The 54475-nt window shown below is 71.9% G+C and carries 46 protein-coding genes; 17 read left to right on the top strand and 29 right to left on the bottom strand.

Annotated features, from left to right (window positions below):
* Positions 1–155: 155 nt before the first annotated feature.
* The gene (locus ACZ61E_RS27765) at positions 156–1070 is read right to left on the bottom strand and encodes a polysaccharide deacetylase family protein (RefSeq protein ID WP_469702674.1); all 915 of its coding nucleotides are present in this window, start codon (positions 1068–1070) and stop codon (positions 156–158) included.
* Between the two features lie 180 nt (positions 1071–1250).
* On the opposite strand from ACZ61E_RS27765, the gene ACZ61E_RS27760 reads away from it, so the two are divergent.
* Positions 1251–1712 (top strand): universal stress protein, encoded by a 462-nt coding sequence (locus tag ACZ61E_RS27760; RefSeq protein WP_469702672.1) that lies wholly within the window; start codon positions 1251–1253, stop codon positions 1710–1712.
* Between the two features lie 39 nt (positions 1713–1751).
* Here ACZ61E_RS27760 and ACZ61E_RS27755 read toward each other — a convergent pair whose 3' ends face one another.
* Positions 1752–2951, bottom strand: a complete 1200-nt coding sequence (locus ACZ61E_RS27755; protein ID WP_469702670.1) for a CapA family protein — start codon at positions 2949–2951, stop codon at positions 1752–1754.
* Positions 2952–3223: 272 nt separating this feature from the next.
* On the opposite strand from ACZ61E_RS27755, the gene ACZ61E_RS27750 reads away from it, so the two are divergent.
* On the top strand, positions 3224–3808 hold the full coding sequence (locus tag ACZ61E_RS27750) for a sigma-70 family RNA polymerase sigma factor (RefSeq protein WP_469702669.1): 585 nt from the start codon (positions 3224–3226) through the stop codon (positions 3806–3808).
* Here ACZ61E_RS27750 and ACZ61E_RS27745 read toward each other — a convergent pair.
* Positions 3745–3939: a zf-HC2 domain-containing protein gene (locus tag ACZ61E_RS27745; protein ID WP_469702667.1), complete on the bottom strand. Its 195-nt coding sequence runs from the start codon at positions 3937–3939 to the stop codon at positions 3745–3747. The genes ACZ61E_RS27750 and ACZ61E_RS27745 overlap by 64 nt on opposite strands.
* 112 nt (positions 3940–4051) lie before the next feature.
* Here ACZ61E_RS27745 and ACZ61E_RS27740 point away from each other — a divergent pair, with 112 nt between their 5' ends.
* Complete coding sequence (locus ACZ61E_RS27740) at positions 4052–4594, top strand: hypothetical protein (RefSeq protein WP_469702666.1); 543 nt, start codon at positions 4052–4054, stop codon at positions 4592–4594.
* Between the two features lie 76 nt (positions 4595–4670).
* Here the strand turns inward: ACZ61E_RS27740 and ACZ61E_RS27735 are convergent, their stop codons facing one another.
* The 4 genes from ACZ61E_RS27735 to ACZ61E_RS27720 all read right to left on the bottom strand — a co-directional run bounded on the left by ACZ61E_RS27735 (position 4671) and on the right by ACZ61E_RS27720 (position 8618).
* Complete coding sequence (locus tag ACZ61E_RS27735; RefSeq protein WP_469702664.1) at positions 4671–5867, bottom strand: sensor histidine kinase; 1197 nt, start codon at positions 5865–5867, stop codon at positions 4671–4673.
* 43 nt (positions 5868–5910) lie between these two features.
* Positions 5911–7398, bottom strand: coding sequence for a sodium/solute symporter (locus ACZ61E_RS27730; protein ID WP_469702662.1), 1488 nt, complete (start codon positions 7396–7398; stop codon positions 5911–5913).
* Positions 7395–7757: a DUF485 domain-containing protein gene (locus ACZ61E_RS27725; protein WP_469702660.1), complete on the bottom strand. Its 363-nt coding sequence runs from the start codon at positions 7755–7757 to the stop codon at positions 7395–7397. Before ACZ61E_RS27725 ends, ACZ61E_RS27730 begins: the two co-directional genes overlap by 4 nt.
* Before the next feature lie 111 nt (positions 7758–7868).
* Positions 7869–8618 carry a LytR/AlgR family response regulator transcription factor gene (locus ACZ61E_RS27720; RefSeq protein ID WP_469702658.1) on the bottom strand — a complete coding sequence of 250 codons (750 nt, stop codon included), beginning with the start codon at positions 8616–8618 and terminating at the stop codon, positions 7869–7871.
* 114 nt (positions 8619–8732) lie between these two features.
* On the opposite strand from ACZ61E_RS27720, the gene ACZ61E_RS27715 reads away from it, so the two are divergent.
* Positions 8733–9401 carry a zf-HC2 domain-containing protein gene (locus tag ACZ61E_RS27715; protein ID WP_469702656.1) on the top strand — a complete coding sequence of 223 codons (669 nt, stop codon included), beginning with the start codon at positions 8733–8735 and terminating at the stop codon, positions 9399–9401.
* A gap of 82 nt (positions 9402–9483) precedes the next feature.
* Here ACZ61E_RS27715 and ACZ61E_RS27710 read toward each other — a convergent pair whose 3' ends face one another.
* The 8 genes from ACZ61E_RS27710 to ACZ61E_RS27675 form a co-directional block, all read right to left on the bottom strand.
* Entirely contained in the window at positions 9484–10350 is an 867-nt protein-coding gene (locus ACZ61E_RS27710; RefSeq protein WP_469702654.1) for an Fpg/Nei family DNA glycosylase, read from the bottom strand.
* 48 nt (positions 10351–10398) lie between these two features.
* Complete coding sequence (locus ACZ61E_RS27705) at positions 10399–11277, bottom strand: amidohydrolase family protein (RefSeq protein WP_469702653.1); 879 nt, start codon at positions 11275–11277, stop codon at positions 10399–10401.
* Positions 11274–12248 (bottom strand): aldo/keto reductase, encoded by a 975-nt coding sequence (locus ACZ61E_RS27700; RefSeq protein ID WP_469702651.1) that lies wholly within the window; start codon positions 12246–12248, stop codon positions 11274–11276. The genes ACZ61E_RS27705 and ACZ61E_RS27700 overlap by 4 nt, the downstream gene beginning before the upstream one ends.
* A 119-nt stretch (positions 12249–12367) precedes the next feature.
* Positions 12368–13930, bottom strand: a complete 1563-nt coding sequence (locus tag ACZ61E_RS27695; protein WP_469702650.1) for a wax ester/triacylglycerol synthase family O-acyltransferase — start codon at positions 13928–13930, stop codon at positions 12368–12370.
* 128 nt (positions 13931–14058) lie between these two features.
* On the bottom strand, positions 14059–16137 hold the full coding sequence (locus ACZ61E_RS27690; RefSeq protein WP_469702648.1) for a SpoIIE family protein phosphatase: 2079 nt from the start codon (positions 16135–16137) through the stop codon (positions 14059–14061).
* Between the two features lie 93 nt (positions 16138–16230).
* Positions 16231–17442, bottom strand: coding sequence for a DUF6777 domain-containing protein (locus ACZ61E_RS27685; protein ID WP_469702647.1), 1212 nt, complete (start codon positions 17440–17442; stop codon positions 16231–16233).
* Positions 17443–17569: 127 nt separating this feature from the next.
* Positions 17570–17743 carry a hypothetical protein gene (locus ACZ61E_RS27680; RefSeq protein ID WP_469702645.1) on the bottom strand — a complete coding sequence of 58 codons (174 nt, stop codon included), beginning with the start codon at positions 17741–17743 and terminating at the stop codon, positions 17570–17572.
* A gap of 313 nt (positions 17744–18056) precedes the next feature.
* Positions 18057–19454 carry an SDR family NAD(P)-dependent oxidoreductase gene (locus ACZ61E_RS27675; protein ID WP_469702676.1) on the bottom strand — a complete coding sequence of 466 codons (1398 nt, stop codon included), beginning with the start codon at positions 19452–19454 and terminating at the stop codon, positions 18057–18059.
* Positions 19455–19791: 337 nt separating this feature from the next.
* Here ACZ61E_RS27675 and ACZ61E_RS27670 point away from each other — a divergent pair, with 337 nt between their 5' ends.
* On the top strand, positions 19792–20319 hold the full coding sequence (locus ACZ61E_RS27670) for an SPW repeat protein (protein WP_469702643.1): 528 nt from the start codon (positions 19792–19794) through the stop codon (positions 20317–20319).
* 169 nt (positions 20320–20488) lie between these two features.
* Here the strand turns inward: ACZ61E_RS27670 and ACZ61E_RS27665 are convergent, their stop codons facing one another.
* The 3 genes from ACZ61E_RS27665 to ACZ61E_RS27655 all read right to left on the bottom strand — a co-directional run bounded on the left by ACZ61E_RS27665 (position 20489) and on the right by ACZ61E_RS27655 (position 24998).
* Positions 20489–21226: a GNAT family N-acetyltransferase gene (locus tag ACZ61E_RS27665; protein WP_469702641.1), complete on the bottom strand. Its 738-nt coding sequence runs from the start codon at positions 21224–21226 to the stop codon at positions 20489–20491.
* On the bottom strand, positions 21223–22143 hold the full coding sequence (locus ACZ61E_RS27660; protein WP_469702640.1) for an NADP-dependent oxidoreductase: 921 nt from the start codon (positions 22141–22143) through the stop codon (positions 21223–21225). Before ACZ61E_RS27660 ends, ACZ61E_RS27665 begins: the two co-directional genes overlap by 4 nt.
* A gap of 230 nt (positions 22144–22373) precedes the next feature.
* Positions 22374–24998, bottom strand: coding sequence for a PA14 domain-containing protein (locus ACZ61E_RS27655; protein WP_469702638.1), 2625 nt, complete (start codon positions 24996–24998; stop codon positions 22374–22376).
* Positions 24999–25273: 275 nt separating this feature from the next.
* On the opposite strand from ACZ61E_RS27655, the gene ACZ61E_RS27650 reads away from it, so the two are divergent.
* The 5 genes from ACZ61E_RS27650 (at position 25274) to ACZ61E_RS27630 (ending at position 31428) form a co-directional block, all read left to right on the top strand.
* The gene (locus ACZ61E_RS27650) at positions 25274–26296 is read left to right on the top strand and encodes a LacI family DNA-binding transcriptional regulator (RefSeq protein WP_469702636.1); all 1023 of its coding nucleotides are present in this window, start codon (positions 25274–25276) and stop codon (positions 26294–26296) included.
* Positions 26297–26696: 400 nt separating this feature from the next.
* The gene (locus ACZ61E_RS27645; protein WP_469702634.1) at positions 26697–27785 is read left to right on the top strand and encodes an ABC transporter substrate-binding protein; all 1089 of its coding nucleotides are present in this window, start codon (positions 26697–26699) and stop codon (positions 27783–27785) included.
* Between the two features lies 1 nt (position 27786).
* Positions 27787–29427, top strand: a complete 1641-nt coding sequence (locus ACZ61E_RS27640) for a sugar ABC transporter ATP-binding protein (RefSeq protein ID WP_469702633.1) — start codon at positions 27787–27789, stop codon at positions 29425–29427.
* A complete protein-coding gene (locus ACZ61E_RS27635; RefSeq protein WP_469702631.1) occupies positions 29420–30382 on the top strand; it encodes an ABC transporter permease in 963 nt (320 codons plus the stop codon). The genes ACZ61E_RS27640 and ACZ61E_RS27635 overlap by 8 nt, the downstream gene beginning before the upstream one ends.
* Positions 30379–31428: an ABC transporter permease gene (locus ACZ61E_RS27630; protein WP_469702629.1), complete on the top strand. Its 1050-nt coding sequence runs from the start codon at positions 30379–30381 to the stop codon at positions 31426–31428. The genes ACZ61E_RS27635 and ACZ61E_RS27630 overlap by 4 nt, the downstream gene beginning before the upstream one ends.
* A 120-nt stretch (positions 31429–31548) precedes the next feature.
* Here ACZ61E_RS27630 and glgC read toward each other — a convergent pair whose 3' ends face one another.
* From glgC to ACZ61E_RS27615, 3 genes are read right to left on the bottom strand one after another with little or no spacing between them, the layout of a single operon-like run.
* A complete protein-coding gene (gene glgC, locus ACZ61E_RS27625) occupies positions 31549–32766 on the bottom strand; it encodes a glucose-1-phosphate adenylyltransferase (RefSeq protein ID WP_469702628.1) in 1218 nt (405 codons plus the stop codon).
* Between the two features lie 57 nt (positions 32767–32823).
* Positions 32824–34002 carry a glycogen synthase gene (glgA, locus tag ACZ61E_RS27620; protein WP_469702626.1) on the bottom strand — a complete coding sequence of 393 codons (1179 nt, stop codon included), beginning with the start codon at positions 34000–34002 and terminating at the stop codon, positions 32824–32826.
* Between the two features lie 55 nt (positions 34003–34057).
* A complete protein-coding gene (locus ACZ61E_RS27615; RefSeq protein WP_469702624.1) occupies positions 34058–34840 on the bottom strand; it encodes a (2Fe-2S)-binding protein in 783 nt (260 codons plus the stop codon).
* Between the two features lie 237 nt (positions 34841–35077).
* On the opposite strand from ACZ61E_RS27615, the gene ACZ61E_RS27610 reads away from it, so the two are divergent.
* On the top strand, positions 35078–36232 hold the full coding sequence (locus ACZ61E_RS27610; protein ID WP_469702622.1) for a DMT family transporter: 1155 nt from the start codon (positions 35078–35080) through the stop codon (positions 36230–36232).
* Here the strand turns inward: ACZ61E_RS27610 and ACZ61E_RS27605 are convergent.
* Positions 36113–37357: a transglycosylase family protein gene (locus ACZ61E_RS27605; protein ID WP_469702620.1), complete on the bottom strand. Its 1245-nt coding sequence runs from the start codon at positions 37355–37357 to the stop codon at positions 36113–36115. The two genes, ACZ61E_RS27610 and ACZ61E_RS27605, sit on opposite strands and share 120 nt — an antisense overlap.
* A gap of 233 nt (positions 37358–37590) precedes the next feature.
* Here ACZ61E_RS27605 and ACZ61E_RS27600 point away from each other — a divergent pair, with 233 nt between their 5' ends.
* Both ACZ61E_RS27600 and ACZ61E_RS27595 read left to right on the top strand, forming a co-directional pair.
* Positions 37591–40158, top strand: a complete 2568-nt coding sequence (locus ACZ61E_RS27600; protein ID WP_469702618.1) for a glycoside hydrolase family 3 C-terminal domain-containing protein — start codon at positions 37591–37593, stop codon at positions 40156–40158.
* 16 nt (positions 40159–40174) lie between these two features.
* Positions 40175–41302, top strand: coding sequence for a LacI family DNA-binding transcriptional regulator (locus tag ACZ61E_RS27595; RefSeq protein ID WP_469702616.1), 1128 nt, complete (start codon positions 40175–40177; stop codon positions 41300–41302).
* 277 nt (positions 41303–41579) lie between these two features.
* On the opposite strand, the gene ACZ61E_RS27590 is transcribed toward ACZ61E_RS27595, so the two are convergent.
* Positions 41580–42884 (bottom strand): ROK family transcriptional regulator, encoded by a 1305-nt coding sequence (locus ACZ61E_RS27590; RefSeq protein ID WP_469702614.1) that lies wholly within the window; start codon positions 42882–42884, stop codon positions 41580–41582.
* A 140-nt stretch (positions 42885–43024) separates the two neighbouring features.
* Between ACZ61E_RS27590 and ACZ61E_RS27585 the strand changes: the two genes are divergently transcribed.
* The 4 genes from ACZ61E_RS27585 (at position 43025) to ACZ61E_RS27570 (ending at position 47639) form a co-directional block, all read left to right on the top strand.
* Entirely contained in the window at positions 43025–44341 is a 1317-nt protein-coding gene (locus ACZ61E_RS27585; RefSeq protein ID WP_469702613.1) for a sugar ABC transporter substrate-binding protein, read from the top strand.
* A gap of 10 nt (positions 44342–44351) precedes the next feature.
* Entirely contained in the window at positions 44352–45362 is a 1011-nt protein-coding gene (locus tag ACZ61E_RS27580) for a carbohydrate ABC transporter permease (RefSeq protein ID WP_469702611.1), read from the top strand.
* Positions 45352–46230 (top strand): carbohydrate ABC transporter permease, encoded by an 879-nt coding sequence (locus ACZ61E_RS27575; protein ID WP_469702609.1) that lies wholly within the window; start codon positions 45352–45354, stop codon positions 46228–46230. The genes ACZ61E_RS27580 and ACZ61E_RS27575 overlap by 11 nt, the downstream gene beginning before the upstream one ends.
* Positions 46231–46292: 62 nt before the next feature.
* Positions 46293–47639 (top strand): GH1 family beta-glucosidase, encoded by a 1347-nt coding sequence (locus ACZ61E_RS27570; RefSeq protein WP_469702608.1) that lies wholly within the window; start codon positions 46293–46295, stop codon positions 47637–47639.
* Between the two features lie 85 nt (positions 47640–47724).
* Here the strand turns inward: ACZ61E_RS27570 and ACZ61E_RS27565 are convergent, their stop codons facing one another.
* The 6 genes from ACZ61E_RS27565 to ACZ61E_RS27540 all read right to left on the bottom strand — a co-directional run bounded on the left by ACZ61E_RS27565 (position 47725) and on the right by ACZ61E_RS27540 (position 53840).
* Positions 47725–48684 (bottom strand): PfkB family carbohydrate kinase, encoded by a 960-nt coding sequence (locus tag ACZ61E_RS27565; protein ID WP_469702606.1) that lies wholly within the window; start codon positions 48682–48684, stop codon positions 47725–47727.
* Positions 48681–49670: a zinc-dependent alcohol dehydrogenase family protein gene (locus ACZ61E_RS27560; RefSeq protein ID WP_469702604.1), complete on the bottom strand. Its 990-nt coding sequence runs from the start codon at positions 49668–49670 to the stop codon at positions 48681–48683. The genes ACZ61E_RS27565 and ACZ61E_RS27560 overlap by 4 nt, the downstream gene beginning before the upstream one ends.
* Complete coding sequence (locus ACZ61E_RS27555; RefSeq protein WP_469702603.1) at positions 49667–50584, bottom strand: carbohydrate ABC transporter permease; 918 nt, start codon at positions 50582–50584, stop codon at positions 49667–49669. Before ACZ61E_RS27555 ends, ACZ61E_RS27560 begins: the two co-directional genes overlap by 4 nt.
* Positions 50581–51567 carry a carbohydrate ABC transporter permease gene (locus ACZ61E_RS27550; protein WP_469702601.1) on the bottom strand — a complete coding sequence of 329 codons (987 nt, stop codon included), beginning with the start codon at positions 51565–51567 and terminating at the stop codon, positions 50581–50583. The genes ACZ61E_RS27555 and ACZ61E_RS27550 overlap by 4 nt, the downstream gene beginning before the upstream one ends.
* Positions 51564–52922, bottom strand: a complete 1359-nt coding sequence (locus tag ACZ61E_RS27545) for an ABC transporter substrate-binding protein (RefSeq protein ID WP_469702599.1) — start codon at positions 52920–52922, stop codon at positions 51564–51566. Before ACZ61E_RS27545 ends, ACZ61E_RS27550 begins: the two co-directional genes overlap by 4 nt.
* 156 nt (positions 52923–53078) lie before the next feature.
* Complete coding sequence (locus tag ACZ61E_RS27540) at positions 53079–53840, bottom strand: DeoR/GlpR family DNA-binding transcription regulator (RefSeq protein ID WP_469702598.1); 762 nt, start codon at positions 53838–53840, stop codon at positions 53079–53081.
* Between the last annotated feature and the right edge of the window lie 635 nt (positions 53841–54475).

Raw genomic sequence — 54475 nt, 5'->3', positions numbered from 1 at the left:
CCCCCCCCCCCCCCCCCCCCCCCCCCCCCCCCCCCCCCCCCCCCCCCCCCCCCCCCCCCCCCCCCCCCCCCCCCCCCCCCCCCCCCCCCCGCCCCCCCCCCCCCCCCCCCCCCCCCCCCCCCCCCCCCCCCCCCCCCCCCCCCCGCCGCCGTGTGTCAGCGCTTCGGCGGGGTGATGCCGTATCCGCGCCTCGGTACGGTGAGGGTGTACCCCTTCTTCAGAAGCCGCGGCAGGTAGTCGCGGAGCGCGGCCACGCTCTGCGAGCGGTTGCCGCCCGCGTCGTGGGACAGCACCACGACACCGGGCGCGGCCCCGTCGAGCACTCTGCGGACGATCTTCCCGGTGCCGGGTGACTTCCAGTCGAGGGTGTCCAGGGTCCAGGCGAGGGGCTCCATGCCGAGGTCGGCGCCGATCCTGAAGGTGTGCCGGTTCCAGGAGCCGTACGGGGCGCGGAACCAGACCGGGGGGAGGCCGAGCGTCCGCTCGATCACCTCGCTGGTGCGCTCCATCTCCTCACGGATCGCGGCCGGTTTCAGCTTGGGCAGCTCCGGGTGCGACCAGCTGTGGTTGGCGACGACGTGCCCGTCGTCGGCCATCTCCCGGAGCAGGTCGCCCTGGCCCTTCGCCATTGCGCCGCAGACGAAGAACATCGCCCGTACGTCGTGCGCGCGCAGTGTCCTGAGGATGGCGGGGGTGTACTTGGGGTCGGGCCCGTCGTCGAAGGTGAGCACCATCGAGCGGCCCGAACCGGGCATCTCCATGAAGGGCTCGGTGCGCACAGGTGGCCGGGCCGGGCGGTAGCCGGGCGGCTGGAACTCCGTCATGGGGCTCAGCCGGTAGGCGGACGATCCGGCGGGCAGTGCCGGGGGCGGTCCCGCCGCCGCCCCGGCCGCCGGAGAGCCGCCGGCGGCGGGACCGCCCGCCGGGGGACTGCCGGTCGAGGGACGGACCGGTGTGTGGCTGTCGCCCGTGGTCATCAGCCGGGCCAGGCCGACGGCCCCGAGGACGGCGGCGAGGCGCAGGACGGCCCGTCGCCCCGGAATCATCTGGTTCGTCTTCGTGGGTTCCATGGCCAATGGCTCGCACGGCCGACGGCTCGCGCGCCTCACCGACACCGGCGTGCGCGGGTAAAGCACTCGATGGGATGAGCCGATGAGCGTCAGTCGCGCGGGCGGGCTGGAACGGGTCCCGCAGCGGCCTCCGGGCGCACCGCCGGTGGCCCGGATTCCGGGAGCCGGTAGCCTCCTGGCGTGACGGATCAGCAGCCCTCCCCCTTCGAACGCGGCACGGACGGCCCGAAGGTGATCGTCGCCGGCGTGGACGGTTCGGAGTCGTCCCTGCGCGCGGTGGCGTACGCCGGCGGTCTCGCCCGGCGGCAGAACGCCCTGCTCGCGATCGTGTACGTGCAGCCGCTGCTGTCGACGGGCGCCGCGCTCGGCGCCCCGGTCGCCGACGCGACCGAGGAGATCGCCGAGGGTCTCGCGGAGGAGATCCGCACCAGCGCCGAGCGGGTCAGGGGCATCTGGGACGTCCGCTGGGAGTTCCACACCCTGCGCGGCGACCCCTACAACGGGCTGGTCACCGCGGCCGACGACCTGAAGGCCGACGCCGTGGTCGTGGGCGCGTCCGAGTCGGCGGGGCACCGCTTCATCGGCTCGGTGGCCGTCCGGCTGGTCAAGGCGGGCCGCTGGCCGGTGACGGTCGTCCCGTAGGGCCTGCGCGGGTGCCGGGGCGGCGGCGGGGGGCCGGTGTCAACGGCCCGTCGTGAGGCCGTCCTTGGCGGCGCCGCGCCCGAGGACCGCGGCCTCGATCGCCGACCGTGCGGTGCGGTAGTCGTCCCTGGCCGGGTCCTCGTCCAGGGCCCGGTTGAGATTGACGACCCGTCCGACGGTGTTGTCCATGGTCTGCGGGACGAACTCCGCCTTCGTCACCGACCAGCGCTCCCCCTCGGCGGCGGGCGGCGCGAAGGTGAACCGGCCGATCGAGCCCTGGGTGCCGCGCGGGTCGGGCTGTCCGGCGTGGTCGACCATCTCGCCGGCGATCTGGTCGCCCATGCCGTAGACGATCCAGGTGCCGTTGACCTTCTCGTACGCCTGGGGGACATGGGCGTGCGTGCCGATGATCAGGTCGACGTCGGGACGGTCCCCGGTCCTGGACGCGGTGAGGCGCCGGCCGAGGGTCAGCTGCTTCTCGTCGGGCGCCGTCTGCCACTCGGTGCCCCAGTGGAGGCTCACGACGACGACGTCGGCGCCGGCCGCGCGGGCGGCCCGTGAGTCGGCGACGATCTTCTCCTCGTCGATGAGGTCGACGGCCCAGGGCTGTCCGTCGGGCAGCGGCCTGCCGTTGGTGTCGTAGGTGTACGCCAGGTGGGCGACCTTCGCGCCGCCCGCGTCCAGCAGCGCCGGCCGGGAGTCCTCGTCGGCCGAGCGCGCCGAGCCGACGTGCGCGACCCCGGCCTTGTCGAGCGCCCCGAGGGTGCGGCTGATGCCCTCGGCGCCGTCGTCCAGGGAGTGGTTGGAGGCGGTGGAGCAGGAGTCGTAGCCGGTCGCCCTGAGCGCGGTGGCGATCTGGGGCGGAGATTTGAAGGACGGATAGCCGGTGAACGGCCCGCCGTCCGGGCCGTACACCGTCTCCATGTGACAGATCGCCACATCGGCGGCCGAGACGACGGACTTCACCCCGGCGAGCATCGGTACGAAGTCGTGGCCCGCGCCGCCCGCGTCGACGCCGGCCCGGCGGATGACCGAGTCGTGCGGAAGAACGTCCCCGGAGGCGACGAGCGTGAATCCGCGCCGTGGTGTGGCGCCGCCCGCCGCCGAAGCGCCGGACCCGAAGGTGCTCGTGACGGGGGCTTCACCGGCGTCCCCGGCGCCCGGCCCTGCGCATCCGGCGGTCGTACCGAGCATGAGGGCGGCGGCGGCCACCGCCCCGTGGCGCATGCGCGTCGTCATCGGTCAGGCTCCTTCATTGACGAGGAAGGCGACCAAACGGTCAACGCATACATATCTTCATATTAGTGCGATTAATACACCAGACGTGTCCAATCACTCGAAATGGACGAAGCGGATCGGCCGAACCGTTCACCGCACCACTCGCCGCGCGGAGCGACCGCTCGTCGCAGACCCGTGTGAGCCGTCTGTCCCTCGGCGCACCCCATGCGTTCCGATACGCCAACGGCAACGACGCCGAGGGCAGCGACCCCCCGCGAGAAGGGACGTTCACGATGACCACCGCCACCGCCACGGCCACGGCGACGACCGACGAGCGGGCACTGGCGGAGTTGCAGCGCGACCACGGCCCCGCCCTGCTGCACTTCCTGCTCGGTCTGACCTACGGCGACCGGCAGCGCGCCGAGGACCTGCTCCAGGAGACACTGGTCCGCGCCTGGCAGCATCCCGAGGCGTTCGAAGGCCCCTACGAGTCCATGCGCCCCTGGCTGTTCACCGTCGGCCGCCGACTGGCGATAGACGCCCGCCGCTCACGTCTCGCCCGCCCCACCGAGGTCAGCGACGGCGTCCTCGAAGCCACCCCGGAGCCGGGCGACCCCACGGAGCGCTCGGTCGCGGCGCTCGACGTACGCCAGGCGGTGAAGTCGCTCAGCCCGGAGCACCGCGCCGTACTCGCCCAGATCTACTTCAGGGGTCTGAGCGTGGGCGAAGCCGCGCAGGTGCTCGGCATCCCGGCCGGCACCGTCAAGTCCCGCTCCTACTACGCGCTCCGCGCGCTCGGCCGCTCCCTGCCGGGCTACCACAGGTCCTCCTCGTCGAAGAGTGCGAGGAGCGCCGCCCCGTCGGCCGCCTCCGCATAGGCCGCGGCGCATTTCGCACAGCCGTCCAGGTGCCCGGCGACGAGCCGGTCCTCCTCGGGCGTGAGAGCTCCCAGCGCGTAGGCACCGAGCTGCGACCGCACATGCGGGTCACCGCCGGCCTCACCCGTCACATTCGCCTCCGGTCCTCTGTCGGATCCTGCTCTTCTGGCCACGCTGGGCACCGGCCGCCGGTTCAATGCTCCGTGAAGCAGCGTCCACGGAGGGGAAGGAAGGCGCAAAACAATGCGTCCGGAACGTCACGACACAGACGGTGGAGGCGGCCTGCTCGTCCCCATGGCATGGATGTACGCCGAGTACATCGCCGACGAACTACTGCGCACCGGCGACCTGATGCCGCCCACCACACTTGAGTACCGGGCGGGTCGCGACGCCCTCGCCCTGACCATCTTCCTGTCCGACGGAGCGGTCGGCGGACCCGGCGGCGTGGCGCGGATGGACGAGTGGCGGACACTGACCGAGTACGGCACCGGTTGGCGTGAATGGGTCTGTCACCAACTCGACCTGCTGGAGACCCGGGCGTTCCAGGCGGAGCGGACCGGTGCCGCCGTCCCCGACCCCGATCTGGAACTGGCCCTGGCGGCCTGGCGGTGGCTTGAGGAGACAGAGCTGCTGGCGCCGGACCTCGACGCGATGGGCGCGCCGGGCGATCCGCTCGTGGCCGGTCGCGGGGAGGTGCGGCGGTACGAGGAGGAGGGGCCGCAGGTGTGGACCCCGGCGTGGCAACTGGGGCTGCCGCTGGGGCATCTGGCGATACATCTGTTCTGAGAGCCGTTCCGAAAGCGGTTCCGGGGAGGGTTCCGGGACGAGAGGCACCCTCGGCGTTCCGGCCGCCGGGCCCCGCTCAGGTGCCGTGCACCCCCGCGCGGTACTTGGGGATCCGTACCGTGATCCGCATCCCCGCCCCGACCCCGGTCTCGATGACGAGCCCGTAGTCGTCCCCGTAGACCTGGCGCAGCCGTTCGTCCACGTTGAGCAGTCCGATGCCCGTGGACAGGCCGCCCTCGCCGCGCAGGATCCGGCGCAGCCGCTCCGGGTCCATGCCCACCCCGTCGTCCTCGATCACCACTTCCGCCTCCGAGCCCGCGTCGAGCGCGCTGATGGTGATGTGGCTCATCGTGATCTTGCCTTCGAGACCGTGCTTGACGGCGTTCTCCACGAGGGGCTGAAGACAGAGGAACGGCATCGCGACCGGCAGCACCTCGGGGGCGACCTGGAGGGTGACCGACAGACGGTCGCCGAAGCGGGCCCGGACGAGCGCCAAGTACTGGTCGATGGAGTGCAGTTCGTCGGCGAGGGTGGTGAAGTCCCCGTGCCTGCGGAACGAGTAGCGGGTGAAGTCGGCGAACTCCAGCAGCAGTTCGCGGGCCCGCTCGGGGTCGGTACGGACGAACGAGGCGATCGCGGCCAGAGAGTTGAAGATGAAGTGCGGTGAGATCTGGGCGCGCAGCGCCTTGATCTCCGCCTCGATCAACTGGGTGCGGGAACGGTCGAGTTCGGCGAGTTCCAGCTGTACGGAGACCCAGCGGGCGACCTCACCCGCCGCCCGTGCGAGGACCGCGGACTCCCGCGGGGCGTAGGCGACGAGGGTGCCGAGCACCCGGTGGTCGACGGTCAGCGGCGCGGCGACGCCCCAGCGCAGCGGACAGTCCAGATCACCGCAGCCGCTGGCGAAGGCGGTGTCGCGCCCGCTGGCGAGCAGCCCCTGCACATGGTCCATCACATGTTTGCCGTGGTGCTCGCCGAGACCGTCCCAGACCAGTACCCGGTCCCGGTCGGTGAGGCAGAGCGCGTCGGTCCCCAGCAGTGAGCGCAGCCGGCGGGCGGCCTTGCCCGCGCTCTCCTCGGTGAGCCCGGCACGCAGCGGCGGGGCGGCGAGCGAGGCGGTGTGCAGGGTCTCGAAGGTGGCGTGCTCGACGGGCGTACCGACGTCGCTGGTCCGGTCCGGGCGGCTCTTTCCGGTACGGCGGCCGAGCACGTATCCCCCGGCGGCCAGCAGCGTGCCGAGCACGATCAGTACCGCGAGGGCGGCGCCGCTCATCGTGAACCTCTCATCGGGGTCGTCGGGACCGGCCGGGCCGGGGTCATCGCGGGCCGCCCCGGGCCCGTGGCGTCAGGGCCTCCGGCAGATGGAAGCGGGTCATGGCGGCCTTGGTGCCCGGCGGTATCCGCGAGCGGGTGGCCAGCGACACCAGGATCATCGCGAGGAACCCGACGGGCACCGACCAGACGGCGGGCCAGGCGAGCAGCGCGTGCGGCCAGCCCGACCGTACGGCGCCGCTGACCGTGATCCCGATGGCCACCAGCGCCGAGCCGCCGCCGAGCAGCAGTCCGGCTATCGCGCCGGGCGGGGTGAGTCGCCGCCACCAGATGCCGAGCACCAGCAGGGGGCAGAACGAGGACGCGGAGACGGCGAAGGCCATCGCGACGGCGTCCGCCACCGGCATGCCGCTGACCACGAGCGAACCGCCGAGCGGTATCAGCATCGCGAGCAGCGTGGCCAGCCTGAAGTGCCGTACGCCTCGCGAGGGCAGCACGTCCTGGGTGAGCACCCCGGCCACCGCCATGGTCAGACCGGACGCGGTGGACAGGAACGCGGCGAAGGCGCCGCCCGCGACCAGCGCGCCCAGCAGATCGCCTGCCGTGCCCCCGATCACCAGATCGGGCAGCAGCAGGACGGCGGCGTCGGCATCCGAACCGAGGACGCCCTCGGGCGCGTACAGCCGCCCGAGGGCGCCGTAGACCGGCGGCAGCAGATAGAAGCCGCCGATCAGGGCGAGCACGACGACAGTGGTCCGGCGGGCCGCGCGGCCGTTGGGGCTGGTGTAGAAGCGGACCACGACGTGCGGCAGGCCCATGGTGCCGAGGAAGGTGGCGACGATCAGCCCGTACGTCGCGTACATGGGGTGGTCCGCGCGGCTCGACATCTCGGTCGGGTCGAAGTCGATCGGGGGGCGGCCGTCGCCCTGCCAGGCCAGCAGCAGGAAGATCGCCGGGACGAGCAGCGCCGTGAGCTTGAGCCAGTACTGGAACGCCTGCACGAAGGTGATGCTGCGCATGCCGCCCGCCGCGACGGCCACCACCACGACGACCGCGACGAGGACGGCGCCGAACCAGTTCGGCGCGCCGGTGAGGATCTCCAGGGTGAGGCCCGCGCCCTGGAGCTGCGGCACCAGATAGAGCCAGCCCGCGCCGACGACCAGGGCGCTGACCACGCGCCGGGCGGGGCGGGATTCCAGGCGTCCCTCCGCGAAGTCGGGCAGCGTGTAGGCACCGGAGCGGCGCAGCGGGGCGGCGACGAAGATCAGCAGGACCAGATAGCCGGCGGTGTAGCCGACCGGATACCAGAGCATGTCGGGGCCGTGCAGCAGGAGCAGTCCGGCGATGCCGAGGAAGGAGGCGGCGGAGAGGTACTCACCGCTGATCGCGGCGGCGTTGAGGCCGGGCCGTACGGTGCGGGAGGCCACGTAGAAGTCGGAGGTGGTGCGCGATATGCGCAGGCCGAAGCCGCCGACGAGGACGGTGGCGACCACGACGACGGCGACGGCCGTCACCGTGTAACTCTGGCTCACGGCAGCGGCCGGCCCTTCACCAGCCGGGCGAAGTCCCGCTCGTTGCGCTCCGCGCGCCGCACGTACCACCAGGCCAGCAGGGTGAGCAGCGGATAGGCGGCGACGCCGAGCACCACCCAGACGACGGTGGGGTCGCCGAGCGCGGCGAAGGCGAGCGGGAGTGTGCCGACGACCGCGGCGAGCAGGGCGAACGCCGTGAGTCCGGCGCGGAGTTGGCTGCGCATGAGGGAGCGGACGTAGGCGTCGCCGAGCGCGGTCTGCTCGTCGATCTCGGACTGGGCGCGGTAGCGGGGCAGTGGGCGTACCCGGCGGGGTTCACCGGTGACGACCTCCCGCTTGGGGTGGGGATCAGCGGTCATGGTCTCTCCTCCCCCTCGTCCGGGTCGCCGGTGCCAGGGCCGGAGTCTAGGCAGACCGCCGAGGCGGAGGGAAGCCCCGGCGCACCACCGTCCGGCCGGTGAAGGGCCTGGTCAGCGGCCGGGCTGTCGCATCAGCAGATCGCGCAGGGCTCTGGAGTGACGCCGGCTGACCGCCAGTTCCGCCTCACCGACGCGCACGCTCATGGCGCCGGCGTCGAGGCGCAGTTCGTCGATGCGGGCGATGGCGACGAGATGCCGGCGGTGGATCCGTACGAAACCGCGGGAGCGCCAGCGCTCCTCCAGGGTGGTGAGGGGGACACGCACCAGATGGCTTGCGGTGTCGGTGTGGAGTCTGGCGTAGTCGCCCTGCGCCTCGGCGTAGACGATGTCGGCGACGGGGACGAAGCGGGTCACGCCGCCGAGTTCGACGGGGATCTGGTCGGTGGAGGTGTCCACGACGGGGCCGCGCTCCCCCACAAGCTCCGCGACCCGCCGCACGGCCTCGGCCAGCCGCTCCCGGCGGACGGGCTTGAGCACGTAGTCGACGGCCTTGAGGTCGAACGCCTGGACGGCGAAGCCCTCGTGGGCGGTGACGAAGACGATCAGCGGGGGTTCGGCGAAACCGGCCAGGAGCTTGGCGACGTCGAGGCCCGTGAGGCCCGCCATGTGGATGTCGAGGAAGACGACGTCGACGGCGGCCGGGTCGTCCGGGCCGGCGTCGAGCGCGGCCCCGATGCGGCGCAACGCCTCGGTCGCGCTGGTGGCACCCTCGGCGCCGCGGATCCGCGGGTCGGCGCGCAGGAGGTACAGCAGCTCTTCGAGGGCGGGCTCTTCGTCGTCCACGGCCAGTACACGCAGCATGACGGGGAAGTTTAAGGGCTTCCGGGCGTGGTGGGCCCGGACGGGAGGCGGATATCGATCCGTGGACGGGGGTGTCGTTTGAGTGATTCGCCGTCGCGCCCCGTATCAGGGGGCATGCGGACCCCGGAGATCCATCGCGACGTGGGCGCCTACGCGCTCGGCGTCCTTGACGCGGCCGACGCCTTCCGCTTCGAGGACCATCTCATGGACTGTCCGCACTGCACACTGCTGTTGGGGGATTTCGGCGCGGTACGGGGTCAGCTCGACGAGTACACGCGGCGGACCCCCGCGCGGGTGGCGCCCATCGTGTCGGCGGGGCCCGAGCTGCTGCACCGGCTGCTCGAAGGGACGGCCGCCCGGCGGCGGGTGAGCCGCCGGCGGCGGCTGGCCCTGCTGGCGGCGGCGATGGTGATCGCGGTGGGCGGTCCGTTCGCGGTCGTCGACGCGCAGCGGGGCGGCGGCTCCCCGGCGGGGCCGACGGCCGAGCGGTGGACGGCGAAGGACCGCAGGACCGGGACGGCCGCGGTCGTGACGGCGGCGGAGCGGGGCTGGGGCACGGACATCGCGCTGGAGCTGTCGAAGTCGGCGGCGGCCGGGGTGTGCGCGCTGGTCGCCGTCGGCCGTGACGGGTCGGAGGAGACCGTGATGACCTGGTCGGCCCGCGCGGGCGGCGAGGGGCCGATGGTCACCTGGGGCGGCGCAGCGCTGCGGCCGTACGAGATCGACCGGTTCGAGGTGCGTACGGCGGAGGGCCGGCGGCTGATGACGGTGCGGGGCCGGTGACGGCAGGACCGGCGGGGTCCTCGTACGCCTCTCCTACGGCTCCCACGCCTCGTACGGCGGCGGTCGCGACCACGGGACACCCCTACTTGAGGAAGCGGGAGGTCCGGCGGTCGGCGAGCGGTTTGCCGCCCGTCTGGCAGGTGGGGCAGTACTGGAGCGAGGAGTCCGCGAAGGCGACCGACCTGATGGTGTCGCCGCACACGGGGCATGTCTCGCCGGCCCGGCCGTGCACCCGCAGACCGCTCTTCTTCTCGGCCTTGAGCCGGCCGGCGGCGACACCGCGCGAGCGTTCGATCGCCGAGTTCAGCGTCGTGCGCATCGCGTCGTGGAGGACGGTGATCTCGTCGTCGGTCAGATTCTGGACCGGCTTGAAGGGTGACATCTTCGCCGCGTGCAGGATCTCGTCGCTGTAGGCGTTGCCGATGCCCGCGATCAGCCGCTGGTCCCGCAGGGCGCCCTTGAGCTGGCGGCGCTCCCCCGCGAGCAGCGCGGCGAGGGCGTCCCGGTCGAAGGACTCGTCCAGCGGGTCGGGGCCGAGGCTCGCGACGGCGGGCACCTGGAAGGGGTCGCGTACGAGATGGACGGCGAGGCGCTTGGTGGTGCCCGCCTCGGTCAGGTCGAAGCCGTCGCCCCCGGCCAGGACGGTCCGCAGGGCGAGCGGCCCCTTCCCGGGGCGCGGCGGGGTGGGCGGGAACTCGTCCTTCCAGCGCAGCCAGCCCGCGCGGGCCAGATGGATCACCAGATGGAGCCCGGGGTCGCCCGCCACGATGTCGAGCCATTTGCCGTGCCGCTCGATCCCGCTGACGGTGGTGCCCTCCAGTGCGGTGAGCGGCGGGTCGTACGTCTTGAGGACGTTGATCGACAGGGGCAGCACGCGGGCGACCTCCTTGCCGACCAGATGGCCGTCGAGGAACTCTCTCAGCGCTTCGACTTCGGGGACTTCAGGCATGCGTCAAGCGTGCCGCAGCACCGGCGGGAACGCCCGGTGGGCGCCGGTTCAGAGTCCGTAGACCGCGGTGGCCGTCCCGCCGAAGACCGCCCGCCGCTCGTTGTCGCTCAGGTCCGCGGTGAGCGTCCGGGTGACGGCGACGACCTCGGCGTACGAGGCGGCCAGTCGGCAGACCGGCCAGTCCGAGCCGAACATCAGCCGCGCGGAGCCGAACGCGTCGAGCGCGGTCTCCGTGTACGGGCGCAGTGTGTCCGCCGTCCAGGAGTCCCACGCGGCCTCGGTGACGAGCCCGGAGAGTTTGCAGACGGCGTTGGGCCTGGCGGCCAGCGCCCTGATGTGACCGGCCCAGGGGTCGAGACCGCCCGTGGCGACGGGCGGCTTGCCGAGGTGGTCGAGGACGAAGGTGAGCTGGGGCAGCAGTGCGGCGGTCGCGATCGCGGCCGGGAGCTGGTGCGGCAGGACGAGCAGGTCGTACGCGAGCCCGGCGGCGGCCACGGCGGTGAGCCCGCGCCGTACGTCGGGACGCAGCAGCCACTCGGGGTCGGGTTCGCCCTGGACCTGGTGCCGGATGCCGACGAGCTTGTCGCCGCCGGGCATCTCGCGCAGCGCGGCGAGGGTGTCGGCGATGCCGGGGGCGGTGAGGTCGGTCCAACCGACGACACCGGCGATCAGCTCGCTCGTGTCGGCGAGGGCGAGGAATTCGGGGGTCTCCTCGGCGACCGTGACGGTCTGGACGAGGACGGTGGCGCCGACTCCGGCCGCGCGGGCCTCGGGGGCGAGGTCGGCCACGCCGAAGTTCCGCCGGATGGGTGCCATGGCGGGGCCGGTGATCCAGTCCTGGTCCCGTACGGAGAGGTCCCACACATGGTGGTGGGCGTCCACGACGGGCGCGGACGCGGTCGGTGGTCGCGGCGGGGTCCCGCTCATCGGACGTCGCCCTCCAGCAGGCCCTCGGCGCGCAGCTCGTCCCAGAGCGCGCCGGGGACCGCGCGGCCGTACATGTCCACCGCGTCCTCGACCTCCGCGGCCGACCGGGTGCCGACGAGGACGCTCACGACGGCCGGGTGGAGCAGCGGATAGGCGATCGCGGCGGCGCGCAGCGGGACGCCGTGCCGCTCGGCGACGGTCTTGAGCCGCTGGGCGCGTTCCAGCAGCGCGGGCGGGGCGGCCGTGTAGTCGTACGTCGCGCCGGGGCGGGGGTCGGCGAGCAGCCCGGAGTTGAAGACGCCGCCGACGACCACGCTCCGGCCGCGGGCGGTTGCCTCGGGCAGGAGTCCGGCGAGGGCGGACTGGTCGAGGAGGGTGTGGCGGCCCGCGCACAGGACGACGTCGACGTCCGTGTCCCGGAGGAAGCGGGTGAGTACGGCGGTCTGGTTCATCCCGGCGCCGATCGCGCCGACGACGCCCTCGGCCCGCAGCCGTTCCAGCGCGGGGTACGCCTGTCCGAAGGCGTCGGCGACGTGGTCGTCCGGGTCGTGCAGATAGACGGTGTCGATCCGGTCGGTGCCGAGCCTCTCCAGGCTGTCGTCGATGCTCCGCCGTACGCCGTCGGCGCTGAAGTCCCAGACCCGGCGGTGCGTGGCGCGGACGGCGAAGCCGTTGTCGAGGTCGTCGCCGTCGGCGAACGGCACGGGTTCCAGCAGCCGGCCCACCTTGGTCGACAGGGTGTAGTCGGCGCGGGGGCGGGAGCGCAGGGCTTCGCCGAGGCGGCGTTCGGCGAGGCCGAGGCCGTAGTGCGGCGCGGTGTCGAAGTAGCGGATGCCCGCGTCCCAGGCGGCGTCGACGGCCGCCGCGGCCCGCTCCGGTTCGACGGGGGTGTACAGATTGCCGATCCCGGCCGTTCCGAAGGAGAGCTCGGATACGCCGACCCCGCCGCTTCCGAGCGTGTTCTGCCGCATTGCGCTGTGCCTCCCGACGTTGACACCCAGAATATTCATCGGATGACTGGGCGCCGTCAACACTTGGGAGGCAGCGAAGTCTGCCACTGCGCCAGAGCACGCGTCGGGAATTGTCCGACCTATCCGATCCGGTCGGCTCCTGCGGAAACGGCGGGCACAGCGGACATGTCACGTTCCACGGAGGCGGCGGCCGGGGGGACGGTGGGCGCCGTCGCGCGGAGCAGCTCGTCCAGCTCCTCGTTCATGTTCTTCGCCAGCCCTCCGAGGTCGGGCACGGCCTTGCCGTCGGCGACGAGACCGACATGGACCTGTCCGCCGTACGTCGTCAGCCCCACCGCCAGCGACTGACCGCGCGCCAGCGGCGCCATCGGATAGATCTCACGCAGCGGGCAGCCGCCGAACGAGAGCGTCGCGCGCGGCAGCGGCACGCTCGTCACGAGCACGTCGAAGAGGATCCGGGCCGCGCCGCCCGCGATCGGCGCGCCGAGCCGGTGCGCGAGCGGATGCAGCTGGCCGGCGAGTACGGCGACGGCCCCGGCGCCCCGTGAGGGACCGTCCTTCTTGTTGCGGTCCATCGCCCCGCGCACCTCGGTGAGGCGAGTGAGGGGATCGGGCTCGGAGACCGGCAGGCCGAGCAGATAGGCCGAGAGCATGTTGCCCGAGCCCCCGCCCGCGCCCGTCCCCTGCCTGGCCCGGCTCGGCCGCCGTCCGGAGACCGGCACCAGGGCGCGCGGATCGGAGCGCGGGTCGCGGTCCGGCAGTTCCTCGCCCCGCTCCAGCATCCAGCGGCGCAGCGCGCCGGCCACCGTGGCGAGGAGCACGTCGTTGACCGTGCCGCCGTGCGCCCTGCGTACCCGCCGGACGTCCTCCAGCGGGAGCACGGCGGTGGCGAGCCGCCGGGTGCCGCTGGAGCCGGCCGTGAGGGCGGGCGTACCGCGCAGGTCCAGCCGGCTGGCCCGGACGACGGAGGCGCCGATCCCCAGCGCCCGGCCCAGCTCGCCGAGGCGGCTCCTCGCCATGCCGGCCAGTTGCCAGGGGCCGGGCGGCCGGGGGCGGGGCGGGACGGGACGGGCGCGCCGGGTGCCGGCGGCCCGCGCGTCGGCGATCTCGTCGAAGATCCCGGCGCCGATGGCCACGGCGCGCATGCCGTCCGCGAGGGCGTGGTGCAGCTTCACCAGGACGGCGAACGGCCGGCCGCCCGGCTCCGTGGCGGGGATCGGTCCGCCACCGGCGGCCTCCGTGCCGCGGGCCGGTCCGCCGCTGCCCGGCGCCTCGCCCGCCGCCCGCCCTCCCGCCAGCACGTACATCTCCCAGGGCGGGATGCCCCGCTCCAGCGGTCGTTCCATCAGCTCCCCGGCGAGCCGCGACGCCTCCTCGGCGAAGTCCCCGGGCGGCAGCTCCACGAGCCGGACGTGTCTGCGTACGTCGAAGTCCTTGTCCACGCTCCAGGCGGCGCCGCCGACGGGCAGCAGGACGTCCCGTACGAGCATCCGCAGCCGGGGGACGGCCGCCGCGCGGGTGGCCAGCAGGTCCCGCAGCGCCCCGTCGTCGGCGGCGGTCCGCGCGCCGGGCGTGCCGGGCGCCGCCCCGAAGACGGCGAGCGCGCCCAGGTGCATCGGATGGTCCGGGGATTCGAGATGCCAGAAGGCCAGATCGAGAGGTGCCAGCAGCTCGGTGGTCAAGGGGGCCTCATGTCTCGCGGAGGGGAGCCGGGAGCCGCAGTCAATCGCCTGCGGTCGGTTACGGTCAAGTACGAAAGCGTTACGGACAGTTAGCATCACTGTAATGCCCCGCACCCCCCGCTGCCCTCTCAGCCGTCCCGCTCCGGGTGGCCCGAGATCACGAACTCGCTCCAGACGCATTTGCCGCTGCCGCGCGACTCCACGCCCCACTCGTCGGACAGCGCGTCCACCAGCACCAGACCTCTGCCCGAGACCCCCGATTCACCCGCGTCCCGGATCCGGGGCAGGGCGCTCGACCGGTCCTCGACCTCCAGCCGCAGCCGCCGCTCCACCCCGGGCAGGACCCGCACCGTCACGATCGAACCGCCGTCGGTGTGGGTGAGCGCGTTGGTCATCAGCTCGTCCACCACCAGCTCGACATCGTCCGACCTGTCCCCCGCACCCCACGCGCGCACGGCCGCCCGGACCATGTGCCGCGCCGACGAGAGCGCCTCGGGGTCGCCCTGCCCGACGTGCTGCTGGAGCTTCCCGCCGGTTCCGCCCGCGTACGCGCCGCGTCTGCGCAGCAGCAGAACGGCGATGTCGTCCTCGCCGCCCCCCTCGTCCACCACCTCGCACAGCCGGTCGGCCAGCTCCTGGAGATCGCGCGGACCGCCCGCGATCAGTCCGGCCAGCCTCTGCATCCCCTCGTCCAGATCACCTCCGGGGATCTCCACCAGACCGTCGGTGTAGAGGACCAGCGTCTGGCCGGGATCCAGCTCGACGGTGTTCACCGGATAGTCGAGCCGGCCGAACTCCGCCGACAGCCCCAGCGGCAGCCCGCCCTCCGCGGGCAGCCGGCGGCATCCGCCGTCGGTGTCGCGGATCATCGGATCGACATGGCCCGCCCGGACCACCCGGACGACCCCGGTGGCCAGATCGGCCTCCGCGTAGACACAGGTGGCGAAGCGGTCGGTGTCCAGTTCGTGCAGGAAGACCGAGGCGCGCGCCATCACCGTGGCCGGGGTGTGGCCCTCGGCCGCGTACGCCCGCAGGACGATCCGCAGCTGTCCCATCACGGCCGCGGCGTCGGTGTCATGGCCCTGTACGTCCCCGATGACGGCGCCGACCCGGCCGCCCGGCAGCGGGACGATGTCGTACCAGTCACCGCCGATGTCCCTGCCGAGCCGGGCCGACCGGTAGCGGACGGCGATCTCCGCGCCCGGCACGGCGGGGATACGGCGCGGCAGCATCGCCTGCTGGAGCCCCTCGGCGAGATCGTGCTCCTGCTCGAAGAGGACGGCCCGCTGGAGGCTCTGGGCGATGCTGCTGCCGAGGGCGACCAGCAGATTGCGGTCCTCGGTGGTGAAGCCGGTCTTGTCGCCGTAGAGCAGCCCGACGGCCCCGATGGGGCGGCCCTGCGCGATCAGCGGCAGATAGGCCGCCGAGGTGATGCCGAGATGGCTGATGTGGGGCCACAGCCCCGAGTAGGAGACGGCGAAGTCGTCGGGGGACTCGATGAACCGCGGGCTGAGCGTGCGGATCACCTCGCTCATCGGGTAGTCCTCGTCCACCCGTGTGACGCGGGTCCCCGGTACGAAGGAGTCCGGGGGCCCCTCGGCGACCAGGTGGACACGCCCCGATTCGAGGAGGCCCATGACCAGGCTGTCGGCGCCGAGGTGCTCCAGGCCGTCGGACCCCTTGAGCACGTCGATGACGTCCTGGACCGTTCTGGCGTGCGCGAGGGCGGCCGTGGCGCCCTCGACCACGGTGGTCCTGCGCTGGCGCTCCTCGTCCAGTTCGAGCCGCGCCATCGAGTCGGCGAGTTCCTGGGTGGCGTCGCGCATGATGCCGATGAGCCGGCGCGGATTGCCGGTCGCGTCGCGGCGGACGGAGCCCTGGGCGTGCGTCCAGCGCAGGGTGCCGTCGCGGCGCCGGACCCGGAAGTAGGCGCCGCAACCGTCGTCGCCGCGGCTGATCGCCTCCCCGACGAAGGCGTCGAGCCGTTCGTTCTCGCCGGCCGGCAGGCGCTCCAGGATCTTCGCGCGGGTGCCGTCGTAGTCGTCCTCGCGCATGTCGAGGATGCCCAGCGCCACCCGGTCCAGATGGAGAAGGCCGCTGCCGAGGTCCCAGTCGAAGCAGCCCATGCCGTTGAGGGACAGGCTCAGTTCCGGCTTCGCGGGCCAGTCGTCGGGGAGCGACGGGGGCCCCGCTTCCCGATCGACCATGGAGTCACTCTGTCACTATTTGTCGGATATCTCGACTGGTCGGACGGCACCGGTACGGGTACGCGGCCGGGCCCGGGGGTCCGGGAACGGCGGTCAGCCCTGGAAGACGGGACCGGCCGGGACGTCCCCGGGCACCGGGGAGGCGACGCCGGTACCGGACGGCGGACCGCCGCCGGACAGCGGTCCGGGGTCGCCGCCGGGTGTCACGCCGGGACCCTCCCGCTCCGGGGACATCGGCATCACGGGGTCGTCCGGCTCGACACCGCCGTCGGGCTCCCCCGTGGGTGTGGCCGAGGGACAGTCGGACGGGGCCGAGAGGTTCGCGGGCTCGTCGGGCGCCGGGGCGTCGGAGGTGAGGCAGTCGGGATCGGGGGTGCCCGGGGGCCTTTCGGTCGGGTCCGGGGGCTCCGCCGACGGCTCGACGACGTCGGTGTCCGGGGAGTACGGGGGCGGCACGTCGGGGTTCTTGTCCTGGTCGCCGTCGGTACCGGACCTGCGCTCGACCCAGGCGTTGTCGGCGACGATCAGCAGGGCGGGCAGCACCCGGGTGCTGCGGTTGACCACGACGACCCGGTCGGGCCGGTAACCGCTCCAGGGCGTTCCCCGGTGGATCGCGTCGGCGCGCGGCGCGACGGCGGGGCGCAGCGGGTTGCCGCCGGCGCAGCGGACCCTGGGCAGCCCCCGGTCGTCCACGAGGACGGCGGTGCCGGTCTGGAGGACGGCCTGATGCGCGGCGGCCGTCCCGTCCCGGTAGCCGTGGCTGGTGAGACGTACGTCGGCGCGCAGGACGACGGGGGTGAGCCCGCGCAGGAAGTTCGGGACCGAGGCGGCGCCGACGCCCGCGCCGCGGGCGAAGGCGGTGGCCCTGGCGGGGTCGGCGGTGAGCAGCCGCGCCTGCGCGTCGACGTCGCAACTGGTGAGGGACTTCGTACCGCCGTACAGCCCGGCGGTGGCGCCGGAGACGGAGCGCACCGCGCGGGGGCGCTCGCCGGGGGCGCTCGGTTCGGCCGGTGCGCTCGGCGGCGGGAGGGAGGGGGCCGTGTCCGGCGGCGGCGCCGCGGTCGACTCGGTGAAGGGGGCGGGGCCGGGCGCCGCGAACGACTGGAGGAGGACCTTCGCCGAGGCCGCGTTCGCGGCTTTCGCCGCCCGCGCGTCCTTGCCGGCGCCGTCCTCACCGCAGCCGGCGATGATCAGGATGCCGGCCGACAGCACGGCGAGCGCGGCGTGCCGGGGGCGAATGGACAGGCATTCCACGGGGTCTCCCAGCTGATCGTCCCGGATGGTGACTCCATATCTGCCGGACACGGAGCCACCCCGCAAGCGGGGGGACACAGGTGGAGCACCGGGGCCGGCCGACGCCGGGCGGGCCGCGCACACGGCCCGCCCGGCACCGGGGTGGACGCTCTCCAGGGCCTGATCCGAACGACAGGTCCTAGTCGACGCCCTGGAGGATGTGGGGCTCCGCGAGGTCGTCCTCGTAGCCCGCCAGTCTGATCGGGGCGGACCTGGCCCACACCTCGATGTTCCGGAGCTTCTCGGGGCGGGTGCCCCGTCCACCGGCCGGTTCGGCCGGGCCGTTCTGGTACTGAGCCTTCTCAGGTGTCACCGCGCACTCCTTTGTGTCGCGTAACCCCGGGCACGCCGGCTCCGGACTCTCACCGGGCTCCGACCGCCGAACGGGGCAGGGGCAAGGACAGTTCGGTCGCGGTGGCGCCGGTTTTCGGGCAGGGCGACGGCCTGGTTGCAGGCCGCTCCGGGGACGGCCGAGGAACCTTCGTGGGTCCCTCGGGGGCGTCCGTGCGCCATACATTAACCAAATGAGCGCGGGCGCGCTCGATGGGGTCCGTACGGTGGACGACTTCCGGACAACGATCAGGAGAACACGGCGGACGGCGCCCCGCCCGCCGGGAGTTGGCGGACTACCAGTTGGCCGGCGCGTAGTCCTTGAGGAAGCAGCCGTAGAGGTCCTCGCCGCTCTGGCCGCGCACGATCGGGTCGTAGACGCGGGCCGCGCCGTCGATCAGGTCCAGCGGGGCGTGGAAGCCTTCCTCGGCGAGCCGCATCTTGTCCGGGTGCGGGCGCTCGTCGGTGATCCACCCGGTGTCGACGGCGGTCATCAGGATGCCGTCGGTCTGGAACATCTCCTGCGCGCTGGTGCGGGTCAGCATGTTGAGCGCGGCCTTCGCCATGTTCGTGTGCGGATGGCCAGCGCCCTTGTAGCCGCGGCTGAACACGCCCTCCATCGCCGACACGTTCACGACGTACGCGCGCCCGGCGGCCGCCGCCATCGCCGGGCGGAGCCGGCTGATCAGGATGAACGGCGCGGTGGAGTTGCAGAGTTGGACTTCGAGGAGTTCCACCGGATCGACGTCGGAAACCGTCTGGATCCAGCTGTTGGTGTCGTGCAGGTCGGGCACGAGGCCGCCCGCGTCGATCGCCGTGCCGGCCTCGATACGGGCGAGCGTGGCCGAACCGCCGACCAGGGCCAGCCCGGTGATGTCCGACGCGCTCAGCGCCTCGCCGCCGCCGGCGGGCAGCACGGCCTGCGCACCGCTGCCGAACGCGCCGATGACGTGCGAGGAGGGGAGTTCACCGGCGGGCAGCGGCGCGGACTCGGCGGCCAGCAGTTCGCTGTAGGCGCGGGGGGAGCGGCGTACCGTCTGCGCGGCGTTGTTGATGAGGATGTCCAGCGGGCCCTCGGCGGCGACGGAGTCGGCGAGGGCGACCACCTGGGCGGGGTCGCGCAGGTCTATCCCGACGATCTTGAGGCGGTGGATCCAGTCGGCGCTGTCCTCCATCGCCTTGAAGCGGCGGATCGCGTCGCTGGGGAAACGGGTGGTGATGGTGGTGTGCGCGCCGTCGCGCAGCAGGCGCAGCGCGATGTACATACCGATCTTGGCGCGGCCCCCGGTCAGCAGGGCGCGCTTGCCGGTGAGGTCCGTACGGGCGTCCCGGCGGGCGCGGTTCTCGGCGGCACACGGCTGGCAGAGCTGGTGGTAGAAGGCGTCGACCTCGACGTAACGGGTCTTGCAGATGTAGCAGGAGCGCGGTCGCTGGAGGATGCCCGCGATCTCGCCCGCGGCCGAGGACGACGGCAGCAGCCCCTGCGTCTCGTCGTCGATGCGCTCGGCGGAACCGGTGGCCGTCGCCTCGGTGACCGCCTTGTCGTTGGCGGTCTTCGCGGCCCGGCGCTCCTGGCGGCGGCGCTGTTTGACGGTGCGGTAGATCCCGGCGGTGGCGCGGCGCACGGTCACGGCGTCGGGGTGGTCGACGTCGAGCTTGTCGAGTTCGCCGAGCACGGCGAGGCAGACGGCCATGCGGTCGGGGTCGATACCGGGACCGTGGACCTCCACGCCGGGGGCGGCGGAGTCGTACGCGGCGGCCGGTCCACTCTCGCCGAGCGTGGTCCCGTCATCTGTCAACGTCATCGCCGGTGCCGTTCCTCATCAGTCGTCATCACCCGTTCGGAGCCGGTCCGACTCGTCGCGGATACGGCCGTCCGGCCCAGCGGCCTCGAACAGTTTGCCATGAGGTACGGGACGGTTTGCGCACCGCCCAACTACACATAAGGGTGAATAAGGGGCAGAATAGTGATGTACCGCTCGATCCAGAGCAACGCGGTCGAACATCTCATGACCGAAGGAGTCGAGACTCATGGCCGATGTTTCACACACCAGGGGAGACACAGGTTCTCGCCCCGGTGTTACCGACACCAGGGGAGACATAGGTGCTCACCCTGACGTACCAGAGATGCGGGCCAGGTACGCCCGCGTGCTCGGTGGACGCGATGTGGCGCTGCTGGACGGGCCGATCTTTCTCGCCGGCCTGTTCATCGCCCTGTCACCGTGGATCCTCCACTACACGGCCAGCCAGCCGGTGCTGGTGGTCCACAACGTGATCATGGGCGCCGCGATCGCCGGCCTGGCCCTCGTGTTCTCCGCGACCCCGACCCGTACGTACGGCTTCAGCTGGGCCCTGTGCCTGATGGGCGCCTGGATGGTCGCCGCGCCATGGGTCGTCGGTTCCAGCCCCGACCGCGGTGTGATCCTCAGCAACGTCATCCCCGGCGCACTCGTCGCCGTGCTGGGCCTCATCTGCGGCGCCGCCGCGATGAGGGCGGGCCGGATGCGCAACCGGGCGGGCCTTCGGGCGAGCGAGATGAGTCAGCGGACTCAGACCTGACCCCGATCCCCTCCCCCGCCCGGGGCGGGCGAACGGCCGTCATAGGCCGTCCGCCCGCCCCATCGTTCTTGTCGACTTGTCGCCCGCACGCCCGGCGCCGGCCCGGCCGCCCGGCGATCCCGTCCGGCCGCCCATCGGGTCCGTCCGTCCGTCCCGATCACGGCCCGGCTCAGCCGCCCGCGGTCGCCGGGACACGCGACGGCTCCGGGACACGGATGCCGAGGAACGGGATACGGCGGCGCAGCCGGAACCCCAGCGCCTCGTAGAGCCGTACGGCGTTCTCGTTCTCCCCGGCCGCCTGGATGAACGGCGTCTCGCCGCGCTCCTTGATCCCCGCGGCCACGGCGAGGACGAGCCGGCCGCCGAGCCCCTGGCCGCGGTACTCGGGCGCCGTGCAGACCGCGCTGATCTCGCTCCAGCCGGGCGGGCGCATCCGCTCCCCCGCCATCGCCACCAGCTCACCGTCGCGGCGGATGCCCAGATACGTCCCCAGCTCGATGGTGCGCGGCCGGAAGGGCCCCGGCCTGGTCCGCTCGACCAGGTCGAGCATCTCGGGCACGTCGGCGGCGCCGAGCGGCACCGCCTCCTCGTCGTGGACGGTGTCCGGGGACTCGTCGACGAGCTGGACACCGTCCACCTCGAAGGTGATCTCCCAGCCCTCCGGCGGCGCCACGCGCGCCCCGGCGAGCGTGGCCGTCCCGTCCTCCCCCACGAGAAGGGCGGCGTCGGCCCAGTCCCGCGCCTCGGGCTCATCGGGGAGCGCCAGCCAGGTCGACACCCCGGGCCGGTAGCCGAGCACCCGGCCGCGCCGCTCGGCGAAGCGGGCGTGCGGCCCCGTCAGCGCGGCGAGCACGGGATTGTCGAGCGGGTGGTACGCCGTGGGGGCCGGCCGGCGGGCGGCGTTCACGCGCCCACCTCGATGACGATCTTGCCCAGGGCGTGGCCCTCCTCGACCGCGCGCAGCGCCGACGCCGCCTCGGCCAGCGGGAAGGTCCGGGTCACGTACGGGCGCAGGGTGCCCGCCACCACCAGTTCGGCCACCTCTTCGAGGACGGCGGCCGTGCGGAGCCGTACCACGGCCGCGCCGCCGAGCGTCACCACCCGCGGCTTGTCCCCCGCGCTGATGAGCCTGGCGGGATCGGGCACGAGTCCGGCGACGGCCTCCAGGTCCGCCCCGCCGACGAGGTCGAAGACGGCGTCGACGCCGTCGGGCGCGGCGGCCCGCACCCGCTCCTGGAGTCCCGGACCCGGCGGGAGGTGGATCGCGCCGAGGGATTCGACGAACTCCCTCTTGCCCGTGCTCGCCGTCCCGATGACGCGGACGCCCTGCGCGACCGCGATCTGTGTCGCGGCCACCCCGACACCGCCGCCGGCGCCGGTGATCAGCAGTGTCGCGCCCGCGGGCAGGTCCAGCTGATTGACGCCGTCATAGGCGGTCGCGCCCGCCACCGGCAGGGCCGCCGCGTCCGTGAAGGACACGGAGTCCGGTTTGCGCGCCGTGATCGCGGCGGGCAGCAGGGTGTACTCGGCGTACCCGCCGGTGACGGGGTTGCCGAAGACGGCGTCGCCCACGGCGAATCCCCGGACGCCCTCGCCGACCTGCTCGACCACTCCGGACGCCTCACTGCCGAACACGGTCGGCAGCGGCTTCGGCGTGGCACCCGGCCGGGTGTAGCCGGTGCGCAGCTTCCAGTCGACGGGGTTGACGCCTGCCGCGCGGACCGCGACGAGGAGTTCACCGGGGCCGGGGACGGGCTTCGGCAGGTCGAGGAAGGCTTCGCCCTCCGGACCGCCGAACCGGGTGTAGACGTACGCCTTGGGCATGGTGATCCCTCACTCTGGCTGCTGACGTCGGTGGCCGCGCAGGCTGGTGTGCGCGGTGAGCAGCAGTTTCAAGTCCGGGCTCCGACCTGCTTATTCCCGGTCGTGGGCGCTGTTCGCCCGGCCGAGGGAAGGACGGGGGTGCGGGCGGCGCGGGGCATGGACGGGCGGTGGGGCCAACGGGTGGGCGCCGCACGGGAGATGAGGCCCGTGCGGCGCCCCGGGGGTCCCGGTCAGGAGTTCGCGCACTCCATCGACGCCGGGTCGGACGCGTCGCGGATCAGGGCGTCGTGTGCCGCCTTGAGCCGCTGGACGTCGGGCTTCATGACCTTGCGGTCGTAGGTGAGCAGCCCGTTGAGTTCACCCTCCACATCGGTGATCTGGGTGTAGACCGCCCCGTTGCTCCCCCGGCAGGCGAGGTCGCGCACGTTGTCGAGCTGCCCCAGATACTCGTCGGTGTACTTCTCCTTGTCGACGCCGACATAGGTGTGCTGGACAGGCCAGGCGTGCCCGGGTACGGCGAGGCCGAGGCCGCCGTACTCGCCGCTGACCAGCGCCCGTTTCCCGTCGGGCTCGGGGAGCAGCGGTGTCGGATAGCCGTGCGCGTCCGCGATGTCGCCGTTCTTGCCGTCGACGGCCCCGCAGCAGTTGACGCCGCTCATGTTGTTGACCAGCCGGGTCGGGTCCCAGCCCTTGGCCTGGTCGGCGATCCGTGCCTGGTCGTACTGGCCCCAGCCTTCGTTGAAGGGGACCCACATGACGACCGAGGGGCTGCTCGCGTGCTGGTCGATCATCTCCTTCATCTCGTGCTCGAACTGGGCCGCGGCGGGGGCCGCCGGGGACTTCGGCATCGACGGCATGTCCTGCCAGACGAGGAGTCCCAGCTTGTCCGCCCAGTAGAACCACCGGTCGGGCTCCACCTTGATGTGCTTGCGTACGGAGTTGTAGCCGAGTTCCTTGTGTTTCCTGAGGTCGAAGGCCAGTGCCTCGTCAGTCGGCGCGGTGTGCAGTCCGTCCGGCCAGAACCCCTGGTCGAGGGTGGCCATCAGGAAGACCGGCTTGCCGTTGAGCACGGTGCGCGGCACCCCGTCGACCTTCTCGACGGCGATGGAACGCATACCGAAGTAGCCGCCCACCCGGTCCCCGCCGGCGCGCTCCGCGCCGATGCGCACGTCGAGCTTGTAGAGGTGCGGATCCTCCGGTGACCACAGGCGCGGGTCGGGGACCGGCACGCTGAGCGGTGCTCCCGTACGGCCCTTGACCGTGCCGACCTTGCGCTCGCCGTCGTAGGCGGTGGCCGTGACCGGCACACCGGGGCGTACGCCGCGGACCTCGACGGCCAGCTTCTCCGCCGTGATGTCCGGGGTCAGCTTCAGCGAGTCGGCGTGGTCGGCGGCGACCGGCTCCATCCAGACCGTCTGCCAGATGCCGGACGAGGAGGTGTAGAAGATGCCGCTCGGGTCGAGGCGCTGCTTGCCCATCGGCGGGTTCTCGCCGTCGGCGGCGTCGGTCGGGTCGTACACGCCGACGATCAGTTCCTGCGTACGGCCGGGCTTGAGCGCGTCGGTGATGTCGGCGGAGAACCGGTCGTAGCCGCCCTTGTGTTCGGTGACCTTCTTGCCGTTGACGTACACCTCGGACTGCCAGTCGACGGCGTCGAAGTTGAGCTTGAGACGCTGGCCGGCCTTGCCGTGCCGGTCGCGGCCGGCGGCGGAGATGTCCCAGCTCTCGGGGACGGTGAAGGTCCTGCGATACCACATCCGGTCCTCGTGCCGTTCGAGCCCGGAGAGCTCCGACTCGACGGGGTACGGGACGAGGATCTTCTCGCGCAGCTTCTTGCCCACCGGCGGGCGCTCGCCCTTCTCCGCGGCGGCGAACTGCCACTCACCGTTGAGATTGCGCCAGGCGTCGCGGGTCATCTGCGGCCGGGGGTACTCGGGCAGCGCGTTGTCGGGGCCGACCTCCTCGGCCCACGGCGTGGCGAGCTGGTACTCGGACCTGTTCGGGCCACTGCTCCAGAACGCGTCCACCGGGTCCGCGTCCTGTGCGGTGAGCCCGCCCCGGCCGTCGTAACGGATGTCGGCGGTGCCGCCCTTGCCGACCACGGGTTCCGCCAGGCCGACGAGCAGGCTGCGGGCGTCGGCGGGGTCCCGCTTCACCGATCCGAGCGGCCACTCGGCGCCGCCGATGACGGCGTCGAGGTGGTCGGCGAGACCGGCAGGCGGAGCGGCGAGCTCCTGGGCGAACTCCATCCGCAGGGTGCGGCCGTCGGCCAGGACGGTGGTGGCGATGGCACCGTCGTACGCGTAGCCGTCGGGGAGGCGGAAGGCGGAGGTGGGGACCGGCTCTTTCGCGCCACCGGGCTCGGTCCAGTTCAGATGGAGGTTCGAGCCTCCGACGTTCTCGAAGAACTCGACCTTGATGTCGTAGGCCTGGCCTCCGGTGAGGTCCAGCGGGTCGGCGGTCTGCTCGTTCTCCCAGTCGTCGACCCAGTGGTCGATGACGATCTCGCCGTCGATCCAGAGCCGGAACCCGTTGTCGCCGATCATCGAGAAGGTGTGGGGGCCGCTCTGTTCAGGGACGATCTTCCCCGTCCAGCGGACGGTGGCGTGGTCGGCGCTGCCGGTGGCCGTGGCGAGCCGGGATTCGAGGGTGTCGAAGTCGATCTGCGGGTCGAATCCGGTGGCCTTCAGCTCGTGGAAGTCGAAGGCGCCGGGCGCGGACGAGGAGTAGTAGTCGCCCTTGAGGCCGTGGGGCACGACCGGGTCGTCCGCGGCAGACGCGGAGGGGACCGCCGTGAGTCCGGCGACGCCCAGGACCGCGGCGAGCAGTAGGGCCAGATTTCTTCGGATGCGCACAAATCCTCCTTGCTGCCGGCCCCTGTCGGGTGGCCTGCGATCGGAAAGCGTGCGTGCCAGTGCGTGGCCGCCCGATCGGAGGTGCTCCGGCGGGGTCCGGGGGTGGCGGCTCGTTGCGACAGTCTGTACAACGTTGGAAGGAACGGCAGTTGGCATGACAACATGCCGTTCCACTTGCTGTCCAGGGCCATGACAAAGACCCGTCCCGCAACGTATATAACGTTGTAGAGATTGGGCAGGGGCGACCTTCGGGCCGGCCTCGGAGGGGAAATACGGTGACCGTCAGCCTCAAGGACGTCGCGGAACGAGCGGGCGTTTCCATCAAGACCGTCTCGAACGTGGTGAACAACTACCGGCATGTCACGCCGGCGATGCGGGCCCGGGTCCAGCTGGCCATCGACGAACTCGGCTACCGGCCGAATCTCACGGCCCGCCATCTGCGCAAGGGGCGCACCGGGATCATCGCGCTGGCGGTGCCCGAGCTGGGCAACCCCTACTTCGCCGAGCTGGCGGGCTCGGTCATCGACGTGGCGGCGGAGCACGAGTACACCGTGCTGCTCGACCACACCGGTGGCCGCCGCGAGCAGGAGGTCCTGGTCAGCCAGGGCTTCCGGGCACGGGTGATCGACGGGCTGATCCTGAGCCCGATCGAGCTGGAGACCGAGGATCTGCTCGGGCGCGACCAGGACGCGCCGCTGGTGCTGCTCGGTGAGCGGGAGTACGACCTGCCGTACGACCACATCGCGATCGACAACGTGGCCGCCGCCCGGATGGCGGTACGGCATCTGCTGGATCTGGGCCGGTCCAGGATCGCCTTCCTGGGAGCCAGGACCGACCGGGTGAACGAGCCGTCGCATCTGCGGCTGCGCGGCTGGCGCGCGGAGCTGAAGGCGGCCGGTCTGCCGTCGCCGGACTCCCTGATCGCCCCGACGGGCGGCTGGGACCACGCGAACGGCGCCGACGCGATGAACCGGCTCCTCGACTCGGGCGTGACCCCGGACGCGGTCTTCGCGTACAACGACCTGATCGCCATCGGGGCGATGCGGGTGCTCTCCGAGCGGGGCCTGCGGGTCCCCGAGGACGTGGCCGTCGTCGGGTTCGACGACATCACCGAGGGCCGCTACGGCGCGGTGACCCTCACCACCATCTCGCCGGACAAACAGACCATCGCCCGTCTCGCGGTGCGCTCCGTCGTCAACCGGCTGCTGGGCACCGGGGACCCGGTCGGCACCGGCCCCCGTGAACTCCGCGCCGAATTCCGGCTGGTGGAGCGGGAGAGCACCCTGGGCCGGGGCTGACCGGGCCCGCCCGGCACACGGCGCCCGCTCGGGCGCGCACCGCGCCGCCGGTGCGCCCGGGTACGCCCGGACCGTCCGGCCTGCCGTCCACCACGCCGTCCTCCTCATCCGACCTCACGACGCCGGCCGGCCGCGCCGACGGGCCGTCAGCCGCCCCGTACGCGGACGGCACGCCCGGCCCGCCGGACACCGTCCCGTCCGCCGCCGGGACGGCCGCCGGGGGCGTCATCCGCCCCCGCACGCGGGCCGGTTATCGCCCGAAGGCTTTACAGCCTCCGTACAACGATGTAAAAACCGTTCCGAACGACTCCAGCACATCCACGCAGCACTCCGTCAGTCCTACGAGCCGACCTCCCGCGAGCGTCCCGGTCGCCGGGCCCGCGCCGAGATGGGGATCACCATGAAGCTTTCCGCCGCCCGCCGTACCGCCACCACTACCGTCCTCGCCGCGAGCCTCGTCGGCGCTCTCGCACTCAGCGGCTGCGCCAAGTCCGAGGACGACGGCTCCGACAAGAGCTCGTCGGCCGGCGACAAGGACAGCGGCCAGGTCGTCGCGACGCCCGGCGCCGACGACAAGACGTGTGACATCGCGCAGTTCGGTGGCGAGAAGATCGACCTGAAGACCGCCACGGTCGGCTTCTCGCAGTCCGAGAAGGAGGCCAACCCCTTCCGGATCGCCGAGACCGCGTCCATCAAGGCCGAGGCCGAGGAGCGCGGGGTCAAGCTCCTGACCGCCAACGCCCAGACGCAGTTCTCCAAGCAGATCAGCGATGTGCAGGACCTGATAGCCAAGGGCGCCGACCTGCTGGTGATCGCGCCCCTCAACTCCGACGGCTGGGGCCCGGTGCTGCGCAGCGCCGCGGCGAAGAAGATCCCGATCGTCACCATCGACCGCAAGATCAACGCCACCGCCTGCAAGGACTATGTGAGCTTCATCGGCTCGGACTTCATCGAGCAGGGCAAGCGCGCGGCCGACCAGATGATCGAGGCGACCGGCGGCAAGGGCGAGGTCGCGATCCTGCTCGGTGCCGCCGGCAACAACGTCACCACCGAGCGCACCAAGGGCTTCAAGGACCAGATCGCGGCCAAGGCCCCCGATCTGAAGGTGGTGTTCGAGCAGACCGGTGAGTTCGCCCGTGAGAAGGGCCAGCAGGTCACCGAGCAGCTCATCCAGTCGAACCCCGGCATCACGGGGATCTACGCCGAGAACGACGAGATGGGCCTCGGCGCCGTCAACGCCCTCAAGGGCGCGGGCAAGAAGGCCGGAGCCGTCAAGATCGTGACGGTCGACGGTACGCGCAACGCCGTCCAGGGCATCGTCGACGGCTGGATCTCCGGGGTCGTGGAGTCCAACCCGCGCTTCGGACCGCTCGCCTTCCAGACCCTCGACACCTTCACCAAGGGGGAGAAGGTCGCGCAGGACATCGTCATCCAGGACGGCGCGTACACCCCGGACAACGCCAAGGCCGACCTGGGCAAGGCCTACTGACGTGCTGTCGGTCACCGGTCTGACCAAGACGTTCCCGGGCGCACGCGCGCTCGACGGCGTGGACTTCGCCGCCCTTCCGGGCGAGGTCCACGCGCTCATCGGCGAGAACGGCGCCGGGAAGTCCACCCTCATCAAGGTGCTCACCGGTGTGTACCAGCCCGACGAGGGCGAGATCGTCCACGCGGGCGCTCCCGTGCGCTTCCAGACCCCTCTGGAGGCGCAGCACGCCGGGATCTCCACGATCTACCAGGAGGTCAATCTCGTCCCGCTGATGAGCGTGGCGCGCAATCTGTTCCTGGGGCGCGAGCCCCGGAACAGGTTCGGCCTGATCGACTTCCGCCGGATGCACGGCGAGGCCGACGAGGCGCTGCGCTCGCTCGGGCTCCGGGTCGACGTCAGGCGTCCGCTGCGGACGCTCGGCGTCGGCGCGCAGCAGATGGTGGCGCTCGCCAGGGCGGTCTCCGTCGACGCGCGCGTGGTCATCATGGACGAGCCGACGTCGTCGCTCGAACCGCGCGAGGTGCGCACCCTGTTCGGCGTGATCAGGATGCTCAAGGAGCGCGGCATCGCGGTGGTGTACGTGAGCCACCGGCTGGACGAGCTGTACGAGGTCTGCGACAAGGTCACGGTCCTGCGGGACGGCAGGCTCGTCCACACGGGGCCGATCGCGGAGCTGGACCGGCTGCGGCTGGTGTCGCTGATGCTCGGGCGGGAGATGGGCGAGGTGAGCAGCGAAGGGGTCACCAAGTTCACCGGGGACCATCACGCCGGCCGTGAACCGGTGCTCAGCGCACAGGATCTGACGGTCCGTCATACGCTGCACGGGGTCTCGGTCGAGGTGCGGCCCGGCGAGGTCGTGGGCCTCGGCGGGCTGCTCGGCTCGGGCCGCAGCGAGACGGCGAAGGCCATCGCGGGCGCGCTGCCCCCGGACTCCGGGAAGGTGGTGGTGGCGGGCTCCGCCGTACGTACGGGCTCCACACCCGCCGCCATCCGGGCCGGTATCAGCCTGCTGCCGGAGGACCGCAAGGCCGAGGGCATCGTCCCCGGCCTCTCGGTGCGGGAGAACATCGCGCTGGCGGCGCTGCCGGGTCTCTCCCGGTTCGGTCTGGTCGACGACACCAGGGTCGACAGGATCGTGGACACCTTCATGAAGCGGCTGCGGATCAAGGCGTCGGGGCCGCACCAGAAGGTCGGCGAGCTGTCCGGCGGCAATCAGCAGAAGGTGCTGCTGGCCCGCTGGCTGGCGATGCAGCCGAAGGTGCTGCTGCTGGACGAACCGACCCGTGGCATCGATGTCGGCGCCAAGGCCGAGGTCCAGGGCCTGATCGACGAACTCGCCGACGAGGGGCTCGGGGTGCTGCTGATCTCCTCCGACATGGAGGAGCTGGTCGAGGGGTCGGACCGGGTGGTGGTCCTCAAGGACGGCGCCGTCGTGGCGGAGCTGACCGGGGACGACGTCACCCAGGACCGGCTGCTGGAGGCCATCGCGGCGGCCCCGGAGTCGGACGCGGCGCTCAAGACGGTCGCTCCCGACGCCGCCGCGATCGTGGCTCCCGGCTCCGCGCCGGTGGCCGAGGAGTCCGCCCCCGCCCCCGTAACGGCCGACACGACCTCCTCAGGAGGGGAGAGGGACCATGACTGAACTCGCCCTGAAGGGCGCCCCCGTCGACCGCGCACGGCTGCTGCGCCTGCTCCAGGACTACGGGGTGTACGCGGGCGTCGCCGTCCTGCTGCTGGTCAACATCGCGCTGACGCCGCACTTCCTGTCGACGGAGAACTTCCGTACCCAGGCCGTGCAGGTGGCACCGGTGCTGATCGTCGCGCTGGGCATGGCGCTGGCCATCGGCAGCGAGGGCGTCGACCTGTCGGTGGGCTCCGTGATGGCTCTCTCGACCTCCCTGCTGTCGCTGTACCTGGGGTACGGGCCATGGATCGCGCTGATCGTCGCGATGATCGGCGGCGCCGTCATCGGACTCGCCAACGGCTCGCTCATCGCGTTCATCGGCGTCCAGCCCATCGTCGCGACACTGGCGTTGATGGTCGCGGGACGCGGGATCGCCCTCGTCCTGCTGCCGCAGCTCAAGGACGTACGGGACCCGGGCATGTCCGCGCTCGGCTCGGGTGATCTGTTCGGCATCCCGTATCTCGTGCTGATCGCCGCCGCCCTGGCACTCGCCGTCGGATTCACCGTGCGCCGTACGACCTTCGGCCGCCAGCTCCTCGCGATCGGCGACAGCCGGCCCGCCGCGCAGCTCGCCGGGCTGCCGGTGCGCCGTGTGCTGATCGTCGTCTACGTCATCGCGGGCGTGCTCGCCGCGATCGCCGGTGTGCTCGCCACCGCCAGGCTCCAGGCCAGCGATCCGACCTCGCTCGGCACCCTGATGGAGCTGTCCGCGATCACCGCGGTGGTCGTCGGCGGCACCCCGCTGAGCGGCGGCCGGATCCGGATCGGCGGCACGGTGGCGGGTGCCGTACTGATCCAGCTGCTGACGGCGACGCTCATCAAGCACGATCTGCCGCCCTCCTGGACGCAGATCGCCCAGGCCGTGGTGATCGTGCTCGCGGTCTACGCGGCTCGCGAACGGGGAAAGCGATGACCCACACCCACACGGAGCGTCCGGCCCGCGCCACGGGCACCGGCCCCTCCCCCGCCAAGGACCCGTCCGACGAGGCGCCGCTCGGCGCGAGCCGGGCCGAGCGGCTCAGCGCGCTCGCCCAGCAGCACGGCGCGCTCGTCACACTGCTGCTCGTCGCCATCGGCGCGTCGATCGGCTTCGACACCTTCCTGACCGGCGACAACCTGGAGAACATGGCGGTCTCGTCGGCGTTCCTGGCGATCGTCGCCCTCGGCATGACCTTCGTGATCATCACCGGCGGGATCGATCTGTCCGTCGGTTCGCTGTTCGCGCTCGGCGGGGTGCTCGGCGCCTGGGGTTCGCAGTACGGCACGGCGGTCGCGCTGCTCCTGCCGCTCGCCGTCTGCGGTCTGATCGGCCTGGTCAACGGCCTGCTGATCGCGAAGGCCCGGCTCGCGCCGTTCATCGTCACCCTCGCGGCGATGCTGGCCGCCCGCGGCATCCTGCTGGCGATCACCGACGAGGGCTCCAACACCTATCTGGTGGACGAGAAGTCGTTCTTCGCGAGCCTCGGCCAGGAGAAGCTGCTCGGTGTCGGTGTGCCGGTGTGGATCACGGCGGTGCTGTTCGTCGCGGGCGCCGTGATGCTGCGGCGCAGCCGGTTCGGCCAGTACGTGTACGCGGTCGGCGGCAACGAGGACGCGGCGGCCCTGATGGGCGCGCCGGTGGCCCGTACGAAGATCGCCGTCTACACGCTCTCGGGCCTGTGCGCCGGGCTGGCGGGCGCGCTGAACGCGGCCTGGCTGGTCTCGGGCGTCACGATCCTCGGCACCGGTATGGAGCTGGAGGCGATCGCGGCCGTCGTCATCGGCGGCACGCTGCTGACCGGCGGCTTCGGCTTCATCAGCGGCTCACTGGTGGGCGTGCTGCTGCTGAAGGTCATCCAGAACGTCATCAACCAGATCGGTTCGCTCGACTCGGCGTACCAGCAGGTCGTCAGCGGGGCGTTCCTGGCGGTGGTGGTGATCGCCCAGACGTGGCTGGGCAGGCGGCGCCGGATGGTGTGAGGGGGCCGGGCCGTTCACGTGCCGGACGGAACGGACGGAACCGTCCGGCACGCGGGGTGAGGACCGGGCCCGGCCCGAAGGACGTTTTCATGGAGGACGGGTTGGCCGGACACGGCCGGCCTAGAGGACCGGTTGGCCCTTGCCGAGGGCGATGACCCCGTTCTTGGAGACCGTGTACAGCTCCTCGTCCCGCCCGGGATTGACGCCGATCGTGGCGCCGGGCGGGACGTCCACGTTCTTGTCGAGGATGGAGCCGCGCACGACCGCGCCCCGGCCCACCCGTACGTTGTCGTGGAGCACCGACCCCTGCACGACGGCGCCCTCCTCGACCACCACGCCGGGCGACAGGACCGAGCGGGTCACCTGGCCCCGGATGACACAGCCGGGGCCCACGATGGACTCGCCCGCGATACCGCCGGCGACGAAGCGCGCGGGAGGCAGCTGACCGGTGTGCGTGTAGATGGGCCAGCGCCGGTTGTCGAGGTTGAACTCCGGCTGGGGCGAGATGAGATCCATGTGCGCGTCGTAGTACGAGTCGAGCGTGCCCACGTCCCGCCAGTAGCCGTGCTCGCGCGGGGTCTCCCCCGGCACGTGGTTGTCGTCGAAGTCGTAGACCTGCGCCATGCCCTGCTCGGTGAGCATCGGCAGGATCGAACCGCCCATGTCGTGGACCGAGGCCGGGTCCTCGGCGTCCCGGTGCAGCGCGTCCACCAGGATCTTGGTGGTGAAGAGGTAGTTGCCCATCGAGGCGAAGACACGGTCGGGATCGCCCGGCAGTCCCGGCGCGTCCGTGGGCTTCTCCTGGAACCGGTCGACACTGGTGCCGTCGGATCCCGGCGTGATGACCCCGAACGACGAAGCCTCGGCGCGCGGCACCCTGATACCGGCGACGGTGACCCCGGCGCCGCTCTCGATGTGGCGCTCCAGCATCTGCCGGGGGTCCATGCGGTACACGTGGTCGGCGCCGAACACCGCGATGTAGTCGGGCTGTTCGTCGTGGACGAGATTGAGGGACTGGAGAATCGCGTCGGCGCTGCCGAGGTACCAGCGCGGTCCGAGCCGCTGCTGGGCGGGGACCGGCGTGACGTAGTTCCCGAGCAGACTGGACATCCGCCAGGTGACGCTGACATGGCGGTCCAGTGAGTGCGACTTGTACTGCGTCAGCACGCAGTTGCGCATGATGTCGCCGTTGACGAGATTCGACAGGACGAAATCCACCAGGCGGTACGTACCGCCGAAGGTCACCGCCGGTTTCGCGCGGTCGGCCGTCAGCGGCATCAGCCGCTTGCCTTCTCCGCCCGCCAGCACGATCCCGAGGACCGAAGGTCCACCACGCATCGCCGCTCCTTCTGTCCGCGACCCTCTACCGGTCGTCCCGATCCGTCTACCCTGGTATCAGGACTTGAGCAGCTCCTCGTACACCTCGTACGTACGCCTGGCCACCCGGTCCCAGCCGAACTCGCGCACCGCGCGGTCCCTGCCGGCCGCGCCCATCGCCGCGGCCGACTCCGGATCGTCCAGGACCCGGTTGAGCGCCTCGGTGAGGGCCGACTCGAAGTCCTCGGGGTGCCGCTCGTCGTAGGGCACCAGCAGGCCCGTGCTCCCGTCGTCGACGACCTCCGGGATACCGCCGACGGCCGAGGCGACGACCGCGGTGCCGCAGGCCATGGCCTCCAGATTGACGATGCCAAGCGGTTCGTACACCGAGGGGCAGACGAACGCGGCCGCGTGGCTGAGCAGTTGGACCACATCGGGGCGCGGCAGCATCTCGGGGATCCAGAACACGCCGTCGCGGCTGCCGCTCAGTTCGCCCACCAGCTCCCGGAACTCGGCCTCGATCTCCGGTGTGTCGGGCGCCCCCGCGCAGAGCACGAGCTGTGCCTCGGGATCGAGCGCGCGGGCCGCGCGCAGCAGGTGCGGGACGCCCTTCTGCCGGGTGATGCGGCCGACGAACAGGACGAAGGGGCGGCCGGGGTCGATGCCGATCCTCGCCAGCACGTCGGTGCCGGGGTCCGGGTGGTAGAGGCGGGTGTCGATCCCGTTGTGGATCACCCGCACCCGGTCCGGGTCGAGTGAGGGGTAGCAGCCGAGGATGTCGGCGCGCATCCCGTGCGAGACGGCGACGACGGCGTCCGCGGCCTCTATCGCCGAGCGTTCGGCCCAGCCCGACAGCGCGTATCCGCCGCCGAGCTGCTCGGCCTTCCAGGGACGCAGCGGCTCCAGCGAGTGGGCGGTCATCACGTGCGGGATGCCGTAGAGCATCTTGGAGACATGGCCGGCCAGCGCGGCGTACCAGGTGTGCGAGTGCACCAGGTCGCTGCCCCGCACGGCGGCGGCCATCGCGAGATCGACGGAGAAGGTGCGCAGCGCGTCGTTGGCGCCTTCCAGTCCGGGCGCGGCCCGGTGCCGTACGACACCCGGGACCGGCTCCTGGTCACCGCCGTCCCGCTCACCCCAGCAGTGCACACCGAGGTCGGTCAGCTCACGCAACTCGCGCGCCAGGAACTCCACATGGACGCCCGCGCCTCCGTACACGTCCGGCGGGTACTCCCGGGTCAGCAGCCCGACCTTCACGCCATACCCCCGTCGCCCGTCGAACTCAGGACTGTCATGGTCACCCGGAAACCTCTCATGCGGAAGGGCGCAGCGGTGGCCGGTCGAAGACACAGTCCCCGCACAGGCCGCCGGAAGGGCAACGGTAGTAGAGGCAGCAGCTCCGGCGCCGGAAGGATCCGCTCCGCGAGACGCCGGTGCCGCTCAGGTCGGGGTGGGTGAAGAGGGCGGCGCCGATGGCGGCGGCCCGCCGGCCCGCTTCGGGCCGGCCGGACCGGCGGCTCCAGGCGCCGAGTTCGCGTACGGCGCCGGCCAGCGCGGAGCCGGCGTTGCCCCACAGCAGACCGGAGGAGATCCGGCCGTCGGCGCGCAGGGCCGCTCCGAGGGGGACGAGATGGCCGTACTGGACCACGTCCCGCACGGCCGCCGCGAGGTCGGCCGGGGCCGCCCGTTCGTCCACGGGTGCGCCCGCGTCCTCCGCGACACCGTCGGTGGCGGGGAAGGGACGGGGGCCGGGCAGCAGGAGATCGTCGGGCGAGGAGGCGAGCGGATCCCAGAGCAGCCGCGCGGGGTCCAGGTCCGGGACGGCGCCGTGCAGCGCGGCGGAACCCAGGGCGATCGACCAGAGCCGGGCCGCGAGCCCGAGCTGCGCGACGGACGCGGCGATCCGGCGCTCGGGCGCGCCGAGCTTCGCCGCGACCCTGTCGACGCGCGCCGAGAGCGGGGCGGTGTCGCCCGCGTAGATCCGTGCGAACGGAACGTACGCGCGGCCGTGCGCGCCCGGCCCGGCCGGCCCGGCGTCCGCTTCCGTCCGCAGGGCGAAGAACCCGCCCACCGATCCCACCTCCGCGAGATCCATCCGCACTCCCCCTTGATCGTCGCCTTCTGTCACTTTCCGTAACGTCCGGTGGTCACGCCGGGTGCCCGGATCGCGGCGGCGATCCCGGCCGGTGTCTCCACCCGGTGTCTCCACCCCTGGGCCGGGGCCACCACCGCGGGAATGACCGCGGCCCTCCCGGCGTACTACTACAGCAGTACGCCGTAATGCCGTCTTCAGGACGACGACTATTCGCACCAGGCGAGAGATCGTGGATGTATGAGTGCACTCGCGCTGTCCGTGCTGCTGTCACTGGTCTCCGCGGTCGCGTACGCGGCCGGGGCGATCCTCCAGGAGCGCGTCGCGGCAGCCACGCCCGCCCGGCCCTACGCACCCCTCCATCACGGGGTGTGGTGGGCCGCTGTGGCGCTGAACGGTGTCGGTGCGCTGCTTCACGTCGTCGCCCTGGCGTACGGCCCCCTGAGCCTCGTACAGCCCCTCGGCGCGCTGACGATCGTCTTCGCGCTGCCGATGGCGGCCGTCTTCGTCCACCGCAAGGCGGGGGCCGCCGCCTGGCGCGGCGCGCTCATGGCGACCCTCGGACTGGCCGGGCTGCTCGCGCTGACCGGCTCCGCGGGATCGCACTCGCTGGGTTCGGGCGAGCGCATGGTGGTGGCGGGCGCGACCGTGGGCGCGGTGGCACTGCTGTTCCTGATCGCGCAGGCCGTGCGCCGCCCGGCCGTGCGCAGTGTGCTGCTGGCCGCGTCGGCCGGTATCGCCTTCGGTATCGCCTCGGTCTTCACCAAGACCGTCGCCGTCAACTGGACCGAGGGCACGTTCAGCGGTCAGGTGCCGAGCCTGCTGGTGATCGCGGGCCTCGCGGCGGCCGGTCTGCTGCTCTCGCAGGCCTCCTACCGAGGTGCGGGCCTCGCCGCCCCGCTGGCCACGGTCACGGTCGTGAATCCGGTGGTCGCCGCCGCCGTCGGGCTCACCCTCTTCGGCGAGGGATTCCGGTACGGGCTCACCGGCGCCCTGCTGGCCCTGGGCTTCGGTGTGCTGACCGCCGGCGGACTGGTCCTGCTGACGACGGAGCGGCTCGCGGCACAGACGGCCGCCGCCCTCGACGAGATACCGGCCGGCGCGGAGCCCGCCGAGTGGGTGGCGGCGGGCGGCCCCGGGAACGCCGGGGCGACGGCCGCGCACCACCACCACGCCGGGCCGGACCACCGGCCGCCGTGGCACCTGACCTCCGCCAAGGGGACGCATGAGCCGCGGCACAAGGCGGTGCGGCACACCGTGCGGCGGACGGTCCGCTCAGATCCGGACGCCGCCCGCCCGCAGGTAGGAGATGGGGTCGATGTCGGAGCCGTAGCCCGGCCCCGTACGCATCTCGAAGTGGAGATGCGGTCCCGTACTGTTTCCGGTCGATCCTGAGCGGGCGATGCGCTGGCCCGCGTTCACCTTCTGACCGTCACGCACGTTGAGCGCGGACAGGTGCGCGTACTGGCTGTACTTGCCGTCCGCGTGCCGGATCACGACCTGGTAGCCGTACGAGCCCTCCCAGCCCGCCGAGACGACCGTGCCGCCCGCGACGGCCTTCACGGACGTGCCGGTGGGGACGGGGAAGTCGACGCCCGTGTGGTAGCCGCTCGCCCAGGAACCGGCCTTGCGGTACGGGGTGCCGGTGCCCGCGCTGACGGGCGCGCTGTAGCCGGAGGACTGCTTCGGCTTCTCCGCCGTCTTCGGCTTCGAGACCTGCCGCTTCTCGGGCTGTTCCTTGGGCTTCTCCGCCCGGGGCTTCGACTCGGGCTTCTCCGCCTGCTTGGGCGGCTGCGCCTTCCGCTCGGCCGGCTTCCGCTCCTCCTTCTTGGGAGGAGCGGGCGCCTCGGCGGCCGGCTTGTCCTTCGCCGGGGCCGGCACGTGCAGGACCAGTTTCTGGCCGGGGAAGATCAGATCGGGATCGCCGCCGATGACCTTGCGGTTCTCCTCGTACAGCCGCTGCCAGCCGCCGCGCAGCCCCTCGGCGGCGGCGATCCCGGAGAGCGAGTCGCCGCCCGCCACGGTGTATCCCTCGCGCTCGGTGGGCACCGAGGTGGGTGACGCGGCCTTCTTCGGATCGCTCCGGGGGGTGCTCTTGACCGTGTCGCGCGCCGTGGCCGGTGACACGTCGGGGGCGTCGCCACCCCGGGTGAGGCCGGCCTTGACCGAGCAGTGGGGCCACGCCCGGGGCCCCTGGCCCTTGAGGACCTTCTCGGCGACCGCGATCTGCTGATCCCGGGTGGCGAGGTCGGCGCGCGGCGCGTACTGCCCGCCGCCGAACGCCTCCCACGTGGACTGGCTGAACTGGAGCCCGCCGTAGTAGCCGTTGCCGGTGTTGATCTGCCAGTTGTTCGTGGACTCGCAGGCCGCGACCTTCTCCCATGTCTCCACAGGGGCCGCGTTCACCGTGCCCGCCCCGATGAGTGGCAGGGCGATGCCCGCACCGCCCGCCGTGACGGTGAGCGAAGCTCGGTTGATACGGCTCGGCTGGTATCTGCGGTGCCGACCGGTTGCGGCCATGATCTCGGCTCCCCCACTGACTGGTAAGGACGTCTGGGACACGTCGCAATCGGTCAACTTAGGCCAGTCGCATGTGCAATGACAAGGGCTCACATCGGTCGCCCGCGCCGCGTCCGTGCGCCCGCCGTGCGTCGCCGGGGGCCGGAGCCCGGCATTGACAGCTCCCGCACCCTCCGGAGAGTCTTGGGCGAGCCAATGGGAGAGCGCTCTCCACCAGCATTGAAGGGGGCAGCATGGCCGAGGACGAGACCGGGCGACTGCTGGAGAAGCTCGACATCGGGCAGAAGGTCCGTCTGCTGACGGGCGCCAGCAATTGGCGTACGTACGCCGAACCGGCCGTCGGGCTGCGCCCTCTCACGATGTCCGACGGGCCCGCCGGAGTACGAGGCGAGACCTGGGACGAACGGCGGACCTCGCTCGTCCTGCCGTCCCCGACCGCCCTCGCGGCCTCCTGGGACGAGGAGTTGGTGCGCGACCTCGGCGGGCTGCTGGCCGCCGAGGCACGCCGCAAGGGTGTTCAGGTGCTCCTCGCCCCCACCCTCAATCTGCACCGGTCACCGCTCGGCGGGCGGCACTTCGAATGCTTCTCCGAGGACCCGCTGCTGACCGCGCGCGTCGGCGTCGCGTTCGTCAAGGGCGTGCAGGAGGGCGGTGTCGCGGCCACGGCCAAGCACTTCGTGGCCAACGACGCGGAGACCGACCGGCTCCACGTCGACGTGCGGGTGGGCGAGCGGGCGCTGCGCGAGCTGTATCTCGTACCGTTCGAGGCGGCGGTCGGGGCCGGGGTCTGGGCGGTGATGTCCGCGTACAACAAGGTCAACGGCGCCACCATGTCGGCGAGTCCGCTGCTGGAGTGGCCCCTGAAGGGGGAGGGGCCAATGCCGGGGAGCGGGCCGGTCCGGGGCGGCTGGGGCTTCGACGGGCTCGTCGTCTCCGACTGGGGGGCGGTGCGCTCGCTGCTCGGCACCGCGCGCTCGGGCCAGGACCTCGCCATGCCGGGACCGGAGAGTCCCTGGGCGGCCGGGCTGCTCGACGCCGTGACGGCGGGCCTGATCGACGAGGCGCTGATCGACGACAAGGTGGGGCGGCTGCTGCGGCTCGCCCGGCGCGTGGGGGCGCTCGGCGAACCGGCCCCGGTCCGGCGGCCGTCGCCCCCGCCGAACGGTGAACGGGCCCTGCTGCGGCGGGCCGTCGCCGCCGGCACGGTCCTGCTGCGCAACGAGGGGGGCGTGCTGCCGCTGGATCCGGCCCGGCCCGGCCGCGTCGCCGTCATCGGCCCGCAGGCGACGGCCGTGCGGATCCAGGGGGGCGGCAGCGCGGAGGTGTTCCCGTCGTCCGTGGTCACCCCGCTGGAGGGGATCGACACGGCGGTGCGCGGCGCCCGTGCGGGCGGTGGTGCCGGCGGCCGGGCCGAGGTGACGTACACGCCCGGCCTGCCGCCGTGTTCCCTCCCCCGGCCGCTCGCCCCGGACCGGACGCGGAATCCGCGCAGCGGCGAACCGGGCGTCCTCGTACGCCTGCTGGACGCCGACGGGGCCGAACTGCACGCCGAACACCGCCTGTCGGGCCGCATCGTGGAACCGGCCCGGGTCGCGGGCGCCGTCACCGTGGAGATCCGGGCGCTCGTCAGTCCCGCGCGGAGCGGGAGTTGGACGCTCGGGGTGGGCGGCTGGGGCCTCGTCTCCCTGTCCGTCGACGGCCGGACGCTGCTGTCGGACGAGTTCCCGCTCGACAGCGACGACCCGACCCGCGTCCATGTGTCCCCGCCCTACCGGTGTGCACAGGCCGAGTTGACGGAGGGCGTCGAGTCGGAGGTGGTCGCGCGGCGACGGCTGGACGCCGGGACAGGGGTGGCGACCCTGCTCGCCGCCGCGCCGCCGCCGGGTGACGCGGCGGCGGCGCTCGCCGCCGCCGTGGCCGCCGCGCGGGCCGCCGATGTCGCGGTGGTCGTGGTGGGCACGACGGAGGAGAGCGAGTCCGAGGGCCGCGACCGCGAGTCGCTGGAACTGCCCGAGGGGCAGGACGCGCTCGTACGGGCGGTGGCCCGCGCGAACCCGCGCACGGTGGTGCTGGTGAACTCGGGCGGCCCGGTCACGCTGCCCTGGCACCGCGAGGTGCCCGCGCTGCTCCTCGCCTGGTTCCCCGGCCAGGAGGCCGGACACGGCCTGGCCGACGTGCTGTTCGGCCACGCGGAGCCCGGAGGACGGCTGCCGACGACCTGGGCGCTGGCCGAGGAGGACGTCCCGGTGCTCGACACCCGGCCGCGCCAGGGGCGCCTTCCTTACGAGGAGGGCGTCCACATCGGCCACCGCGCCTGGCTGCGCGCCGGGACGGAGCCCGCGTACTGGTTCGGGCACGGGCTCGGCTACACGACGTGGGCCTACGAGGGGATGGAGGCGCCTTCCGTCGTCGTCGTCGTCGGCGCCGGGAACGGGGACGGGGACGGGGAGGGTGTCGACGTACGCGTACGGCTCCGGAACACCGGCCCGCGCCGGGGGCGTGAGGTCGTCCAGGTCTACGTGGCCAGGACGGACACGGAAGTCGACCGGCCGGTGCGGGCACTCGCGGGTTACGCGGCGGTGGAGGCCGAACCGGGCGGGGAGGCCGTGGCGACGGTACGCCTGGCGGCGCGGGCCCTGTCGCACTGGTCGGCGGAGGGCGGGCGCTGGGAGACGGAGCCGGGGGCGTTCACGCTCCTGGCGGGCCCCTCGGCGGGAGTGCTGCCGCTGTGTACGACGGTCACGGTGGCGCCGACCGGGCCGGTCGCACCGGACGCGTCGATGGAGAGCGCTCTCCGCTGATGCTATAAATGCGCTCATGACGGAGGATTCACGAGCGGCCGGCGCGCCCACGCTGGAGGACGTCGCCAAGGCGGCCGGGGTCTCGCGCGCCACCGTCTCACGCGTCATCAACGGCGTACGCAACGTCGACCCGGTGATCCAGGCGGCGGTACGGGACGCGGTGGCCGTCACCGGGTACACACCGAACCGCGCCGCCCGCTCGCTCGTCACCCGCAAGGCCGACTCGGTCGCCCTGGTGGTCTCCGGCGCGGGCGACGATCCGCCGCCGGTCGCCGCGACGGCGGGGAGCGGGGGTGGGGGCGGCGGTCGTGAGAGCGCCGACGGAGCCGGGTCCGACGGGGGCGCGGGCTCCTTCATGACGGACGTGTTCGCCGACCCGTTCTTCGGGCGGGTGGTGACGGGCGTCGTCAACTTCCTCCGCCCGCGCGGGATTCACCCGGTGCTGATGTTCGCCGAGACCTCGCAGGCGCGGGACGAGGTGGTGTCGTACCTCCGTCAGGGCAGCGCGGACGGCGCCCTGGTCGTCTCGACACACGCCGGGGACCCGCTGCCCGCGCTCATCACCGACGCGGGTCTGCCCGCCGTGCTGTACGCGCGCCCGGCCCGCCCCGTACGGATCAGTTACGTCGACCTCGCCCACCAGGACGGCGCCCGGCTGGCCGCCGAGCGTCTGCTCACCCGCGGCTGCCGGCGGATCGTCACGATCGCGGGGCCGCTGGACCTGCCGGCGGGGCAGGACCGGCTGGCGGGCTTCCGGGACACGATGGCCCGGCAGGGGCATCCGTACGTCCCCGTGGCGGAGGGCGAGTTCACCGAGGAGAGCGGCGCGTCGGCGATGGAGCGGCTGCTCGCGGAACAGCCGGACCTGGACGGGGTGTTCGCGGCCAACGACCTGATGGCGGTCGGCGCGTGCCGGGTGCTGCGGGAGCTCGGGCGGCGGGTGCCGGAGGATGTCGCGGTGATCGGCTTCGACGACAGCCGCGCGGCGGCGGCGTGCAGGCCGCCGCTGACGACGGTGCGGCAGCCGGTGGAGGACATGGCGGCGGAGATGGCGCGGCTGCTGCTGGATCGTCTGGCCCGGCCGGAGCGGCCGGTGACATCGGTGATCTTCGAACCCACGCTGGTGCTCCGCGCCTCCGCCTGACCGGCCGGATTCCGTCCTCGATCGCCGGACGGGCCGGTTCTTGGCGCACCCCGGCCCGCGACAGCCGGGCCCCGCAGTCCGGCCCTGTCCTCGATCGCCGGACGGCCCGGGGTCGTGCGCACTCGGCCCTGGCGAGTCGCGGCACCCCCGCCCAGGCGAGAACCGGCCCCACGTCCCGAGGTCTTGTCCGCAATCGCCGGACGCCTTGATCTGGCCGGCGATCGAGGACGGCCCCTGGCCTCGGCATCCCCGGCCGAACAGTCGTGGGCGCCCGCGCCTACGCCGGGGTTCGGGCCCATCGTGGGGGTGGGTCCGTGTCCGGGGCCGACGGCAGCGGGCGCGTGCCGCCACGCGCGAGGAAGTCCGTCAGCGGCAGCGTCGCCGCGCCGACCGTCACCGCGTCCGGACCGAGCCGCCCCATCTCCACCGTCGCCCGCCCCGCGGTGTGCCGCAGCGCGTACTCGCGGGCGTAGCGCCGGATGTCCGGCAGCAGGTGCGGCCCGATCAGCAGACCCGCCCATCCGCCGAGGAGCACCCGCTCCGGCAGGAACAGGTTGATCAGGTCGGCGACCGCGGCCCCGAGGCACTCCGCGGTCTCGTCGAGCAGTTCCACCGCGACCGGGTCCGGCGCCGCCCCGCCCGGCGGCGGGAAGGCGGCGGCCAGCAGGGCCGCGAGGGCCGTCTCGTCGTCCGCGCCGGCGGGCAGCGGCCCTCCGGCCTCCTGCCACCGCTCGCGCATCGCCTCCGCGCCCGCGTACGCCTCCAGGCAGCCGATGGAACCACAGCGGCAGCGCCTGCCGCGCATCTGCACGGTGGTGTGGCCCCATTCGAGCGCGCTGCTGCGCTGGTTCTCGTCGAGCGTGCCGCCTTCGCCTCCGTGAATCACGCTGGCGCCGACACCCGAGCCGATGAGCGCGATCGCCGCGGTACCGGCGCCCCGCCCGCCGCCGAACCACATCTCCGCCTGGCCCAGCGTCTTGGCGCCGTTGTCGATGAGGAGCGGGACCTCGGCGGGTATGTCGACGGCGGCCCGCAGCAGTTTCTCGAAGGGCACCGCGCTCCAGCCCATGGTCTGTCCGTGGACGACCGCGCCCTCGGGACCGTCGCGTTCGATGATGCCGGGGACGCCGATGCCGATGCCGAGGAGTTCACGCGGGTCGGCCCCGGCGTCGCGCAGGACATGGGCGACGCCGGTGCGCACGTGCGCGACGATGCGTTCGACGTCGTGGCCGTGCTGGGCCAGCAGCCTCTCGGTGCGGGCGAGTTCGGTCAGGGACAGGTCGAAGAGTTCGACACGGACGCGGGTCTCCCCGATGTCGATGCCGATGAGGAGCGCGCCGCCGGGGGCGACGCGCAGCAGCGTGCGCGGCCGACCGCCGTCGGAGTCGACCACTCCGGCCTCCTCCAGAAGGCGTTCGGCGGCGAGTTCGGTGACGACGTTGCTGATGGAACCTGAACTCAGTCCGGTGGCGGGGCCCAGCTCCTGACGGCTCAGGGGTCCGTCGAAATACAACCGTTGCAACACCCTCGCCCGGTTGCCCCTGCGCAGGTCACGCACTGTTCTTCTGTCCCGCTCGGCCATGGTGCTCCTTCCCAGGGGGCAACATACCCCGGTCCCAGACCTTGACGCGACCTTCTCTCACCTCTTAAATCACGACATAAATTAAGCCGTGAGGCAGCGTTCGACTCTCGAACGCGGCCACCCCGGAAAGGGGCAGTCCCATGCGCCGAATCAGAGCCGCAGCAGTCATCACCCTCACCACCGCGCTCGCCGCCACCGTCACCGGATGCGGCGGCGGAACGTCGACCGACGAGGGCGGCAGCAACGACTCGCCGAAGACCCTGACCTACTGGGCGTCCAACCAGGGCCCCAACATCGAGGCCGACAAGAAGATCCTCACTCCCGAACTGAAGAAGTTCGAGAAGGAGACGGGGATCAAGGTCAAGCTCGAAGTGGTGCCGTGGTCCGATCTGCTCACCCGGATCCTCGCCGCCACCACGTCCGGCCAGGGCCCCGACGTACTGAACATCGGCAACACCTGGTCGGCGTCCCTCCAGGCGACCGGCGCGCTGCTGCCGTGGGACGACAAGAACTTCGAGGCGATAGGCGGCCGGGACCGGTTCGTCGACTCGGCGGTCGCCTCCGCCGGCGCGGAGGGCCAGCCCCCGGCGGCCGTACCGCTGTACTCCCTCGCCTACGCGCTCTACTACAACAAGCAGATGTTCGCGGACGCCGGTATCGACGGGCCGCCCGCCACCTGGGACGAACTGGTCGCCGACGGCGAGAAGCTGTCCAAGGACGGCAAGTGGGCACTGGGGGCCGAGGGCGGCAACCTGTCGAACAACATCCACCAGGTGTTCGCGCTCAGCCAGCAGCACGGCGCCGACTTCTTCGACGCGTCGGGCAAGCCGACCTTCACCACCGACGGCAATGTGGCGGCCGTGAAGCAGTACGTCGACTTCATGGCCAAGGACAAGATCATCGCGCCGGGCAACGCGGAGTACGCCCAGAACCAGTCGCTGACCGACTTCGCCAAGGGCAGGACCGCGATGGTGCTGTGGCAGGCCGCGGCGTCGACGTTCGCCTCGCAGGGCATGAAGCCCGAGGACTGGGGCGCGGCGCCCGTACCCGTACCGTCCGGCGCGCCCGGCGCCGGCAAGCAGGTCAACTCCATGGTCGCCGGTATCAACATCGCCGTCTTCAAGAACACCAAGAACATCGACGGTGCCAGGAAGTTCGTCAAGTTCATGACGAGCGACGCCGAGCAGAAGCTCCTCAACAAGACCTACGGATCGATCCCGCCCGTCGCCGCGGCCCAGACCGACCCGGCGTTCGCCGCGCCCGATCTGAAGGTCCTGCGCGACACCCTCGCGGGCAGCGCGGCGCCGCTCCCCCAGGTGCCCGAGGAGTCGCAGTTCGAGACCGCCGTCGGGACCGCGGTCAAGGACCTGTGGGCGGACGCCGCCTCAGGGACCCCCGTGACGACCGAGTCCGTCAAGAAGCGGCTGGACAAGGCCCAGCAGCAGATGCAGCAGTGAGGCACCGCCCATGACGTCCACCGTGACTCCCCCCGTACGCGAGACGGGCAGCGGTGCGGACCGGGGCGACGGGGGTGCGCGGCGGCGGCGTCTGCCGCGTGTCCCCGACCGGATCCGCCACGGCGGGCTGCCCTATCTGCTGCTGCTCCCCGCCGTCCTGCTCGAACTGCTCGTGCACATCGTCCCGATGGTGATCGGGATCGTCATGAGCTTCCGCGAGCTGACCCAGTTCTACATCAACAACTGGGACCGGGCGCCGTGGCGGGCGCTCGACAACTACAAGATCGTCGTCGACTTCGACGCCCCGCTCGGCGAGGCGCTGCTCCACTCCTTCTACGTCACCTGTCTCTTCACCGTCATCACGGTCGGCCTCTCCTGGCTGTTCGGCACGGCCGCGGCGATCATGCTCCAGGAGAACTTCCGCGGCCGGGGTCTGCTGCGGGCCGTCTTCCTCACGCCGTACGCGCTGCCCGTGTACGCCGCCGTCATCACCTGGGCGTTCATGTTCCAGCGCGACAACGGCATCATCAACCACGTGCTGCACGATCAGCTCGGCCTCACCGACGAGCCGTCCTTCTGGCTGATCGGGGACAACAGCTTCATCGCGCTCGTCGTCGTCGCGGTCTGGAAGTCCTGGCCGTTCGCGTTCCTCATGCTGATGGCCGGGCTCCAGAACATCCCGCGCGAGCTGTACGAGGCGGCGTCCATCGACGGCGCGGGCATCTGGCAGCAGATCCGCAAGATCACCCTGCCGTCGCTGCGGCCGGTCAACCAGGTGCTGGTGCTGGTGCTGTTCCTGTGGACGTTCAACGACTTCAACACGCCGTACGTGCTGTTCGGCGACTCGGCGCCCGAGGCGGCGAACCTGATCTCGATCCATATCTACCAGTCGTCGTTCGTCACCTGGAACTTCGGTACGGGCTCGGCGATGTCCGTCCTGCTGCTGCTCTTCCTGCTGCTGGTGACGGCGGTCTACCTGGTGGCCACCTCGCGCGGAAGGAAGGGCTCCGGTGCCGTCTAAGGCCCTGGCCGGGAAGGCCAGATCCCCCCTCGCTCCGCCGGCGTCCTTCCTCTGGACCCGCCGGATCATCCTGACGCTCCTCACCGCCTTCGCGCTGCTGCCCGTCTATGTGATGGTCAGCAGTTCGCTGAAGCCGCTGGAGGACGTGACGGGCAAGTTCCAGTGGATCCCGTCGGAGATCACCATCCGTCCGTACTTCGACATCTGGGACACCGTCCCGCTCGCGCACTACTTCGTGAACTCGCTGATCGTGGCGGGCGCGGCGACGGTGCTGTCGGTGACGATCGCCGTGTTCTCCGCGTACGCCGTGAGCCGCTACCGGTTCAGGGGCAAACGCGTCTTCACCGTCACGGTGCTCTCCACCCAGATGTTCCCGGGCATCCTCTTCCTGCTCCCGCTGTTCCTGATCTTCGTCAACATCGGCAACAGCACGGGCGTCGCCCTGTACGGCTCGCGGGGCGGGCTCATCCTCACCTATCTGACGTTCTCGCTGCCCTTCTCCATCTGGATGCTGATCGGATACTTCGACTCCATTCCGAGGGATCTGGACGAGGCGGCGATGGTGGACGGCTGCGGTCCGTTCGGCGCCCTGTTCCGGGTGGTCGTACCGGCCGCGATCCCCGGCATCGTGGCCGTGTCGGTCTACGCGTTCATGACGGCCTGGGGAGAGGTGCTCTTCGCGTCCGTGATGACGAACGACGAGACCCGCACACTCGCCGTCGGGCTCCAGGGCTACGCCACTCAGAACGACGTCTACTGGAACCAGATCATGGCGGCGTCACTGGTCGTCAGCGTGCCCGTCGTCGCCGGGTTCCTGCTTCTCCAGCGCTATCTCGTCGCCGGTCTGACGGCGGGAGCGGTGAAGTGACGTCGCGCCAGGTGACACCTCGTCAAACAATTCCCCAACCGGCTTCTGCGGAAAGGCAGTCAGTGAACGACCTCAACGCCCTCCCTCGCGATTTCCTCTGGGGCGTGGCCACCGCCGCCTACCAGATCGAGGGCGCGGTCGCCGAGGACGGCCGCTCGCCCTCGATCTGGGACACCTTCTCGCACACCCCCGGCAAGGTCGACAACGGCGACACCGGGGACATCGCCTGCGACCACTACCACCGGGTGCCCGAGGACATCGGCCTGATGAAGCGGCTCGGCGTCGGCTCGTACCGCTTCTCGCTCGCCTGGCCGCGCGTCGTGCCCGGGGGGAACGGGCCGGTGAACGAGGCGGGGATCGACTTCTACGACCGGCTGGTGGACAGCCTGCTGGAAGCGGGCATCGCCCCCTTCGCCACGCTCTACCACTGGGATCTCCCCCAGACGCTCCAGGACCGCGGCGGCTGGCCGGCCCGCGAGACCGCCGAGTACTTCGCCGACTACGCCTCCGTCGTCGCCGCGCGTCTGGGCGACCGGGTCAAGGACTGGGCGACCCTCAACGAGCCGCTGTGCTCCGCGTGGATCGGCCATCTGGAGGGCAGGATGGCGCCGGGGCTCACCGACATCAAGGCCGCGGTGCACGCCTCGTACCATCTGCACCTCGGTCACGGTCTCGCCGTCCAGGCCATCCGCGCGGCGTCCTCCGACGCCCGTGTCGGCATCGTCAACAACCTCAGCCCCATCGAGGCGGCCACCGACCGCGAGGCGGACCGGGCGGCGGCCGTACGGGCCGACGGTCACATCAACCGCTGGTGGCTGGACCCGGTCCACGGGCGCGGCTACCCGCAGGACATGCTCGACCTGTACGGGGTGGATCTGCCCGAGCGCCCGGGCGATCCGGAGACCATCGCCGCGCCGCTGGACTGGCTGGGGCTGAACTACTACTTCCGCCAGGTCGTCGCCGACGACCCGGCCGGGCCCGCGCCCTACGCCAAGCAGGTCTATCTGCCGGGCGTGCGCCACACGGCCATGGACTGGGAGGTGCACGCGGACGGCCTGGAGGAGCTGCTCGTGCGGCTGACCGGGGAGTACGGCGCGCAGCGCGTGTACGTCACCGAGAACGGCTCGGCCTACCCGGACGTGCTGCGGGACGACGGCACGGTCGACGACCCGGAGCGCACGCGCTATCTGGAGGAGCATCTGGCCGCCTGCGCGCGTGCGGTGCGCAAGGGGGTGCCGCTCGCCGGGTACTTCGCGTGGTCGCTGCTGGACAACTTCGAGTGGGCGTACGGCTATGACAAGCGGTTCGGCCTCGTCCACGTCGACTACGCGTCGCAGCGGCGGACGATCAAGTCCAGCGGACACCGGTACGCGGAGATCATCCGCGAGTCGGCGGCACGGAAGCAGTAGCCCGGGCGGCCGGACGCACCCGTCCCCGGCAGCGGTCGACGCCGTTGCCGGGGACGGGAGCAGGGGACCCACAACTGATGATGTGTCAGACGTGGGCCTCCGGGAGCGACGGCTCCGTACCCGCCTGGGCGACCACGGAGGCCGCCACCCGCGAGGCGAAGCCCAGCATCTCCAGGGCTTGTGCGGGGGTGAACTCCCTTACTCCCGGGGCCTGGTGGAGACCGTCCGAGACCATCCAGGTGATCATCGCCGCCATGAAGGCGTCACCCGCGCCGATGGTGTTGACCACCTCGACGGGCACGGCGGGCACGGACACCGGTTCGGCCGAGCCGGCGTAGGCCGTGCTGCCCCGCGATCCCCGGGTCAGGACGACCAGCCGGCCGCCGGCGGCGAGCCTGCGGCAGGTCTCCTCCGGCGTCGAGTCCGGCCACAGGCGCGCCAGGTCCTCGTCGCTGGCCTTGACGACCTGGCCCAGCTCGCACAGCTCGCGCAGCTTCGCCGCGCCGCCCCGCGCGTCGAGCGTGCGGTCCTCGCGCACGTTGGGGTCCACCACCAGCAGCGGGCCGCCGGCGGCCGCGGCGCGGGCCGTCGTCACCACGGCCGAGGCCGCGGGTTCGACGACGGCGGCGAGACCGCCGACGTACACGGCGGCGAAGCGCTCCACGTCCGTACGGCCCGGCAGCTGGAAGGTCGCCGTGTGCTGGAGGTGGAAGTGGTAGCCGGTGCCCTCGGGGCCGGGGTCCGCGACGGCGAGCGCCGTGGGGAGGTCCGGTCGGGCGCAGAGGCCGAGCTCGACTCCCGCCGAGACCAGCCTCCGCTCGATCGACCGGGCGAACCCGTCGTTTCCGAGGGCGCCGGCGAACCAGCTCGGCGTGGAGAGCCGGGCCAGTCCGGTGGCCACGTTCGCGGGGGCGCCGCCGGGCTGGGCCCGGTGCGCCTCCTCGTCGCCGGCCGTCGGCACCAGGTCGATCAGCGCCTCGCCCAGCACCAGGACGGCGCCCGAGCCCGGTTCGGGGCCCGGTGCCGCGCCGGGTGCTCCGCTCACGGCTCCACCACGATCTTGCGGCCCTGGCCCGCCTTGAACCGCTCGATGGCCTGGGGGTACTGCTCCAGCGGCAGCCGGTCGCTGATGAACACCGCGGGGTCGAGGACCCCGGTGGCGAACAGCGCGGCGGCCCGCTCGTAGCTGTGCAGCACCGCCATCGAGCCGGTGATGGTGATCTCCTGGTTGTAGATCTTGTACGGCTCGATGACGGCCTTCGTCGCGTAGTCCGAGACGCCGAACTGAAGGAACGTTCCTCCCTTGGCCACCCGGCCGAGGCCGTCCTGGATGGCGCCCGCGTTGCCGGTCGCGTCGATGACCACGTCCCAGCCGCCGGGCCGCTCGAACTCCTCCGCGGAGGCGGCGGCCCGTGAGCAGCCGAGCTTGGACGCGGTGGCCAGCCGCTCGGGGTTGACGTCCAGCATGTCGACGCCGGCGGCCCCGGTGCGCTTGGCCAGCTCCAGCATCATCAGACCCATCGTGCCCGAGCCGTAGATCAGCACCTCGGCGCCGAGCGTGCTGCTCAGCACGTCGTAGCCGCGTACGGCGCACGACAGCGGCTCGATGAGCGCCGCGTCCCGCACGTCCACGTGGTCGGGCAGTTTGACGCAGTTGGCCACGGGCGCGACGGCGAACTCGGCGGCGCCGCCGGGCACGGAGACCCCGATCGCGTTCCACCGGTCGCAGAGGTTGCCGCGGCCGGCCCGGCAGTAACGGCACTCGTGGCAGTACAGGGACGGGTCGACGGCGACCTTGTCGCCCACCGCGAGCTCCGTGACCTCGGCGCCGAGGCCCACGACCTCGCCGGCGAACTCGTGGCCCGGCAGGATCGGCAGGGTCGGCGCGAACTCGCCCTGGAGGATGTGCAGATCGGTACCGCAGATGCCGCACGCGGCGACGGACACGACGACGTCGCGCGGGCCCGGGGTCGGATCGGGGACCGTGGTGACGGACACCCTGCCGACACCCTCGACGATCGCTGCCCTCATTTGACGGCTCCAAGAGAAAGGCCCTGGACGAGCTTGTCCTGGGCGGCGAAGCCGGCGGCGAGCACCGGCAGTGACACGACGACGGAAGCGGCGCACAGCTGGGCGAGGAAGAGGCCCTGGCTGGTGACGAATCCGGTCAGGAAGACGGGCGCTGTCTGAGCTGTGACGCCGGTCAGGACCCGGGCGAAGAGCAGTTCGTTCCAGCTGAAGATGAAGCAGATCAGCGCCGTCGCGGCGATGCCGGGTGCGGCGACGGGCGCGACGACCCGCATCAGGACGGTGGGCAGCCTGGCGCCGTCCACCTGCGCGGCCTCGATGATGGAGACCGGCACGTCGGCGAGGAAGGACTGCATCATCCAGACCGCGATCGGCAGGTTCATCGAGGTGTAGAGGATGACGAGCAGCCAGATGTTGTCCAGCATCCCCACGTTCTTCGCGAAGAGGTAGACCGGCAGCAGTCCGGCGACCACCGGCAGCATCTTCGTGGAGAGGAAGAAGAACATCACGTCCGTCCATTTGCGGACGGGCTTGATGGACAGCGCGTACGCCGCCGGCAGCGCCAGCACGAGGACGAACAGGGTGGAGAACACCGACGCCGTCACCGAGTTGATGAGCGGCGGCCAGGGGCTCGCCCCGCCCTCGGCGCCGAAGAACGAGCTGAAGTTGTCGAAGGTCAGCGGCGCGGTGAGGGACGGCGGGTTGGTCGCCGCGTCCGACTCCGAGTGCAGGGACGTCAGCAGCATCCACAGCGCGGGGAAGCAGAAGACGACGCCGATCACCCAGGCCAGCAGACCCAGCGCGGTGGAGCGCCGTTTGGCGCGCCGGGCGGCGGGGCCGTACTTGTCCTGCCGCTGGGCGGAGGTGGAGGTCCTGCCGGGGCCGTCGGCGGTCTTCGGTGCGGAGAGTGTGCTCATGCGCGCTTCGCCTCCTCACTGAAGAGGGACGAGACGACGCGCAGGGCGAAGGTCGCGATCACGATGGTGCCGATCACGACGACCACGCCTGCCGCGGAGGCCAGTCCGTACTCGTGAGCCTGGTAGAAGGTCTGGTAGATGGTGTAGGGGAGGTTGGCGGTGCCGAGTCCGCCCGCGGTGATGGTGAACACCGCGTCGAAGTTCTGCACGATGTAGATCGAGCCGAGCAGGACGCCGAGTTCGAGGTAGCGGCGCAGATGCGGCAGGGTCAGGAAGGCGAACATCTGCCAGGCGTTGGCGCCGTCGAGGCGCGCCGCCTCCATCATGTCCAGCGGCCTGCTCTGGAGCCCGGCCAGCAGGATGAGCATCATGAACGGCGTCCACTGCCAGACGAGGGAGGCCTCGACGGCGAGCAGCGGCATGTCCGAGATCCAGTCGGGCTGCGACGGGTCCTCGACGCCGAACAGTCCGGTGAACCAGGCCCAACCACCGTTCAGCAGGCCGTACTCGGGGTTGTAGAGCACGTGCTTCCACAGCAGCGCCGCCGAGACGGGCACCAGCAGGAACGGCGTGATGAGCAGCGTACGGACGAAGCCCCGGCCCATGAACTTGCGGTCGAGCAGCAGGGCGAGCAGCAGTCCGAGCACCACGCTGGCGATCACGACGGTGGCGGTGAGCAGCATCGTCGTGAAGACCGAGTCACGCAGGTCCGCGTCGCTGAACACGGAGCCGTAGTTGGACAAGCCGGAGAAGCTGCGGGCGTCCGGGTTGAGCGAGTTCCAGTCGAAGAGCGAGATGAACAGCGTTGCCACGAAGGGCAGTTGGGTGACGGCGATCAGGAAGATCAGGGCCGGCAGAAGGGGGGCACGGGTGGCCCAGGCGCGGGCCCGTCCGGGCCGGGGCCCCGCCGGTGGGCGGGACTTGGCCGACGGGGACGGGTCCGGCGGGACCGGCGGCGGCGCCGCGCTGACGGAAGTGCTCACCGGTACTCCTCGGCGACCTTCTCGGCCAGCTTCTGCGAAGCCTCCAGGGCCTCGTCGACGGACTGGCGTCCCGCGATGGCCCCGCTGATCTCCTGGGAGACCTTGGTGCCGAGGTCGGTGAACTCGGGGATGCCGACGAACTGGATACCGACGGTCGGGCGGGGCTGGGTGCCGGGGTCACGCGGGTTGGCGCTGGAGATCGCCTCCGACGTCACATCGGCGAACGCGGCGGCCTCCTTGCGGTAGTCCGGGTTGGTGTAGGTCGAAGCGCGCTTGCCGGCCGGGACGTTGGACCAGCCGATCTTCTCGCCGACGAGCTCCTCGTACTCCTTGCTGGACGCCCAGGAGATGAACTTCCAGGCGTTGTCGGTGTTGTTGGACGCCTTCTGCATGCCCCAGGCCCAGGTGTAGAGCCAGCCGGAGCTGTCCGTCTGGTCGACGGGCGCCGGCACGTAGCCGATCTTGCCCTTGACCGGGGAGTCCTTGGCCTCCAGCGAGCCCGCGCCCGCCGTGGCGTCGTACCACATGGAGGTCTTGCCCTGCGTCATGTTGTTGAGGCACTCGGCGTAGCCGGCCTGCGGGGCGCCCGCCTCGCCGTGCTCGCGCACGAGGTCGACGTAGAACTTGGTGGCCTTCTTGAACTCGGGCGACGTCAGCTGCGCCTCCCAGTCCTCGGTGAACCAGGTGCCGCCCATCGTGTTGACGACGGTCGTCAGCGGGGCGATGACCTCGCCCCAGCCCGGCAGACCGCGCAGACAGATGCCCTTCATGCCCTTCTCGGCGCCGTCCGTCTTGGCGGCGAGGTCGGCGACCTCCTGCCAGGTGGGGTTGGCGGGCATCTTCAGGTTCTCCTTCTCGAAGATGTCCTTGCGGTACATCAGGAAGGAGGACTCGCCGTAGAACGGCTGGCCGTAGAGCTTGCCGTCCTCGGCCGTCAGCGACTCCTGGAGCGGCTTGAGGATGTCGCCCTGGTCGAACGCCTTGTCCTTCTCCGCGTACTCGTCGAGCGTGTGCAGCCAGCCGTTCTTCGCGAAGAAGGGCACCTCGAAGTTGCTGATGGTCGCGACGTCGTACTGGCCGGCCTGGTTGGAGAAGTCCTGGCTGATCTTGTCGCGGACGTCGTTCTCCGGGAGCACCGTGAAGTTGACCTTGATGCCGGTGTCCTTGGTGAAGTTGTCGGCGGTCAGCTTCTGGAGCTCGACCATCTGCGGGTTGTTCACCATCAGCACGTTGAGCGTGTCACCGCCGTCCGAGCCGGTGCCGCCGGCACCGCTGCACCCGGCGAGGAGTGCCGTCAAGGCCGCTCCCGCGCCCACACGTACGCCTATTCCACGTCGTCGCTGCTGGAGGGGCATGAGTTTCTCCTGATCATTCGGTATCGGAACTGCTGGTGGCTGGGGGGTCGAGCTGAGGGATCGAGAGTGGGGGCGGAAATCAGGGGGGCGTCGTCGGGCCGTACCGGTCCCGCCCCCTGGCCGGTACGGCGGGGGTCCGGGAGCGGGAGCGGCGGGTCAGACGCGGATGACCTGGGGGCCGAGCAGCGAGTAGCGCTGCGCCTCCGCCGAGGGGAGTCCGACGTCGGTGACGATCGTCTCGAAGTCGCCGACATCGGCGAACCGGCAGAAGCTGACGGCGCCGAACTTGGTGTGGATACCGGCGAACACCTTGCGGCGCGCGCTGCGCATGGCCTGGGCCTTCACCTCGCTGACGGCCGGGTCGGGGGTGGTCAGCCCGTACTCGCGCGAGATGCCGTTCGCGCCGACGTACGCCAGGTCGATGACGAAGTCGGCGAGCATCCGCGTCGCCCAGTGGTCGACGGTCGCGAGGGTGCCGCCGCGCACCCGGCCGCCGAGCAGCAGGACGGCGATCTTGTCCGCGTCGGCCAGTCCGTTGGCAACCGCCAGCGAGGCGGTGACGACGGTCAGCGGACGGTCCCGGGGCAGGGCCTCGGCGACGAGCTGGGGGGTGAAGCCCTCGTCGATGAAGACCGTCTCGGCGTCGCCGATGAGATCGGCCGCGGCTGCCGCGATCCGGCCCTTCTGCGGTACGAGGCGGGTGGTCCGCACCGCGAGAGTGGTCTCGTAGCCGGCGCTCTCGACGGGGTAGGCACCGCCGTGGGTGCGGCGTACGAGGCCGTGCTCCTCCAGTGCGTGCAGGTCGCGCCGGACGGTCTCCTTGGCCACGCTCAACTTCGTGGCCAGCGCGGTGACTTCCACCGACCCGTCACGTCGGGCGATCTCAAGAATTTCTCGTCGGCGTTCGTCCGTGTCCACGACACACACATCCCTGCTCTGCTGGGGCTCAGCACCCGTTCGGGCTCATGGGTCGTTTGTACAAGCAAGAGACCCGGCTCGACCAGGCTCTTCGCCCCTTTGACTGTGACCGTTCATGCCCGTTTCCCCATCAGCGTATGTGCAGGTGATACGGGGGGTAACCCCCTCCCGCGCCCGGTTCGGCGCCCGATTGACGCTGATCACTGCCCGAACGGCGCCCGAAGCGGTGGGCGGACTCCCGTGCGGCGGCCGTCTAAACGTGAGCTGCGTCCCGTCCGACCCCCCAAAACGGTCAGCGAAACGGGCACGGAAACATGTACGGCCCACGTACGAAGCGCGCCCGACACATGCCGGACATGCGGGCCGCCGGAGCGCGGAAACGGGCGCGGGCGGGCGAGGGCACCGGGAGCGGGGGCGCACTGGTACGCGAACGGGCGCGGGCGGCGCGCGAAACGCCCGTGGCGGGCCACGGAGGATCCGTGGCCCGCCACGGGCCACCGCGCCGCCGGCGGGGTGGGCGCGGCACGGCGGGAGTGGCGGGGGGGGGGGGGGGGGGGGGGGGGGGGGGGGGGGGGGGGGGAAGAAGGGGAGGGGGGGGGGGGGGGGGGGAGCAGGGAGAGGGGCGAAACCAACAG

It is taken from the genome of Streptomyces sp. NPDC104581 (genome assembly GCF_055583685.1).
This window is presented reverse-complemented; position numbering and strand designations above follow the sequence as displayed.

What these genes read in the sequence shown, in the direction of transcription:
- ACZ61E_RS27765 (WP_469702674.1), bottom strand. Translation starts at nt 1,070, where the DNA reads ATGGAACCCACGAAGACGAACCAGATGATTCCGGGGCGACGGGCCGTC.
- ACZ61E_RS27755 (WP_469702670.1), bottom strand. Translation starts at nt 2,951, where the DNA reads ATGACGACGCGCATGCGCCACGGGGCGGTGGCCGCCGCCGCCCTCATG.
- ACZ61E_RS27750 (WP_469702669.1), top strand. Translation starts at nt 3,224, where the DNA reads ATGACCACCGCCACCGCCACGGCCACGGCGACGACCGACGAGCGGGCA.
- ACZ61E_RS27740 (WP_469702666.1), top strand. Translation starts at nt 4,052, where the DNA reads ATGCGTCCGGAACGTCACGACACAGACGGTGGAGGCGGCCTGCTCGTC.
- ACZ61E_RS27735 (WP_469702664.1), bottom strand. Translation starts at nt 5,867, where the DNA reads ATGAGCGGCGCCGCCCTCGCGGTACTGATCGTGCTCGGCACGCTGCTG.
- ACZ61E_RS27725 (WP_469702660.1), bottom strand. Translation starts at nt 7,757, where the DNA reads ATGACCGCTGATCCCCACCCCAAGCGGGAGGTCGTCACCGGTGAACCC.
- ACZ61E_RS27720 (WP_469702658.1), bottom strand. Translation starts at nt 8,618, where the DNA reads ATGCTGCGTGTACTGGCCGTGGACGACGAAGAGCCCGCCCTCGAAGAG.
- ACZ61E_RS27715 (WP_469702656.1), top strand. Translation starts at nt 8,733, where the DNA reads ATGCGGACCCCGGAGATCCATCGCGACGTGGGCGCCTACGCGCTCGGC.
- ACZ61E_RS27710 (WP_469702654.1), bottom strand. Translation starts at nt 10,350, where the DNA reads ATGCCTGAAGTCCCCGAAGTCGAAGCGCTGAGAGAGTTCCTCGACGGC.
- ACZ61E_RS27705 (WP_469702653.1), bottom strand. Translation starts at nt 11,277, where the DNA reads ATGAGCGGGACCCCGCCGCGACCACCGACCGCGTCCGCGCCCGTCGTG.
- ACZ61E_RS27700 (WP_469702651.1), bottom strand. Translation starts at nt 12,248, where the DNA reads ATGCGGCAGAACACGCTCGGAAGCGGCGGGGTCGGCGTATCCGAGCTC.
- ACZ61E_RS27690 (WP_469702648.1), bottom strand. Translation starts at nt 16,137, where the DNA reads ATGGTCGATCGGGAAGCGGGGCCCCCGTCGCTCCCCGACGACTGGCCC.
- ACZ61E_RS27675 (WP_469702676.1), bottom strand. Translation starts at nt 19,454, where the DNA reads ATGGCCGTCTGCCTCGCCGTGCTCGGCGAACTCGACAAGCTCGACGTC.
- ACZ61E_RS27670 (WP_469702643.1), top strand. Translation starts at nt 19,792, where the DNA reads ATGGCCGATGTTTCACACACCAGGGGAGACACAGGTTCTCGCCCCGGT.
- ACZ61E_RS27660 (WP_469702640.1), bottom strand. Translation starts at nt 22,143, where the DNA reads ATGCCCAAGGCGTACGTCTACACCCGGTTCGGCGGTCCGGAGGGCGAA.
- ACZ61E_RS27645 (WP_469702634.1), top strand. Translation starts at nt 26,697, where the DNA reads ATGAAGCTTTCCGCCGCCCGCCGTACCGCCACCACTACCGTCCTCGCC.
- ACZ61E_RS27635 (WP_469702631.1), top strand. Translation starts at nt 29,420, where the DNA reads ATGACTGAACTCGCCCTGAAGGGCGCCCCCGTCGACCGCGCACGGCTG.
- ACZ61E_RS27630 (WP_469702629.1), top strand. Translation starts at nt 30,379, where the DNA reads ATGACCCACACCCACACGGAGCGTCCGGCCCGCGCCACGGGCACCGGC.
- glgC (WP_469702628.1), bottom strand. Translation starts at nt 32,766, where the DNA reads ATGCGTGGTGGACCTTCGGTCCTCGGGATCGTGCTGGCGGGCGGAGAA.
- ACZ61E_RS27615 (WP_469702624.1), bottom strand. Translation starts at nt 34,840, where the DNA reads ATGGATCTCGCGGAGGTGGGATCGGTGGGCGGGTTCTTCGCCCTGCGG.
- ACZ61E_RS27610 (WP_469702622.1), top strand. Translation starts at nt 35,078, where the DNA reads ATGAGTGCACTCGCGCTGTCCGTGCTGCTGTCACTGGTCTCCGCGGTC.
- ACZ61E_RS27605 (WP_469702620.1), bottom strand. Translation starts at nt 37,357, where the DNA reads ATGGCCGCAACCGGTCGGCACCGCAGATACCAGCCGAGCCGTATCAAC.
- ACZ61E_RS27600 (WP_469702618.1), top strand. Translation starts at nt 37,591, where the DNA reads ATGGCCGAGGACGAGACCGGGCGACTGCTGGAGAAGCTCGACATCGGG.
- ACZ61E_RS27595 (WP_469702616.1), top strand. Translation starts at nt 40,175, where the DNA reads ATGACGGAGGATTCACGAGCGGCCGGCGCGCCCACGCTGGAGGACGTC.
- ACZ61E_RS27590 (WP_469702614.1), bottom strand. Translation starts at nt 42,884, where the DNA reads ATGGCCGAGCGGGACAGAAGAACAGTGCGTGACCTGCGCAGGGGCAAC.
- ACZ61E_RS27585 (WP_469702613.1), top strand. Translation starts at nt 43,025, where the DNA reads ATGCGCCGAATCAGAGCCGCAGCAGTCATCACCCTCACCACCGCGCTC.
- ACZ61E_RS27580 (WP_469702611.1), top strand. Translation starts at nt 44,352, where the DNA reads ATGACGTCCACCGTGACTCCCCCCGTACGCGAGACGGGCAGCGGTGCG.
- ACZ61E_RS27560 (WP_469702604.1), bottom strand. Translation starts at nt 49,670, where the DNA reads ATGAGGGCAGCGATCGTCGAGGGTGTCGGCAGGGTGTCCGTCACCACG.
- ACZ61E_RS27555 (WP_469702603.1), bottom strand. Translation starts at nt 50,584, where the DNA reads ATGAGCACACTCTCCGCACCGAAGACCGCCGACGGCCCCGGCAGGACC.
- ACZ61E_RS27545 (WP_469702599.1), bottom strand. Translation starts at nt 52,922, where the DNA reads ATGCCCCTCCAGCAGCGACGACGTGGAATAGGCGTACGTGTGGGCGCG.